At 71.4% G+C, this 56052-nt stretch carries 55 protein-coding genes and 1 pseudogene (1 of these 56 only partly in view); 38 read left to right on the top strand and 18 right to left on the bottom strand.

Annotated elements, in window-relative coordinates:
* The 5 genes from gap to ACFYP0_RS32610 form a co-directional block, all read left to right on the top strand.
* A protein-coding gene (gene gap, locus ACFYP0_RS32630; RefSeq protein ID WP_124853956.1) for a type I glyceraldehyde-3-phosphate dehydrogenase crosses the window boundary here: on the top strand, positions 1-676 show its 3' portion. 329 nt of this gene lie to the left of the window's left edge; only the last 676 of its 1005 coding nucleotides appear in the window; its start codon lies beyond the left edge, outside the window; the stop codon is at positions 674-676.
* Between the two features lie 61 nt (positions 677-737).
* Positions 738-1931 (top strand): phosphoglycerate kinase, encoded by a 1194-nt coding sequence (locus ACFYP0_RS32625; protein ID WP_449289059.1) that lies wholly within the window; start codon positions 738-740, stop codon positions 1929-1931.
* On the top strand, positions 1932-2723 hold the full coding sequence (gene tpiA, locus ACFYP0_RS32620; RefSeq protein ID WP_124853954.1) for a triose-phosphate isomerase: 792 nt from the start codon (positions 1932-1934) through the stop codon (positions 2721-2723).
* 96 nt (positions 2724-2819) lie between these two features.
* Positions 2820-3080, top strand: a complete 261-nt coding sequence (gene secG / locus ACFYP0_RS32615) for a preprotein translocase subunit SecG (RefSeq protein WP_030337344.1) — start codon at positions 2820-2822, stop codon at positions 3078-3080.
* Between the two features lie 140 nt (positions 3081-3220).
* Positions 3221-3562, top strand: coding sequence for an RNA polymerase-binding protein RbpA (locus ACFYP0_RS32610; protein ID WP_386998480.1), 342 nt, complete (start codon positions 3221-3223; stop codon positions 3560-3562).
* A 17-nt stretch (positions 3563-3579) separates the two neighbouring features.
* Here the strand turns inward: ACFYP0_RS32610 and pgl are convergent, their stop codons facing one another.
* The 6 genes from pgl to tkt all read right to left on the bottom strand — a co-directional run bounded on the left by pgl (position 3580) and on the right by tkt (position 12037).
* Complete coding sequence (pgl, locus tag ACFYP0_RS32605; protein ID WP_386998479.1) at positions 3580-4350, bottom strand: 6-phosphogluconolactonase; 771 nt, start codon at positions 4348-4350, stop codon at positions 3580-3582.
* Positions 4351-4492: 142 nt separating this feature from the next.
* Positions 4493-5509 carry a glucose-6-phosphate dehydrogenase assembly protein OpcA gene (locus ACFYP0_RS32600; RefSeq protein ID WP_124853951.1) on the bottom strand — a complete coding sequence of 339 codons (1017 nt, stop codon included), beginning with the start codon at positions 5507-5509 and terminating at the stop codon, positions 4493-4495.
* On the bottom strand, positions 5506-7059 hold the full coding sequence (gene zwf, locus ACFYP0_RS32595; RefSeq protein ID WP_124853950.1) for a glucose-6-phosphate dehydrogenase: 1554 nt from the start codon (positions 7057-7059) through the stop codon (positions 5506-5508). The genes ACFYP0_RS32600 and zwf overlap by 4 nt, the downstream gene beginning before the upstream one ends.
* A gap of 2 nt (positions 7060-7061) precedes the next feature.
* Entirely contained in the window at positions 7062-8711 is a 1650-nt protein-coding gene (locus ACFYP0_RS32590; protein ID WP_356981196.1) for a glucose-6-phosphate isomerase, read from the bottom strand.
* A complete protein-coding gene (tal, locus tag ACFYP0_RS32585; RefSeq protein ID WP_386998478.1) occupies positions 8708-9883 on the bottom strand; it encodes a transaldolase in 1176 nt (391 codons plus the stop codon). Before tal ends, ACFYP0_RS32590 begins: the two co-directional genes overlap by 4 nt.
* A gap of 15 nt (positions 9884-9898) precedes the next feature.
* The gene (gene tkt, locus ACFYP0_RS32580; protein ID WP_124853947.1) at positions 9899-12037 is read right to left on the bottom strand and encodes a transketolase; all 2139 of its coding nucleotides are present in this window, start codon (positions 12035-12037) and stop codon (positions 9899-9901) included.
* 267 nt (positions 12038-12304) lie between these two features.
* On the opposite strand from tkt, the gene ACFYP0_RS32575 reads away from it, so the two are divergent.
* From ACFYP0_RS32575 to ACFYP0_RS32565, 3 genes are all read left to right on the top strand, one after another.
* On the top strand, positions 12305-13258 hold the full coding sequence (locus ACFYP0_RS32575; RefSeq protein ID WP_355494846.1) for a heme o synthase: 954 nt from the start codon (positions 12305-12307) through the stop codon (positions 13256-13258).
* 488 nt (positions 13259-13746) lie between these two features.
* Complete coding sequence (locus tag ACFYP0_RS32570; RefSeq protein ID WP_091403682.1) at positions 13747-14082, top strand: hypothetical protein; 336 nt, start codon at positions 13747-13749, stop codon at positions 14080-14082.
* Between the two features lie 13 nt (positions 14083-14095).
* Complete coding sequence (locus ACFYP0_RS32565) at positions 14096-15016, top strand: ATP-grasp domain-containing protein (RefSeq protein WP_357010365.1); 921 nt, start codon at positions 14096-14098, stop codon at positions 15014-15016.
* Between the two features lie 357 nt (positions 15017-15373).
* Here ACFYP0_RS32565 and ACFYP0_RS32560 read toward each other — a convergent pair whose 3' ends face one another.
* Positions 15374-16348, bottom strand: a complete 975-nt coding sequence (locus tag ACFYP0_RS32560; RefSeq protein WP_357010368.1) for a COX15/CtaA family protein — start codon at positions 16346-16348, stop codon at positions 15374-15376.
* A gap of 98 nt (positions 16349-16446) precedes the next feature.
* Here ACFYP0_RS32560 and ACFYP0_RS32555 point away from each other — a divergent pair, with 98 nt between their 5' ends.
* The 13 genes from ACFYP0_RS32555 (at position 16447) to ACFYP0_RS32495 (ending at position 26740) form a co-directional block, all read left to right on the top strand.
* Positions 16447-17247, top strand: a complete 801-nt coding sequence (locus tag ACFYP0_RS32555) for a helix-turn-helix transcriptional regulator (protein ID WP_386998477.1) — start codon at positions 16447-16449, stop codon at positions 17245-17247.
* Entirely contained in the window at positions 17244-18674 is a 1431-nt protein-coding gene (gene sufB, locus ACFYP0_RS32550) for a Fe-S cluster assembly protein SufB (protein ID WP_074312771.1), read from the top strand. Before ACFYP0_RS32555 ends, sufB begins: the two co-directional genes overlap by 4 nt.
* A 57-nt stretch (positions 18675-18731) precedes the next feature.
* The gene (sufD, locus tag ACFYP0_RS32545) at positions 18732-19877 is read left to right on the top strand and encodes a Fe-S cluster assembly protein SufD (RefSeq protein ID WP_357010372.1); all 1146 of its coding nucleotides are present in this window, start codon (positions 18732-18734) and stop codon (positions 19875-19877) included.
* On the top strand, positions 19877-20203 hold the full coding sequence (locus ACFYP0_RS32540) for a non-heme iron oxygenase ferredoxin subunit (protein ID WP_091403693.1): 327 nt from the start codon (positions 19877-19879) through the stop codon (positions 20201-20203). The genes sufD and ACFYP0_RS32540 overlap by 1 nt, the downstream gene beginning before the upstream one ends.
* Positions 20203-20976 carry a Fe-S cluster assembly ATPase SufC gene (gene sufC, locus ACFYP0_RS32535; protein ID WP_007462702.1) on the top strand — a complete coding sequence of 258 codons (774 nt, stop codon included), beginning with the start codon at positions 20203-20205 and terminating at the stop codon, positions 20974-20976. Before ACFYP0_RS32540 ends, sufC begins: the two co-directional genes overlap by 1 nt.
* A 20-nt stretch (positions 20977-20996) precedes the next feature.
* On the top strand, positions 20997-22301 hold the full coding sequence (locus ACFYP0_RS32530) for a cysteine desulfurase (protein WP_124857168.1): 1305 nt from the start codon (positions 20997-20999) through the stop codon (positions 22299-22301).
* Positions 22301-22774 carry a Fe-S cluster assembly sulfur transfer protein SufU gene (sufU, locus tag ACFYP0_RS32525; protein WP_091403700.1) on the top strand — a complete coding sequence of 158 codons (474 nt, stop codon included), beginning with the start codon at positions 22301-22303 and terminating at the stop codon, positions 22772-22774. Before ACFYP0_RS32530 ends, sufU begins: the two co-directional genes overlap by 1 nt.
* A gap of 147 nt (positions 22775-22921) precedes the next feature.
* Positions 22922-23368: a metal-sulfur cluster assembly factor gene (locus tag ACFYP0_RS32520; protein ID WP_124821554.1), complete on the top strand. Its 447-nt coding sequence runs from the start codon at positions 22922-22924 to the stop codon at positions 23366-23368.
* A 185-nt stretch (positions 23369-23553) separates the two neighbouring features.
* Entirely contained in the window at positions 23554-24144 is a 591-nt protein-coding gene (locus ACFYP0_RS32515; protein ID WP_386998476.1) for a TIGR03086 family metal-binding protein, read from the top strand.
* Between the two features lie 315 nt (positions 24145-24459).
* Positions 24460-25092, top strand: a complete 633-nt coding sequence (locus ACFYP0_RS32510; protein WP_386998475.1) for a LysE family transporter — start codon at positions 24460-24462, stop codon at positions 25090-25092.
* A gap of 166 nt (positions 25093-25258) precedes the next feature.
* Positions 25259-25906: an acVLRF1 family peptidyl-tRNA hydrolase gene (locus tag ACFYP0_RS32505; RefSeq protein ID WP_386998474.1), complete on the top strand. Its 648-nt coding sequence runs from the start codon at positions 25259-25261 to the stop codon at positions 25904-25906.
* Positions 25907-26002: 96 nt separating this feature from the next.
* Positions 26003-26302 (top strand): muconolactone Delta-isomerase family protein, encoded by a 300-nt coding sequence (locus tag ACFYP0_RS32500; RefSeq protein ID WP_386998473.1) that lies wholly within the window; start codon positions 26003-26005, stop codon positions 26300-26302.
* 78 nt (positions 26303-26380) lie between these two features.
* Positions 26381-26740 (top strand): YybH family protein, encoded by a 360-nt coding sequence (locus tag ACFYP0_RS32495; RefSeq protein WP_124853759.1) that lies wholly within the window; start codon positions 26381-26383, stop codon positions 26738-26740.
* 72 nt (positions 26741-26812) lie between these two features.
* On the opposite strand, the gene ypfJ is transcribed toward ACFYP0_RS32495, so the two are convergent.
* Complete coding sequence (ypfJ, locus tag ACFYP0_RS32490) at positions 26813-27739, bottom strand: KPN_02809 family neutral zinc metallopeptidase (RefSeq protein ID WP_124853760.1); 927 nt, start codon at positions 27737-27739, stop codon at positions 26813-26815.
* A gap of 263 nt (positions 27740-28002) precedes the next feature.
* On the opposite strand from ypfJ, the gene ACFYP0_RS32485 reads away from it, so the two are divergent.
* Positions 28003-29607 carry an ABC-F family ATP-binding cassette domain-containing protein gene (locus tag ACFYP0_RS32485; protein WP_124853761.1) on the top strand — a complete coding sequence of 535 codons (1605 nt, stop codon included), beginning with the start codon at positions 28003-28005 and terminating at the stop codon, positions 29605-29607.
* A gap of 19 nt (positions 29608-29626) precedes the next feature.
* On the opposite strand, the gene ACFYP0_RS32480 is transcribed toward ACFYP0_RS32485, so the two are convergent.
* Positions 29627-30226: a cadmium resistance transporter gene (locus tag ACFYP0_RS32480; protein WP_124853762.1), complete on the bottom strand. Its 600-nt coding sequence runs from the start codon at positions 30224-30226 to the stop codon at positions 29627-29629.
* A 216-nt stretch (positions 30227-30442) separates the two neighbouring features.
* Here ACFYP0_RS32480 and ACFYP0_RS32475 point away from each other — a divergent pair, with 216 nt between their 5' ends.
* The 3 genes from ACFYP0_RS32475 to ACFYP0_RS32465 all read left to right on the top strand — a co-directional run bounded on the left by ACFYP0_RS32475 (position 30443) and on the right by ACFYP0_RS32465 (position 33575).
* Entirely contained in the window at positions 30443-30670 is a 228-nt protein-coding gene (locus tag ACFYP0_RS32475) for a helix-turn-helix domain-containing protein (RefSeq protein ID WP_007462679.1), read from the top strand.
* Between the two features lie 46 nt (positions 30671-30716).
* Complete coding sequence (locus tag ACFYP0_RS32470; protein ID WP_124853763.1) at positions 30717-31484, top strand: enoyl-CoA hydratase/isomerase family protein; 768 nt, start codon at positions 30717-30719, stop codon at positions 31482-31484.
* A 114-nt stretch (positions 31485-31598) separates the two neighbouring features.
* Positions 31599-33575, top strand: coding sequence for an ABC transporter ATP-binding protein (locus tag ACFYP0_RS32465; RefSeq protein ID WP_208740824.1), 1977 nt, complete (start codon positions 31599-31601; stop codon positions 33573-33575).
* Positions 33576-33704: 129 nt separating this feature from the next.
* On the opposite strand, the gene mug is transcribed toward ACFYP0_RS32465, so the two are convergent.
* The 6 genes from mug to ACFYP0_RS32435 form a co-directional block, all read right to left on the bottom strand.
* The gene (gene mug, locus ACFYP0_RS32460; RefSeq protein ID WP_244218761.1) at positions 33705-34298 is read right to left on the bottom strand and encodes a G/U mismatch-specific DNA glycosylase; all 594 of its coding nucleotides are present in this window, start codon (positions 34296-34298) and stop codon (positions 33705-33707) included.
* Between the two features lie 29 nt (positions 34299-34327).
* A complete protein-coding gene (locus ACFYP0_RS32455; RefSeq protein ID WP_112639269.1) occupies positions 34328-35089 on the bottom strand; it encodes an SDR family oxidoreductase in 762 nt (253 codons plus the stop codon).
* Positions 35074-35610: a hypothetical protein gene (locus tag ACFYP0_RS32450; protein ID WP_244218762.1), complete on the bottom strand. Its 537-nt coding sequence runs from the start codon at positions 35608-35610 to the stop codon at positions 35074-35076. The genes ACFYP0_RS32455 and ACFYP0_RS32450 overlap by 16 nt, the downstream gene beginning before the upstream one ends.
* Positions 35607-36425, bottom strand: coding sequence for a DUF692 domain-containing protein (locus tag ACFYP0_RS32445; RefSeq protein ID WP_124853765.1), 819 nt, complete (start codon positions 36423-36425; stop codon positions 35607-35609). Before ACFYP0_RS32445 ends, ACFYP0_RS32450 begins: the two co-directional genes overlap by 4 nt.
* The gene (locus ACFYP0_RS32440; RefSeq protein ID WP_124853766.1) at positions 36422-37351 is read right to left on the bottom strand and encodes a TIGR04222 domain-containing membrane protein; all 930 of its coding nucleotides are present in this window, start codon (positions 37349-37351) and stop codon (positions 36422-36424) included. The genes ACFYP0_RS32445 and ACFYP0_RS32440 overlap by 4 nt, the downstream gene beginning before the upstream one ends.
* An 81-nt stretch (positions 37352-37432) precedes the next feature.
* On the bottom strand, positions 37433-38005 hold the full coding sequence (locus tag ACFYP0_RS32435) for a TetR/AcrR family transcriptional regulator (RefSeq protein WP_091403732.1): 573 nt from the start codon (positions 38003-38005) through the stop codon (positions 37433-37435).
* A 77-nt stretch (positions 38006-38082) separates the two neighbouring features.
* Between ACFYP0_RS32435 and ACFYP0_RS32430 the strand changes: the two genes are divergently transcribed.
* The 3 genes from ACFYP0_RS32430 (at position 38083) to ACFYP0_RS32420 (ending at position 40769) form a co-directional block, all read left to right on the top strand.
* Entirely contained in the window at positions 38083-38943 is an 861-nt protein-coding gene (locus tag ACFYP0_RS32430) for a carbon-nitrogen hydrolase family protein (RefSeq protein ID WP_244218763.1), read from the top strand.
* Between the two features lie 65 nt (positions 38944-39008).
* Positions 39009-39653 (top strand): HAD family hydrolase, encoded by a 645-nt coding sequence (locus tag ACFYP0_RS32425; protein ID WP_124853768.1) that lies wholly within the window; start codon positions 39009-39011, stop codon positions 39651-39653.
* 183 nt (positions 39654-39836) lie between these two features.
* A complete protein-coding gene (locus tag ACFYP0_RS32420; RefSeq protein ID WP_124853769.1) occupies positions 39837-40769 on the top strand; it encodes a serine protein kinase RIO in 933 nt (310 codons plus the stop codon).
* 43 nt (positions 40770-40812) lie between these two features.
* Here ACFYP0_RS32420 and ACFYP0_RS32415 read toward each other — a convergent pair whose 3' ends face one another.
* Complete coding sequence (locus tag ACFYP0_RS32415; protein WP_091403743.1) at positions 40813-41061, bottom strand: DUF2630 family protein; 249 nt, start codon at positions 41059-41061, stop codon at positions 40813-40815.
* 446 nt (positions 41062-41507) lie between these two features.
* On the opposite strand from ACFYP0_RS32415, the gene ACFYP0_RS32410 reads away from it, so the two are divergent.
* The 9 genes from ACFYP0_RS32410 to ACFYP0_RS32370 all read left to right on the top strand — a co-directional run bounded on the left by ACFYP0_RS32410 (position 41508) and on the right by ACFYP0_RS32370 (position 51232).
* Positions 41508-42845, top strand: a complete 1338-nt coding sequence (locus tag ACFYP0_RS32410; protein ID WP_208740826.1) for a cytochrome P450 — start codon at positions 41508-41510, stop codon at positions 42843-42845.
* A complete protein-coding gene (locus tag ACFYP0_RS32405; RefSeq protein ID WP_124853771.1) occupies positions 42842-43759 on the top strand; it encodes a terpene synthase family protein in 918 nt (305 codons plus the stop codon). Before ACFYP0_RS32410 ends, ACFYP0_RS32405 begins: the two co-directional genes overlap by 4 nt.
* A complete protein-coding gene (locus ACFYP0_RS32400) occupies positions 43752-45368 on the top strand; it encodes a prenyltransferase/squalene oxidase repeat-containing protein (protein WP_124853772.1) in 1617 nt (538 codons plus the stop codon). The genes ACFYP0_RS32405 and ACFYP0_RS32400 overlap by 8 nt, the downstream gene beginning before the upstream one ends.
* 124 nt (positions 45369-45492) lie before the next feature.
* Positions 45493-48051 (top strand): sensor histidine kinase, encoded by a 2559-nt coding sequence (locus tag ACFYP0_RS32395; RefSeq protein WP_355494814.1) that lies wholly within the window; start codon positions 45493-45495, stop codon positions 48049-48051.
* A 91-nt stretch (positions 48052-48142) separates the two neighbouring features.
* Positions 48143-48565 carry a roadblock/LC7 domain-containing protein gene (locus ACFYP0_RS32390; protein WP_030337269.1) on the top strand — a complete coding sequence of 141 codons (423 nt, stop codon included), beginning with the start codon at positions 48143-48145 and terminating at the stop codon, positions 48563-48565.
* A 5-nt stretch (positions 48566-48570) separates the two neighbouring features.
* Complete coding sequence (locus tag ACFYP0_RS32385; RefSeq protein WP_030337267.1) at positions 48571-48957, top strand: DUF742 domain-containing protein; 387 nt, start codon at positions 48571-48573, stop codon at positions 48955-48957.
* Positions 48938-49549: a GTP-binding protein gene (locus ACFYP0_RS32380; RefSeq protein ID WP_124854074.1), complete on the top strand. Its 612-nt coding sequence runs from the start codon at positions 48938-48940 to the stop codon at positions 49547-49549. The genes ACFYP0_RS32385 and ACFYP0_RS32380 overlap by 20 nt, the downstream gene beginning before the upstream one ends.
* Before the next feature lie 94 nt (positions 49550-49643).
* Positions 49644-49970, top strand: a complete 327-nt coding sequence (locus ACFYP0_RS32375) for a YciI family protein (RefSeq protein ID WP_244218780.1) — start codon at positions 49644-49646, stop codon at positions 49968-49970.
* A 5-nt stretch (positions 49971-49975) separates the two neighbouring features.
* Positions 49976-51232 carry an RNA polymerase sigma factor gene (locus ACFYP0_RS32370; RefSeq protein ID WP_356981151.1) on the top strand — a complete coding sequence of 419 codons (1257 nt, stop codon included), beginning with the start codon at positions 49976-49978 and terminating at the stop codon, positions 51230-51232.
* 711 nt (positions 51233-51943) lie between these two features.
* On the opposite strand, the gene ACFYP0_RS32365 is transcribed toward ACFYP0_RS32370, so the two are convergent.
* Positions 51944-54796, bottom strand: coding sequence for an aconitate hydratase (locus ACFYP0_RS32365; RefSeq protein ID WP_124854071.1), 2853 nt, complete (start codon positions 54794-54796; stop codon positions 51944-51946).
* 234 nt (positions 54797-55030) lie between these two features.
* On the opposite strand from ACFYP0_RS32365, the gene ACFYP0_RS32360 reads away from it, so the two are divergent.
* The gene (locus ACFYP0_RS32360) at positions 55031-55792 is read left to right on the top strand and encodes a DedA family protein (RefSeq protein WP_356981149.1); all 762 of its coding nucleotides are present in this window, start codon (positions 55031-55033) and stop codon (positions 55790-55792) included.
* Positions 55793-55854: 62 nt separating this feature from the next.
* Here ACFYP0_RS32360 and ACFYP0_RS32355 read toward each other — a convergent pair.
* Positions 55855-56052 (bottom strand): annotated as a pseudogene (locus ACFYP0_RS32355) (C39 family peptidase); the annotation flags it as partial.

The raw sequence follows: 56052 nt of genomic DNA, 5'->3' as shown, positions 1-56052 counted from the left end.
CGTCGACGGTGGGGCCAAGAAGGTCATCATCTCCGCCCCGGCGAAGAACGAGGACGTCACCGTCGTCATGGGTGTCAACCACGACACCTACGACCCGGCGAAGCACACCATCATCTCCAACGCCTCGTGCACCACCAACTGCCTCGCCCCGATGGCGAAGGTCCTGCACGACACGTTCGGCATCCAGCACGGTCTGATGACGACGATCCACGCGTACACCCAGGACCAGAACCTCCAGGACGCGCCGCACTCGGACCTGCGTCGGGCCCGCGCCGCCGCGCTGAACATCGTGCCGACCTCGACCGGCGCCGCCAAGGCGATCGGCCTGGTCCTGCCGGACCTCAAGGGCAAGCTCGACGGGTACGCCCTGCGGGTGCCGATCCCGACCGGCTCGGTCACCGACCTCACCGTCAACGTGGGTCGCGAGACCACCGTGGACGAGGTCAACGCCGCGCTGAAGGCCGCCGCGGACGGCCCGCTCAAGGGCATCCTGGTCTACAACGAGGATCCGATCGTCTCCACCGACATCGTGACCGACCCGGCGTCGTGCATCTTCGACGCGCCGCTGACCAAGGTCGTCGGCAACCAGGTCAAGGTCGTCGGCTGGTACGACAACGAGTGGGGCTACTCCAACCGCCTGGTCGACCTCGTCAAGCTGGTCGGTTCGTCGCTGTGAGCGCGAGGAGTGAGCTTGCGAGCCCCGCAGTCGCGAACGGAAGGCTAGCTCTGTGAGTGCCATCCGGACCCTCGACGACCTGCTCGCCGAGGGGGTGTCGGGTCGGCGCGTGCTGGTGCGCGCCGACCTGAACGTCCCGCTCGACAAGCAGACCGGTGCCATCACTGACGACGGCCGGATCCGCGCGGTGCTGCCGACTCTCGGCGCGCTGGTCGAGGCCGGCGCGAAGGTGGTCGTCTGCTCGCACCTGGGCCGCCCGAAGGGCGCTCCGGACCCGCAGTTCAGCCTGGGTCCGGTCGCTGGGCGGCTCGGTGAGCTGCTCGGCGCGCCGGTGCACTTCGCTACCGACACCGTCGGTGATTCCGCCCGCTCGACCGTCGCCGACCTGGCCGACGGTCAGGTCGCCCTTCTGGAGAACCTGCGTTTCAACGCCGGTGAGACCAGCAAGGACGAGGCCGAGCGGGGCGCCTTCGCCGACCAGCTGGCCGCGTTCGGTGACGCGTACGTGGACGACGCGTTCGGTGCCGTGCACCGCAAGCACGCCAGTGTCTTCGACGTGCCGGCCCGGTTGCCGCACGTCGCGGGCCGGCTGGTGCTGCGTGAGGTCGAGGTGCTCTCCAAGCTCACCGGTGACCCCGAACGCCCGTACGTGGTGGTGCTCGGTGGGTCGAAGGTGTCCGACAAGCTCGCCGTGATCGAGGCTCTGCTGCCCACTGTCGACCGGCTGCTCATCGGTGGCGGGATGTGCTTCACCTTCCTCAAGGCCCAGGGCCTGGAGGTGGGCACCTCGCTGCTGGAGAAGGACATGGTCGACACCTGCCGCAACCTGCTGGAGCGGTCCGGCGGCAAGATCATGCTGCCGGTCGACGTGGTGGTCGCGGACGCGTTCGCTCCGGACGCGGCGCACGACACGGTGCGGGTCGACGGCATCCCGAGCCACCGGCTCGGCCTGGATGTCGGCCCGGAGACGGTGGCCGGCTTCAGCGCCGCGCTGTCCCAGGCGAAGACGATCTTCTGGAACGGTCCGATGGGCGTGTTCGAGATGCCGGCCTTCGCTGCGGGCACCCGGGGGATCGCCGAGGCGATCACCAAGGCGGACGCGTTCAGCGTCGTCGGCGGCGGTGACTCGGCGGCGGCGGTCCGTGCGTTGGGGCTGGACGAGTCGTCCTTCGGGCACATCTCCACCGGCGGTGGCGCCTCCCTGGAATACCTCGAGGGCAAGGCCCTCCCCGGCATCGCGGCCCTGGAGAACTGAATGTCGAGCACCACCCGCCGGCCGCTGATGGCCGGCAACTGGAAGATGAACCTCAACCACCTCGAAGCCAACCTGCTGGTGCAGAAGCTGGCGGCGAGCCTCACCGAGAAGCAGCTCACCGCCGTCGAGACGGTCGTGCTGCCGCCCTTCACCGACCTGCGCACCGTGCAGACCGCGGTGGACGGGGACAAGCTGCTGATCGGCTACGGCGGGCAGGACCTCTCCCCGCACCCGTCCGGCGCGTACACCGGGGACATCTCCGGGGCGATGCTGGCCAAGCTCGGCTGCACGTACGTGGTGGTCGGGCACTCCGAGCGGCGGGCCTACCACCACGAGGACGACGTGCTGGTCAACGCCAAGGTCAAGGCGGCGCTGACGCACGGCCTGACGCCGATCCTGTGCGTGGGGGAGGGGCTGGACGTCCGCGAGCAGGGCACCCACGTGGCGCACTGCTCCGACCAGCTCGACGGGGGCCTCGCCGGCCTCACCCCCGAGCAGGTGCGGCAGGTCGTGATCGCGTACGAGCCGGTCTGGGCGATCGGCACGGGCAAGACCGCGACCCCGGACGACGCCCAGGAGGTCTGCGGGGCGGTGCGTCAGCGACTGGCGGAACGCTTCGACCAGGAGACCGCCGACCAGGTTCGGGTTCTCTACGGCGGCTCGGTCAAGGCGTCCAACATCGCCTCGATCATGGCCCAACCGGACGTGGACGGGGGCCTGGTGGGGGGCGCCAGCCTGGACGCCGAGGAATTCGCTCAGATCTGCCGGTTCCCGGAGCACCTCGCCCGCTGATCGCTCGGTATCCTTGACACCGCCCGTCCGCCGGTCGGTGCCGCCGTGCCCGATCAGACCGGGCGAGGATCGCTACGAGAGGAACTGACCCCAGCCATGCCGATCTGGTTCGCATACACGTTGATCGTGTTGCTGGTCATCACGAGCATTCTGCTCACCCTGCTGATCCTGCTGCACCGCGGCAAGGGTGGCGGTCTGTCGAGCATGTTCGGCGGTGGCGTCAGCTCCAGCCTCGCCGGCTCCTCGGTCGCGGAGAAGAACCTGGACCGCTACACCGTTCTGGTGAGCGTCGTCTGGTTCGCCGCGATCGTCGGCCTCGGGCTCTGGCTGCGCCTCCAAATGAACAGCGGCGCCTGAGCAGGCTCAGTAAGTCGTACAATCTGCGCGCGGTTCGTCACTCGACGGGCCGCGCGCAGGCTTTTCTCCGCTGCACCGCGTCGCCCGCCGCTCCACCCCCGAAGACGGCGGGTCCCCTCCGACGACAGGAGCGAGCAGCCGTGCCGAATGGCAACGTTATCCGGGGAGCCCGGGTCGGGTCCGCACCGATGCGCCCGGACGAGCGGCACCAACCCGCCCCCCGACAGGACGTCACCTACTGGTGCCGTAACGACCACCGGGTCGACATCCGGATCGCCGCGGACGTCGAGCCGCCACCCCTGTGGGACTGCCCCCGCTGTGGCCTACCCGCCGGTCGCGACTCCCAGAACCCGCCGGGTCGGGTCCGCGCCGAGCCGTACAAGAGCCACCTGGCGTACGTGAAGGAGCGGCGCACCGCCGAGGAGGGGGAGGCCCTGCTCGCCGAGGCGCTCGCCGCACTACGCCGTCGACGCGGCGAGTAGCGGGCTCATCCCAGCGCTCAGCGCAGGCTGCGCAGTCGGACGGGTACGTCGGCCGCGGCCGCCCGGTCCAGCAGCCAGCGGGTGCGGTTCACGCCGTGCACGCCGGCCGCCGGCAACTGCACCGGGCCTGCGCCGGCCAACGCCATACCCACCGCGCGAGCCTTGTCGGCGCCGGCGGCCACCAGCCAGACCTCCTCGGCGGTGTTGATCGCCGGCAGGGTGAGGGTGGTCCGCGTCGGCGGCGGCTTGGGGCTGCCCCGCACCGCGCTGACGGGCCGGGTCTCGTAGCCCACCGGGTGCTCGGGGAAGACCGAGGCCACATGGCCGTCCTCGCCGACGCCCAGCATCAGCACGTCGAAGTGCGGCAGGGTGGCGTGCCCGGGCCGGGCTGCGCGGGCCAGCTCGTCCGCGTACGCGGCAGCCGCCGCCTCCGGGTCGTTGCCGGCCGGGCCGTCCGAGGCCGGCATCGCGTGCACCCGGGCCGGGTCCAGTGGCACCACGTCCAGCAGGGCGGCCCGGGCCTGCGTCTCGTTGCGGTCCGGATCACCGGCGGGCAGGAACCGTTCGTCGCCCCACCACACGTCGACCCGGGACCAGTCCACCGCGTCGCGGGCCGGCAGCGCCGCCACCGCCCGGTACACGGCCGCGGCGACCCGACCTCCGGTGAGCACCACCGAGGCTTCGCCCCGGTCGGCCTGGGCGTCGAGCAGCTTCACCAGCAACCGGGCCGCCACGGCCTGCGCCAGCAGGTCGGCGTCGGCGTGGACGGCGACACTCGCCTCACTCATGGTTACGCCTTCGTTTCCCGACCGCGAGGCGGTCGCTGTCGTGCCCGGGGCGGTGTGCCCGAGGTGGTGGGGCGAAAACCCCGGAGATTGCGGGGCAGGGCCGGTGGTACCGGCCCTGCCCGACGGTGTGCCCCGGCTGGGCTCAGCCCTCGCCGCTCGTGCCGACGTGCGCGGTCACCCCGGCCTCGGCGCGCTGCGCGGTGGCCGGATCTTTCCAGACGTGAACCCGCTGGGCGGGGCGCTGCTCCAGCCCCCGCAGCCCGACCGTCGCGCCCAGCGCCTCCGCGTACACCTGGTCGGCGTCCAGCCGGCGCAGCTCCTCGGCCAGCTCGTCGCCGAGCGGGCGGCGCACCAGCGGCAGGGCCCGGTCGTCCTGGCCCGTCCGCCGGAACACGGCCAGGCTGTCCTCCCGGGTCAGCGTCAGCTGGTCGCCGTTGGCGCAGCTGAGCTGCACCTCCCGCATCCGAGGGAACTCGTCGCTGTCCACCCGGCGTGGGGTGATGCCGAGCCGGCTGGACAGCCAACCAGCCATCAGCGCCGCCGTCGGGTCGGTGGGAGGCGCGACGATGGTCGCCTCGGTGACCTGGGCGCTGGTGGTGTCGAACGCCCCGGCGACCAGGGTGCGCCACGGGGTGATCCGGGTCCACGCCAGGTCGGTGTCGCCCGGGGCGTAGTCCCGGGCACGCTGCCGCAGCGCCTCCACCGGGTCGGCGGCCTGCGCGGCGTCGGTGATCCTCCGGTCGGCCACCACCCCGAGGAAGTCGGTGGCGATCTCCGCCGGTGGCTCGCCGTGCCACCACGTGACAACCGGTACGTCGGGAACGAGCAGCGGCATCACGACCGACTCGGCGTGCAGGGACAACCGGCCGTACATGCGGGTGACCACCGCCTCGCACGGGCCGAGCCGGCCCCCGACCACGATCTCCGCGTCCAGTCGGTTGCGGTCCCGCTCGATCTCCGAGCGGACCACCACCACGAGGCGACACGGGTGCGCGGCGGCGGCGATCGTCGCCGCGGCCTCCGCCTCCCGGACCCGCTTCTCGTCCACGACCACGATGAGGGTGAGCGCCATGCCGCTGGCCACACCGCCGGCGCTGCGCCGCTCGGCGGCGAGCGCCTTGACCACCTCGTTGCCGGTGGTGTCCCACAGCCCGATCATGCTCGTCTCCAGGCGCGGCCCTCGCGGGCCAGCATCTCGTCGGAGGCCCGTGGGCCCCACTCGCCGGCCCGGTACGGCTCCGGGGTGGTGCCCTCCCAGGCGTGCTCCAGGGGGTCGATCACCTGCCAGCTCTGCTCGACCTCGGCCGCGTCCGGGAACAGGGTGCGGTCGCCGATCAGCACGTCCAGCACCAGACGCTCGTACGCCTCGGGGCTGGACTCGGTGAACGCCTCGCCGTACTGGAAGTCCATCGCGATGTCGCGGACCTCCATGGTCGTGCCCGGCACCTTCGAGCCGAACTTGAGCACCACGCCCTCGTCCGGCTGCACCCGGATGACCAGCTGGTTGTTGCCCAGCGACTCCATGTCGGCGTCGTTGAACGGCAGGTGCGGCGCCTTCTTGAAGATGATGGCGACCTCGGTGACCCGCCGGGGCAGCCGCTTGCCGGCCCGGATGTAGAACGGCACCTCCGCCCAGCGGCGGTTCTGGATGCCCAACCGCACCGCCACGTACGTCTCGGTGGTGGAGTCGGCGGGGACGTCCTGCTCCTCCAGGTAACCGACCGCGCGTTCGCCACCGACCCAACCGGGCAGGTACTGACCGCGGACGGTGTCCCGGGCGACGTCCTTGGGCAGGGTGATGGCCTTGAGCACCTTCAGCTTCTCGGCCCGGATCTCATCGGCGTCGAAGCTGGTCGGCTCCTCCATCGCCACCAGGGCGAGGAGTTGGAGAAGGTGGTTCTGCAGCACGTCGCGGGCGGTGCCGACGGTGTCGTAGAAGCCGGCGCGGGTGCCGATGCCGACGTCCTCCGCCATGGTGATCTGCACCGAGTCGACGTACTTGGAGTTCCACAGCGGCTCGAACAGGTTGTTGGCGAACCGCAGGGCGAGGATGTTCTGAACCGTCTCCTTGCCCAGGTAGTGGTCGATCCGGAAGACGTCCTGCCGGGTGAACACGTCGTCGACGAGGTCGTTGAGCGCCTTCGCCGATGGCAGGTCGTTGCCGAACGGCTTCTCCACGACGACCCGGCGCCAACCGCCGGACTTGTCGTTGTCGGCCATCCCGGTGCGGGCCAGCTGCTTGAGCACGACGGGGAACGCTGCCGGCGGGATGGAGAAGTAGAACGCCGCGTTGCCGGTGATGCCGTGGGTCTGGCGCAGATCGTCCAGCGTCGAGGCGAGAGTGTCGAAGGCGTCGTCGTCGTCGAACGACCCGCCGACGAACTTGATGTTGCCGGCCAGCCGCGCCCACACCTCGTCCCGCCACGGGGTGCGGGCGTGCTTGCGGGCAGCCTCGCAGGCCAACGTCTCGAAGTCGCCGTCACCCCAGTCGCGGCGCGCGAAACCGAGCACCACGAAGCCCGGCGGCAACAGCCCCCGGTTGGCCAGGTCGTAGACCGCGGGGAGCAGCTTCTTGCGGGCCAGGTCGCCGGTCACCCCGAAGATCACCAGAGCGCAGGGCTCCGGGATCCGGGGCAACCGGCGGTCCTGCGGGTCGCGCAGCGGGTTCACCGAACCGCCTTCTCGCTCCGCTTCAGTCACGTCGTCCATCCTCACGCCCGCAGATCACCGGCCGCGTCCAGTAGTTGGGCGACACCGGCGGCCCGGTCGGTCAGGTGCAACCGCAGCACCGGCCGCTCCCGACCGGCGAGAGCCTGCCGGTCACCGGCGGCCTGCGCCGCCTGCAACTCACCGAAGGTGTACGGCTTGCCCGGCACCTCCAGGTCCTCGGCGACCGCGCCGGTCACCTGGAGGTAGCTGCCCACCTGCGGGCCGCCCTTGTGGTACTGGCCCGTCGAGTGCAGGAAGCGCGGACCCCAGCCGAAGGTGACCGGCCGGCCGCCCGCCTGGGCCAGCAGCGACCGCAGCCGGGCCGTGTCGGCGTCGGCGAACCGGTCGAGGTACGCCATCACCGCGAGGTAACCGTCGTCGCCCAGCCCGTCGAGCAGCCAGCGCAGCACACCGGCCAGGTCCCCGGGGGCGCCCTGCGGGGCGTACACCTCGATCGCGCCCTCGGTGAACGACGGCGACTCCGCCGGCAGGCCCGAGGCCAGGATCTTGTTGGTGTTCTCCTTGGACTCGGTGACGTTCGGCTGGTTGAACGGGTCGATGCCGAGCACCACGCCGGCCACCGCGGTGGCGTACTCCCAGGCCAGGAACTGCGCGCCCAGCGGGCCGTTGACGGCCACGTCCGGGTTGGCCCCGCCGCCCGGCATGTCACCGGGGGCCAGCGCGCCGCCGTAGCTGACGGTCAGCACGTCCGCACCGGTGGCGCCGGGGCTCTGCGGAGACTCCACGACCACCGGGAGGATGCCCACCCCGGCCTTGCCGGTCGACTCGGCGATCAGCTGCTCGGCCCAGTCGCCGAGCCCGTCGATGCCGGTGCCGTCGGAGACCAGGGCGACCTTGTCCCGGGCCAGCGTGGCCGCAGCGCCCAGGGCGGCGCCCAGCGCCAGTGCCGGGTTGTTCTGGTCCGCGCCGAGCGACGTGGCCAGCGCGTCGGCCTGGTCGAGCAGCTCCGCGACCTCGACCCCGGCCAGCGCCGAGGGCACCAGACCGAACGCGGTGAGCGCCGAGTACCGGCCGCCGACGTTCGGGTCGGCGAGCACGGTGAACGCGCCCATCTCGGCCGCGGTGGTCTCCAGCGGCGAACCCGGGTCGGTGACGATGACGAAGTGCCGACCGGCCTCCGCCTCGGTCATCCCGGCGTCCAGGAACGCCTGCCAGTACGCGCGCCGGTGGCTGTCGGTCTCCACCGTCGACCCGGACTTGCTGGCCACCACCACGACGGTGCGCTCCAGCCGGTCACCGAGCGCCGCCCGGACCTGGCCCGGGTCGGTGGTGTCCAGCACGGTCAACGGGCGACCCAGCGTCCGGGTGATCACCTCGGGCGCGAGCGACGAGCCGCCCATGCCGGCGAGCACCACGTGATCCAGGTCGGCCAGCTCCGCGGTCAGCTCGGCCAACTGGACGAGCAGCTCGCGGCTGCGCCGGTGGGTGTCCACCCAGCCCAGCCGGATCTTCGCCTCGGCCTCGGCGTCCGGACCCCACAGGCTCGCGTCCTTGCCCGCCAGCTTGCCCGGGACGCCGGCCTTGACCAGCGCGTCCCGGGTCGAGGCGGGCGCGGCCTTGTCGACCGTGTCCGCGCCGTACACGGCCAGCCCGGCGGCTGCCTCCACCGGCCCACTGAGTAGGTCGCTCATGCGCCACCGGCCTTCTCGGCGGCCTTGGCGTTGCCCTTGGCCGCCTTGTTCGGGGCACCCTTGCCCTTCGCCGCGGCCTCCAGCGACTTGCGGACCCCGTCGAGCAGCTCCTGCCAGCTGGCCTCGAACTTCTCCACGCCCTCGCGCTCCAGGGTGACGATCACGTCGTCCATGTCCACCCCGACCGACTCCAGGTCGGCGAAGACCTTCCGGGCCGCGTCGTAGGCGCCGGTGATGGTGTCGCCGCGGGTCTCGCCGTGATCGGCGTACGCGTGGATGACCGCCTCGGGCATGGTGTTGACCGTGCCGGGGGCGATCAGCTCCTCGACGTAGATGACGTCCCGGTAGTCCGGGTTCTTCGTCGAGGTGGACGCCCACAGCGGCCGCTGCGGGTGCGCGCCGGCGGCGGCGAGCGCCTTCCAGCGGTCGGAGGAGAAGACCTCGGTGTAGCGCTCGTACGCCAGCTGCGCGTTGGCGATGGCGGCCTTGCCCTTGAGGGCCTTCGCCTGGTCGGAGCCGACCTTCTCCAGCCGCTTGTCGACCTCGGAGTCGACCCGGGAGACGAAGAACGACGCCACCGAGCCGATCTTGGACAGGTCGTGGCCGTTCGCCTTGGCCTGCTCCAGACCGGCGAGGAACGCCTCCATGACCGCCGAGTAGCGGTCCAGGCCGAAGATCAGCGTGACGTTGACGCTGATCCCCTCGGCCAGGGTGGCGGTGATCGCCGGGAGGCCGGCCTCGGTGGCCGGGATCTTGATGTAGAGGTTGGGGCGGTCCACCAGCCACCACAGGGCCTTGGCCTCGGCCACCGTCCGGTCGCTCTCGTGGGCCAGCCGGGGGTCCACCTCGATCGAGACCCGGCCGTCGACACCGTCGCTGCCGTCGTACGACGGGCGCATCACGTCGCAGGCCCATCGCACGTCGTACGTGGTGAGCATGCGCACCGACTCCTCGACCTCGACGCCACGGGTGGCGAGGTCGTGCAGCTGCCAGTTGTACTCGTCGGCGTCGCTCAGCGCCTTGGCGAAGATCGTCGGGTTGGTGGTGACGCCGGCCACGTGCTTCTCGCGGCGCAGCTGGTCCAGCCCGCCGGAGCTCAAACGCACCCGGGAAAGATCGTCGAGCCAGACCGCCACGCCTGCGGCGGTGAGCTCATTCAGCTTGTCCGTCATGCCATCCACGCTCCCTCAGTTGCCGGTCGTGAAACCGGTGATGTCGCCCACCCGGGCCAGCGAGGCGTGTGCTGCCGCCACGATCCGGTCGGGGGTGAACCCGAACTGCTCGAAGAGCACGGTGTGCGGGGCGCTCGCTCCGTAGTGCTCCAGGCTCACGCTCTCGCCCAGGTCACCGACGACTCCGCGCCAGGACATCGCGATGCCCGCCTCCACGCTCACCCGTGCCTTTACCCCACGCGGGAGCACCGACTCCCGGTACGCCTCGTCCTGCTCGTAGAACCACTCCTGGCAGGGCATCGAGACGACCCGGGTCGGGGTGCCGTCGGCCTCCAGCCGCTCCCGGGCGGTCAGGCAGAGCTGCACCTCGGAACCGGTGCCGACGATGATCACCTGAGGCTTGCCGTTGGACGCCTCGGCCAGCACGTAGCCGCCCTTGGCCACACCCTCCGCGCCGCCCAGGACGTCGCGGTCCATGGTCGGCAGCGGCTGACGGCTCAGCGCCAGCGCGGTCGGCCGGTCGGTGTGCTCCAGCGCCTGCCGCCAGGCCCAGGCGGTCTCGTTGGCGTCCGCCGGACGGACCACGTCCAGGCCCGGGATGGCGCGCAGCGCGGTCAGGTGCTCCACCGGCTGGTGGGTCGGGCCGTCCTCGCCGAGGCCGATCGAGTCGTGCGTCCAGACGTAGGTCACCGGCAGCTTCATCAGCGCGGCCAGCCGCACCGACGGACGCATGTAGTCGCTGAAGACCAGGAACGTGCCGCCGTACGGGCGGGTGCCACCGTGCAGGGCGATGCCGTTGAGGATCGCGCCCATGGCGTGCTCACGGATGCCGAAGTGCAGCGTGCGGCCGTACTCGTGGCCGGGGAAGTCCTTGGTGGCGTGGGCGGCCGGAATGAACGACGGCTCGCCCTTCATGGTGGTGTTGTTGCTCTCGGCCAGGTCGGCCGAGCCGCCCCACAGCTCCGGGAGCACCGGCGCGAGCGCCTCCAGCACCTTGCCGGAGGCGGCCCGGGTGGCCACCCCCTTGGCGTCCGCGGGGAAGACCGGCAACGCGTCGGTCCAGCCGTCGGGGAGTACGTGACCAGCCAGCCGCTCGTAGAGCGCGGTGCGCTCCGGGTTGGCCTTCTTCCAGGCGTCGAACGCGGTGGTCCACTCCTGCTGGGCATCGGAGCCGCGGCCCATCACCGTGCGGGCGTGGCTGAGCACCTCCTCGTCGACCTGGAACGTCTGCTCCGGGTCGAAGTCGAGGATCCGCTTGGTGGCCTTCACCTCGTCGGCGCCGAGCGCCGAGCCGTGGATCTTGCCGGTGTTCTGCTTGTTGGGCGCGGGCCAGCCGATGATGGTGCGCAGCGCGATGAAGGAGGGGCGGCCGGTCTCCGCCTTGGCGGCCACCAGCGCCGCGTACAGCGCCTCGGCGTCCTCGTGGTAGTCGCCCTGGTCGGCGTCGCCGCTGCGCCAGTCGACGGTCTGCACGTGCCAGCCGTACGCCTCGTAGCGGGCGGCCACGTCCTCGCTCTTGGCGATCCGGGTGTCGTCCTCGATGGAGATCTCGTTGTCGTCGTAGATCACCGTGAGGTTGCCCAGCTGCTGGTGCCCGGCGAGGGCGCTGGCCTCGTGGCTGATGCCCTCCTCGATGTCACCGTCGGAGACGATGCACCAGATGTCGTGGTCGAAGACGGACGCGCCGAGCTCGGACTCGGGGTCGAACAGGCCGCGCTCGCGGCGGGCCGCCATGGCCATGCCGACCGCGTTGCCCAGACCCTGCCCGAGCGGGCCGGTGGTGGTTTCCACGCCCGGCGTGTGCCCGTGCTCGGGGTGCCCCGGCGTCTGCGAGCCCCACTGCCGCAGCGACTTGAGGTCGTCCAGGCTCAGCGGGTAACCGGAGAGGAACAGCTGGATGTAGAGCGTCAGGCTGGAGTGCCCGGCGGAGAGCACGAACCGGTCGCGGCCGGGCCAGTTCGGGTCGGCCGGGTTGTGCCGCATGACGCGGTTGAAGAGGAGGTACGCCGCGGGCGCGAGGCTCATCGCGGTGCCCGGGTGACCGTTGCCGGATTTCTCCACGGCGTCCATGGCCAGCACGCGGACGGTGTCTACGGCCCGGCGATCGAGGTCGGACCAGTTCAGTGCGGAGTGCTCGGGTCGTTTAACAGCCACGATGGTTGTGCTCCTCGGCAGATGGGCGGAACCCTCACCGATGACCTTATCGAGCGTCCCTAAACGTGCGCCCGGGGATCTGCGCATGGTGTGCGCTACGTGACCATCCGGATGCTCGGTTTCAACCCGGTGGTGTGACGGCCCGCACCGTTGTCGGGTCGGCCGGGCAGCCAAAACGACGACGCGTAGTGTGTGGGGCGGTATGCGGACGCGAGTGGTCCCGACCGATCCGATCTCCCCGTGCCCGATGCCGGAAGGTGGCAATCCGTGAGCATGATCACCGAGCGCCCCGCGAGCAACCCGGCCGGGCCACACCCGGCGCGGGCGGCCGAGGGCCCGGTGGCCCGGCGGGACGTACGCGCTGTCCTCTCGGCGTACGTGGCGCTCACCAAGCCGCGGATCGTCGAGTTGCTGCTGGTCACCACCGTCCCGGCGATGATGCTCGCCGAGGGCGGGCTGCCGTCGCTGTGGCTGATGGCCATCGTGCTGATCGGCGGCTCGCTCGCCGCCGGCGCGGCAAGCGTCCTCAACTGCTACATCGACCGCGACATCGACCAGCTGATGCGGCGCACCAAGCGTCGGCCGCTGCCGGCGCACACCGTGTCGCCGCGAAGCGCGCTGATCTTCGGTCTGGTGCTGGCGGCGGTGTCGGTGGCCCTGATGGCGGCGTTCACCAACCTGCTGGCCGCCGGGCTGACTCTCGCCGCGATCGCCTACTACGACCTCGTCTACACCCTCTGGCTCAAGCGTTCCACCCCGACGAACACCTTCTGGGGCGGCGCCTGCGGGGCCGCACCGGTGCTGATCGGGTGGGCTGCGGTGACCGGTTCGCTGGCGCCGGCCGCCTGGGGGCTCTTCGCGGTGGTCTTCTTCTGGCAGATGCCGCACTTCTACCCGCTCGCCATGAAGTACAAGGACGACTACGCGCGGGCCGGCATTCCGATGCTCCCGGTGGTGGCCTCGACCCGCCGGGTCAACGTCGAGATCCTGATCTTCGCGTGGCTCACCGTGCTCACCTCCCTGGCCGTCTGGCCGCTGGGGCTCAGCGCGATCTACGGAGTGCCGACACTGGTGGTGGGTGCCATCTTCCTGGTCGAGGCACACCGGCTCTGCCGGCGCGCGACGCGCGGCGAGGCGGTCAAGCCGATGCGACTGTTCCACTGGTCGACGACGTACCTGACGATCGTCTTCGTGGCCGTCGCGCTCGACGCGTTGATCTGACCGCCCGCACGGCCCGGCTTCGCGTCCTTCGCGTCCGAGGCAGTGGCCTCCGCCCGCCGTCTTCCGCTGGCTGTCGGCTCCCTTGAGCACCGGGGCTCCCTGGGCACCGGGCTCCCTGGGCGCCGGGGCTCCGTCGGGCACTGCGGCTTCGGCTCCCTTGCGCGCTGCGCTCGGCGGCCCTCGCGTCGTCCGTCAGTTGTCGCGCCGTGGCTGTGCCCGCTGCGAAGGGTGCCGATGATCTACTGACTAATCATGGACGTGGATGAGTTGTCCGGGTTTAACGTCACATCAGAGTAACTTTCAGCATGAGTCGGATCGGCTCAACCTGGGGTGGTTCGAAGGCGATTTCCCGACGTGCTTTGAGCGCAAAAGTCGGTAAATAAACGGACAGCCAACCTGTGGTCGTCCTTAAACCTGTAGGTAATTGGCATCACAAAAGGTTCATGGTTCTCGCGCGACAGGGTGCAACTCTGCTTAGGCTTCGCGTCATGGCAGATGGTTCCGATACGACGCTGACGGCCGAGCAGACCGCCGGCGAGCAGGCGCCCCAGGGCCTGGTCGCGGGCCTCAAGGCGTTCGCGGCTGGACACGGCGGCGCGAAGGCGGTCATCGAGTACGTCGGCAAGCGTGGCGCGCGGATCGTCCTGGTGGGTTCCGACGGCGAGTGGGGCGACCAGTTCGCCGACGACACCGTCACCGCCCGGGAGGCGTGCGCCAAGGCGGGAGTCACCGTCGAGAACGCCTGGGAGCGTGAACTGATGGACCAGATGCGTCCGAGCAACGACCTCTGGCGGTCGATGGCCCGGCGCACGATGGCCCGCTGAACAGACAGCTGAATTGACCACATATCACCAGTCGACCCGGGGGGAACCCCGGGTCGCTCTCGTCACCTGCTCAGACCTGGCCGACCTCGACCCGGACGACCGGCTGGTCCTGACCCCGCTCGCCGCCCGGGGTGTCGCCGTCCAGTCCGTCGTCTGGGACAACCCCGACGTCGACTGGTCGTCCTACGACCTGGTCGTGCTCCGCTCACCCTGGGACTACGCGCTACGCCGCGACGAATTCGTGTCCTGGGCGGCGACAGTGCCGACGCTGGTCAACCCGGCAGACGTGGTCCGCTGGAACACTGACAAGCGCTACCTCGCCGAGCTGAGCGCCGCCGGGGTGCCAACCGTGCCGACGTCGTGGATCGAGCCGGGGGAGAGCTGGCAGCTGCCCGCCCAGACCGGCGAGTACGTGCTCAAGCCCGCAGTCAGCGCCGGCAGCCAGGACACCGGCCGGTACGACCTGGCCGACCCGGAGCACCGGGACCTGGCCGCCGCACACGTTCGCAGGCTCTCCGAGGCAGGCCGGGTCACCATGGTCCAGCCGTACCTGCGGGCCGTCGACACCGAGGGCGAGACGGCCCTGCTCTTCCTGGCCGGCCCGGAAGGGCTCGCGTTCAGCCACGCGATCCGCAAGGGTCCGATGCTGTCCGGGCCGGACCTCGGCCCGGACGGGCTCTACAAGGCCGAAGAGATCACCGCCCGCACCGCCCGCCCCGAACAGCTGGCGGTGGCCGAGCAGACCCTCGCGGCGGTGCCCGGCGGTACCCGACAGCTGCTCTACGCCCGGGTCGACCTGATCCCCGGCCCGGACGGCGAGCCGGTCCTGGTCGAGCTGGAGCTGACCGAGCCGTCGCTCTTCATCGGGTACGCGGACGGAGCCCCCGACCGCCTCGCCACCGCGATCACCACCCACCTGGCCCGCACCGCCTGACCTCCCACAACAAGCAACCCCCGAACGGCCACCCGCGCTGCCGTGCGCCCGTGTTGCCGTGCGCCCGTGTTGCCGCAGGCAAGATCGCGCAACATCCTGGTTGTAGTGGCTTCCCGGCGTCTCGAGGCCACTACATCCTGGTTCGAGTGCGATCTTGGCGAGGGGCGAGGGGCGAGGGGCGAGGCATCCGGCACCTGACGGCGCGGGGTACGGGCGCCCGCTCGGGTGGCGTTCGTTCTGAGGGCCAGGCGTTGCGGGCCAGGTGGGTGGTGACCCTGGGCTGCGGGGCCTGCGGGGCCTGCGGGGCCTGCGGGGCAGCGGGAAACGCGGGGTGGGGGGTACGCGGGACGCGGGCGGTCAGGCGGTGACTGGCACCGGGGTGGCGGCGTCGGTCGGGGCGGCCTGGGGGGCCTGGGGGGCCGACGTGACCGCGCGGCGTTCCCGGGTGGACCACTGCACCGACAGGGCAGCCAGCAGCACCAGGCAGGAGCCGAGCATGTGCGCGCCGACCAGGATCGCCGGCAGGTGGGTGAAGTACTGCACGAAGCCGATCAGGCCCTGACCCAGCTCCACGGCGACCAGGATGATCGCGGCACGGGTGGCTCGCTGCGCACCGACGGCGCGGAACGCGAAGATCAGCGCTACCGACAGTCCGATCAGCAGGAAGACCCCGTCGGCGTGCACCTGCGAGATCGTCTCCGGGTCGAGCCCGTTGCGGGCGGCGCCGTGGTCGCCGGCGTGCGGGCCGCTGCCGGTGACCCAGGTGCCGACGATCAGCACGGCTACGGTGACGCCGGTGGTGACCCGGGCCAGCGCGCGCAGCGGGGTGGGCACGACGGCCACGGTTGGGCCGTCGGGGTCGCCGATGCGTCGCCAGAGGGCGTACGCGGCGGCGATCACGGCCATCGAGGCGAGGAAGTGCAGCCCGACCACCCACGGGTTGAGGTTGGTCAGCACGGTGATGCCACCGAGCACCGCCTGGGCGGGAATACCGAGGAAGACCCCCACGGCCAGCGCCAGGAGACCGGGTCGGCGCGGCCGGTGCGCCAGGACTGCGAGCAGGGTGGCCAGCGCGATGAGGGCCACCGCGAAGGTCAGCATGCGGTTGCCGAACTCGATCACCCCGTACACGCCCATTTCCGGCGTGGTGACGTAGGAATCGTCGGTGCACCGGGGCCAGGTGGGGCAGCCGAGGCCCGAGGCGGTCAACCGGACGGCCCCGCCGGTGACGACGATGCCCACGTTCGCGATGATCGAGGCGAGCGCGAGGCGGCGCAGCAGGATGCCGGAGACCGGACGGACGATTCGGTTCACGGCGCAAATCCTACGCACCGTAGTGATCGAGGTTCGTCCGACTCCGTCGGCTCGGTGGTTGGGATCACCGGGTCCCGGGTTTGCGACCCTCCGGGTAATTACGTAACGTTGGCGTTGTGAAAAACGCGGCGGCGCTCTCCGGGCACCAACCGACGGCCGTACCGGCCCTCGGTGCGTCCGCCTCCGCGCCTGCCGTGACCACGTCGGCCGGCCTCGCCGGGCCGGCGGCGGCCGAGGTCTCCACCCGGGATCGGGTCACCCAGTTGCTGCTGGAGCAGGGTGCCACCACCGCCGCGCAGCTTGGCGCGGCGCTCGGGCTCAGCCCGGCGGCGATCCGCCGGCACCTCGACGCGATGCTTGCTGACGGTGACGTGTACGCCCGCGAGCAGCCTGTGCAGGGCAGTCGCGGTCGGGGGCGCCCGGCCAAGGTGTTCCTGTTGACCGAGGCCGCCCGGGTCCGCTGTGGCACACACCACTACGACAACATGGCCACCGCCGCGCTGCGCTGGATCGCCCGCAGCGGCGGCTCGGACGCGGTCGAGGCGTTCGCCACCGAGCAGGTGTCGGCTCTCGAGTCTCGTTGTCGGACGGCCATGGAGGACGCCGGCGACGACCCTCTCGCCCGAGCCGAGGCACTCGCCGCAGCGCTCACCGGCGAGGGTTACGCTGCCAATGCGACCACGATCGCCTCCGGCGGCCAGCTCTGTCAGCACCACTGCCCGGTGGCGCACGTGGCCGCCGAGTTTCCTCAGCTGTGCGAGGCCGAGACCGCGGTCATCTCCCGTCTGGTCGGCACCCACGTGCAGCGTCTGGCCACCATCGCGCACGGCGACGGGGTGTGCACCACGCACATCCCGACTCAGTCGGGCCGCGCTCAATCCGGTAATCCCGTAACCACTGTGAGGACAGATAGATGACCGAGCAGATCGTCCAGCCCCTGACCCAGGAAGAGCAGCTCGCCGCCCTGGGTCGGTACGAGTACGGCTGGTCCGACCCGGACGCCGCCGGGGCGGTCGCCCAGCGCGGCATCAACGAGGCGGTGGTGCGGGACATCTCGGCCAAGAAGAACGAGCCGGCGTGGATGCTCGACCTGCGGCTGAAGGGCCTGCGGCTGTTCGGCCGTAAGCCGATGCCGGCCTGGGGCGCGGACCTCACCGGGATCGACTTCGACAACATCAAGTACTTCGTGCGGTCCACCGAGAAGCAGGCCACCAGCTGGGAGGACCTGCCCGAGGACATCAAGAACACCTACGACCGGCTGGGCATCCCGGAGGCGGAGAAGCAGCGGCTGGTCGCGGGTGTCGCGGCGCAGTACGAGTCGGAGGTCGTCTACCACAAGATCCGCGAGGACCTTGAGGAGCAGGGCGTCCTCTTCCTGGACACCGACACGGCGCTGCGCGAGCACGAGGACGTCTTCAAGGAGTACTTCGGCACGGTGATCCCGGTCGGCGACAACAAGTTCGCCGCCCTGAACACCTCGGTGTGGTCCGGTGGCTCGTTCATCTACGTGCCGAAGGGCGTGCACGTCGAGATTCCGCTGCAGGCCTACTTCCGGATCAACACGGAGAACATGGGCCAGTTCGAGCGGACGCTGATCATCGTCGACGAGGGTGCGTACGTGCACTACGTCGAGGGCTGCACCGCGCCGCTCTACTCCTCCGACTCGCTGCACAGCGCGGTCGTGGAGATCATCGTCAAGAAGAACGCGCGCTGCCGCTACACGACCATCCAGAACTGGTCGAACAACGTCTACAACCTGGTCACCAAGCGCGCCGTCTGCCACGAGGGCGCGACCATGGAGTGGGTCGACGGCAACATCGGCTCCAAGGTGACCATGAAGTACCCGGCGGTCTACATGACCGGCGAGCACGCCAAGGGCGAGGTGCTCTCGGTGGCGATGGCCGGCGAGGGTCAGCACCAGGACGCCGGCGCCAAGATGGTGCACGCCGCGCCGCACACCTCCTCGACCATCGTGTCGAAGTCGATCGCCCGTGGCGGCGGCCGCACCTCGTACCGGGGCCTGGTGCAGGTGCTGGAGGGTTCGCACCACAGCCGGAGCACTGTCAAGTGCGACGCGCTGCTGGTCGACACGATCTCCCGCTCGGACACCTACCCGTACGTCGACATCCGTGAGGACGACGTGTCGATGGGGCACGAGGCGACCGTCTCCAAGATCAGCGACGACCAGCTCTTCTACCTGATGAGCCGGGGCCTGAGCGAGGACGAGGCGATGGCCATGATCGTGCGCGGCTTCATCGAGCCGATCGCCAAGGAACTCCCGATGGAGTACGCCCTGGAGCTCAACCGTCTGATCGAGCTTCAGATGGAGGGCGCGGTCGGCTGACGCCGCCCGCCCTACCGAGCACCTGCCCCCATCGTCGTAGAACAGACCAAGGAAGAAATGACTACCCAGGCTTCCGCGCCGCCGCCCAGCACCAAGTCGCAGGCGCTGCGCTCGTACGACGTCGCCGACTTCCCGGCCCTCACCGGCCTGGAGGAGGAGTGGCGCTTCACCCCGCTCAAGCGCCTCCGCGGCCTGACCAGCGAGGCGCCGGCCGCGACCGGCGCGGTCCGACACGAGTACGGCGACCTGCCCGAGGGCGTCGCCATCACCCGGGTCGGCCGCGACGACGAGCGGGTCGGCAGCGTGCTGATCCCGGTCGACCGGGTCAGTGCGCTGGCCTACGGTGCCGCCGCGGACGCCCTGCTGTTGCGGGTGGCCCCCGACGTGGTGCTCGGTGAGGCGGTGCGGCTGCGGGTGGTCGGCGAGGGCGTCGAGCAGCCGGCGTTCGGTCACACCTTCGTCGAGGTGGGCCGGTTCGCCGAGGCGACGGTGGTGCTGGAGCACGTCGGGTCGGCCACCCTGGCCGACAACGTCGAGGTGACCGTGGCCGACGGCGCGAAGCTGACGCTGGTCACGGTCGCCGACTGGGCCGACGACGCGGTCCAGGCCCAGCACCTGAAGATCAAGCTGGGCCGGGACGCCAAGGTCATCCACATCCAGGTGTCCCTGGGTGGCGACCTGGTCCGGCAGTTCACGAGCGTGGAGTACACCGGGCGCGGTGGCGAGGCCGAGCTGTACGGCGTCTACTTCGCTGACTCCGGCCAGCACCTGGAGCACCGGCAGTTGGTCGACCACAATGTGCCGGACTGCCGCAGCTACGTGGGCTACCGGGGCGCGTTGCAGGGCGAGAGCGCGCACACCGTCTGGGTGGGCGACGTGCTGATCCAGGCCGAGGCGACCGGCACCGACACGTACGAGATCAACCGGAACCTGCTGCTCACCGACGGCGCGCGGGCGGACTCCGTACCCAATCTGGAGATCGAGACCGGCGAGATCGCCGGTGCCGGCCATGCCAGCGCGACCGGCCGCTTCGATGACGAGCAGTTGTTCTACCTGATGGCCCGGGGCATTCCGGAGAGCGAGGCCCGCCGGCTGGTGGTGCGTGGTTTCTTCGCCGAGCTGATCAACAAGATCCCGGTGGAGTCGCTGCGCGAGAGCCTCGGCGACGCGATCGAGGCCCGGCTGACCAAGGCGGGCGCTTGATGATCCGCATCTGCTCCACCGAGGACGTGCCGAAGGGCACCGCGATCAGCGCGGACGTCGACGGCACGCCGATCGCCCTGGTGCACGGCGAGGACGGCGGCTTCTACGCCGCGTACGACGAGTGCTCGCACGCCTCGGTCGCGCTCTCCGAGGGTGAGGTCGATGGCTGCACGCTTGAGTGCTGGCTGCACGGCTCGCGCTTCGACCTGCGCACCGGCGAGCCGACCGGCCTGCCCGCCACCGAACCCGTCCCCGTCTACCCCGTCGAAGTCCGCGACGGCGACATCTACCTCAGCCTGACGCCGAGTAATGGAGTGACCCGATAATGAGCACCCTGGAGATCCGCGACCTGAAGGTGTCGGTCAAGCTGCCCGAGGGTGAGCTCAAGCCGATCCTGGCCGGCGTCGACCTGACCGTGAAGTCGGGCGAGACCCACGCGATCATGGGCCCGAACGGCTCCGGCAAGTCCACCCTGGCGTACTCGATCGCCGGTCACCCCAAGTACGAGATCACCGGTGGCACGGTGACCCTCGACGGCGAGGACGTGCTGGCCATGACGGTCGACGAGCGCGCCCGCGCCGGCCTCTTCCTGGCCATGCAGTACCCGGTCGAGGTGCCCGGCGTCTCGGTGGCGAACTTCCTGCGGACCGCGAAGACCGCCATCGACGGCGAGGCGCCGAAGCTCCGTACCTGGGGCGGCGAGCTGCGCGGTGCGATGGAGCGCCTCCAGATGGACCCGGCGTTCGCCCAGCGCAACGTCAACGAGGGCTTCTCCGGTGGTGAGAAGAAGCGGCACGAGATCGTCCAGCTGGAGCTGCTCAAGCCGAAGATCGCGATCCTCGACGAGACCGACTCCGGTCTCGACGTGGACGCGTTGCGCGTGGTCAGCGAGGGCGTCAACCGGGTCCGCGACACCGGCGACACCGGCGTGCTGCTGATCACCCACTACACCCGGATCCTGCGCTACATCAAGCCGGACTTCGTGCACGTCTTCGTGGCCGGCCGGATCGTCGAGCAGGGCGGCCCGGAACTGGCCGACAAGCTCGAGGCCGAGGGCTACGAGCGGTACGCCGCCGGGGCCGGCACGGCCAAGGCCTGAGCGGGAGAGGCGCTGCCGAGATGACCAGCATCGCGATCCCCTCGGGGATGCCGCAGTACGACGACGTGCCGCGTTTCGACGTGGCCCGGGTGCGCGCCGACTTCCCGATCTTCGATCGGGAAATCAACGGGCACCCGCTGGTCTACCTCGACAGCGCCAACACCTCGCACAAGCCCCGCCAGGTGCTCGACGTGCTCGACGAGCACTACGCGCGGCACAACGCCAACGTGTCGCGCTCGGTGCACACCCTGGGCACCGAGGCCACCGAGGCGTACGAGGGGGCGCGGGCGAAGATTGCCGCGTTCATCAACGCGCCCAGCGTCGACGAGGTGGTGTTCACGAAGAACTCCACCGAGGCGATCAACATCGTGGCGTACGCCTTCTCGAACGCCTCGCTGCGTCCGGACGCCGACCCCCGTTTCCGGCTCGGTCCGGGCGACGAGGTGGTGATCTCCGAGATGGAGCACCACTCGAACATCGTCCCGTGGCAGCTGCTCTGCGAGCGGACCGGCGCAACCCTGCGCTGGTTCCCCGTCACCGACCAGGGGCGGTTGGACGAGTCGGGCCTGGAGGATCTGGTCACCGAACGGACGAAGATCGTCTCGCTGGTGCACATGTCCAACATCCTCGGCACTGTCAACGCCACCTCCCGGATCACCGCGCGGGTCCGCGAGGTGGGTGCGCTGCTGCTGCTGGACTGCTCGCAGTCGGTGCCGCACCTGCCCATCGACGTGGTCGACCTGGACGCCGACTACATCGTCTTCACCGGCCACAAGATGTGCGGTCCGACCGGCATCGGTGTGCTCTGGGGCCGGGGTGAGCTGCTGGCGGCCATGCCGCCGGTCTTCGGCGGCGGCTCGATGATCGAAACGGTCACCATGGCCGGCTCGACGTTCGCCGCGCCGCCGGCCCGCTTCGAGGCGGGCACCCCGCCGATCGCCGAGGCGGTCGCGCTCGGTGCGGCGGTCGACTACCTGACCGGCATCGGGATGCAGGCCATCCAGTGGCACGAGAAGGAGTTGACGGCGTACGCGCTGGACGCTCTCGGCTCGGTGCCGGACCTGCGGATCTTCGGTCCGACGGTGCCGGTGGGCCGGGGCGGCACCATCTCGTTCGCGCTCGGTGACGTGCACCCGCACGACGTGGGTCAGGTGCTCGACTCGCTCGGCGTGCAGGTGCGGGTGGGCCACCACTGTGCCAAGCCGGTGTGCAGCCGGTTCGGCGTTCCGGCCATGACCCGGGCCTCGTTCTACCTCTACACCACCACCGAGGAGATCGACGCTCTGGTGGCCGGTCTGGAGCAGGTGCGGAAGGTGTTCGACTGATGCAGCTCGACCAGCTCTACCAGGAAATCATCCTGGACCACTACAAGCGCCCGCACGGGCGTGGCCTACGCGATGCCGACGACCCCGGCGACCAGGTCGCGGAGGCGCACCACGTCAACCCCACCTGCGGTGACGAGGTCACCGTACGGGTGGCCACCGACGGCACGGTGCTGCACGACATCTCGTACGACGGGATGGGCTGCTCGATCAGCCAGGCATCGGCCAGTGTGCTGCACGAGCTGCTGCGTGGTCGGGGCGCCGGGGAAGCATTCGAGGTGCACGAGGCGTTCGTGGAGTTGATGTCCGGACGTGGCCAGGTCACGCCGGACGAGGACGTGCTCGGTGACGGGGTTGCTTTCGCGGGTGTGGCCCGTTACCCCGCCCGGGTCAAGTGCGCGCTGCTGCCGTGGATGGCGTTCAAGGACGCCGCGGCACGCGCCGGTGTGGGTGTGAGCCCGGAGGTGAAGGCGTGAGCGAACGTCAGCGAGCGAATGACACCGTGGTGCCCTGTGGCATCACGCAGCGAAGCGGAGGGACGGCATGAGCGAGCGTCAGCGAGCGAATCAGTGGTTCAGCGCGTTGGTGCCTCATGGCGTCACGGAGCGAAGCGGAGGGACGGCATGAGCGAGAACACCGCTACTGAGGCGACGCCGGAGGCCGGTGACACCACAGTGGTGCCGCAGACCGACGCCGCGACGACCGATGGCACCGGTGACGCCGCTGCTCCCGCGGGCGGCGTCAGCAAGGCGATGATCGCCGACATCGAGGAGGCGATGAAGGACGTCGTCGACCCGGAACTCGGCATCAACGTGGTCGACCTGGGCCTCGTGTACGGCGTCCACGTCGACGACGAGAACGTCGCCACCCTGGACATGACGCTCACCTCGGCGGCCTGCCCGCTGACCGACGTCATCGAGGACCAGACCCGGCAGGCGCTGACCACCGGCCCCGGCGGCGGCCTGGTCAACGACATCCGGATCAACTGGGTCTGGCTCCCGCCGTGGGGCCCGGACAAGATCACTGATGAGGGTCGGGACCAGCTCCGCTCCCTCGGCTTCAACGTCTGACCCGATCCCACTTCGTCGAGCGCGGTACCCGTCCGGGTACCGCGCTCGACGCGTTCCAGGCCCAGGCGAAAACAGTGGAACGGATCGTTCCGGTCTGCTAGGCTGGCTCCATCGAACGGAGCGGAATATTCCGATCCGTTGGCGGGTGGGAAAGCTCGCTGGAAGCCGGCAGAGAGGGCAGGACGATGAGCGAGATGGCAGCGGGGCAGTGGCGGACCGTGCTCGAAGCGGCGCACGAGGCGCTTCGGACGGCAGCCGAGAGGATTCCTGCCGACGCCTGGGAGCGGCCCACGCCGTGCGAGCGGTGGAACGTCACCCAGGTGCTTCAGCACGCGGCCGGCGACCAGCTCGCCTTCGCGGCGGCGATCGACGGCGGGCCAGGGCCGACGGAGGACCCGTTCGCGCCCTCCGGCCGGGTCGACGGCGACAAGCTCGCTGGCCTGCGCGCTGCCCTCGACGCGTCCGCCCGAGCCTGGAAGGGTGTCGCCGACGACGCCTCGCAGGTGCCCACGCCGCTGCCTCAGGGCAAGCTGCCGGCCGAGATCGGCGCCGTAGCGTGCGCCCTGGACGCGGCAGTGCACGCCTGGGACATCGCGGTGGCCACCGGCCAGCCGTCCCCGCTCGGCGCCGAACTGGCCCGCCCCCTGCTGGTGGTGGCCCGGCAGATCGTCGAGCCGCTGCGAGCCTACGGCGCGTACGCCCCGGCGATCGACAGCGCTCCGGAGGCCGACGAGGTCGCCGCCCTGCTCTCCTACCTCGGTCGCGACCCCCGGTGACCGCCTGAAACCGGTCGGCCGACCCCCGAACAACCCAAGATCGCGCTCGATCATTGATGTAGTGGCCTCGGTGCGCCACCGAGGCCACTACATCCTGGTTCGAGCACGATCTTGGCGTGGGGCGTGGGGCGTGGGGCGTGGGGCGTGGGGCGCGGGGCGCGGGGCGCGGGGAAAATCGGTGGCGGGGGCGCGGGTCCGCGCGGAGGATGCGTTTGTGATTGAGGCGTACCCGAAGCAGGTTCCTGTCCGTGCGGCCACTGCCGTGCGTCGACAGCGGGCGCTTCGGGGACGAACCTCGGCCCGCCGCCGACGTCCATGACCGGGGCGTTCCTCGCCGGTCTCGTGGCCGGCTACGGCGTCGCCATTCCCGTCGGTGCGATCGCGATTCTCATTCTGGGGCTCAGCGCCCGTACCTCGTTTCGGGTGGGTGCGGCCGCAGCGCTCGCGGTGGCGACAGTGGACGGGCTCTACGCGGTGGTGGCCGTGCTCGGCGGCGCCGGCCTGGCTGGAATCATCGCGCCGGTCGCCGGGCCACTGCGGGTGGTCGCCGCCGTGGTCCTGCTGGGTCTTGCCGGGCACGGCCTGTGGCGGACGTGGTCCGCGCACCGCTCGCGGCGGCCGCCGACGGCACGCGACGGTGGGGGCATGAGCATTCCGGGGCGGGCCTACGCGGCGCTGCTCGGGTTGACCCTGCTGAACCCGATGACGGTGCTCTACTTCGCCGCGCTGGTGCTCGGCCGCCGGGACACGGCCGATTCGGGCGTGGTCCCGGCGGCGCTCTTCGTGGCCGGGGTGTTCCTGGCATCGGCGAGTTGGCAATTGGTCATCGCCGGCGGTGGCACTGTGGTCGGCAGGGCGTTGACCGGGCCGCGGGGGCGGCTGGTCACCGGCCTGGTCTCCAGCGCGCTGATCGCCGCGCTGGCGGTGGCCGCGCTACTGCCAGGGTGAGTGGCCGCGCTACTGCCGGGGTGAACGGTCACGGCAACCGTCTGACGGCTGAGCCACCCGACCCGGCGCCGGACCGCGCCGGGTCGGCGGTGTCGCCTGGTGTTCCGGGCCGGGCCCGGGGCCGCCCGGGGGCCCGGGTGGGGTCGCTGTGCCGTACGGTCGGGCGATGACCAGTCGACCCGCAGCCGGCGGAGGCCGGTGGGTCGAGGTCGACCCGGCCCGCGTCGGCCGTTGGGTCGAGGGCTTCTCCGACCGGCACGGCCCGCCCACCACCAGCGCCCAGGAGTACGGCCTACTGCTCGCCGCCCCGGACGGGGCAACCGCTGAGCTGTACGCCCCACCGGGTGCGCCGGCCGGCGTGGATGTGGCCGGGTTCGTGGCCTCCGCCGTCATGCCCTGCCGGATCGGCCTGCTGCTGGCCCGCAAGGGCGCGGTGGCGCTCGGGGTGGCCGAGGGCGCCGACCTCGTCGTCTCCAAGGTGGACACCCGGTACGTGCAGGGGCGCACCGCTGCGGGGGGATGGTCGCAGCACCGGTTCGCCCGCCGGCGCGACAACCAGGCGAAGGCTGCGTTGGGTGACGCGGCGGACCTGGCCGTACGGCTGCTGTTGCCGGAGGTGGCGACGCTCGCCGCGTTGGTCTGCGGCGGTGACCGGCGGGCGGTGGACGGGGTGCTCGCCGACCGGCGGTTGGCCCCGCTCGTGCCGTTGCGGGCGGAGCGGCTGCTCGACGTGCCAGAGCCCCGGCACGCGGTGCTGGTCGCGGCGGTGGGTGCGGCCCGGGCGGTACGGATCCTGGTGCGCGACCCGGACTGACCTGGGCCTTCACTGGCGGCGTTCGGCGGGGAGACGATCGCCACGCAAAACGGGGTTCGCGGCGTGCTGCCCGGCTGGCCGCCGGAGGATGGGCGCGTGGAGTTTCTGGTTGACATGGTGACGACGGTGCCGCAGGGAACATCGGAGGACGACGTCGCCGACATGCGCGCGCGAGAGGCGGCGCGGTCGGCCGAGCTGACGGCCCAGGGCAGTCTCCTGCGGCTGTGGCGGCCGCCGCTGGCGCCGGGGGAGTGGCGTACGTGGGGGCTCTTCCAGGCCGCCGACGCGGAGGAGTTGGAGGCGGTCCTAGCGTCGATGCCGCTGCGCGCCTGGCGGCGCGAGACCGTGACGCCGTTGACGCCGCACCCGAACGACCCGGGTCAGCCGCCTCGCTGAGCCTGGAGGGGTCGTCTCGCACCTGGGGCAGCTCGACAGGCACGCAACGGGGCACGTCCGTCCAGCAGGGAGATCATCATGTCCGACGCTCAGATTCTGCGTACCGTCCTCGACCGGTGGAAATCGGCTGTCGACGCCCACGAGCCCGATCGGGTCGCGGCGTGCTTCACCGACGACGCGATCTTTCAGGGGTTGCAGCCGTACACGGTCGGGCCTGCCGGTGTCGCCGCGTACTACGCCGGACAGCCGCTCGGCCTTACCGCCGCGTACGACATCCGGGAGATCCGCCGTCTCGCCGACGACGTGATCCTCGGCTACCTGGAGGTGGAGTTCGGCTTCACCGACCGGCCGGCCCTGACCGTCAACCTCGGCGTGCTCCTGCGGCGGGTCGACGACGACTGGCTCATCGGCCACTACCAGGTCTCGCGGCTGCCCTGATCCGGGAGCTTCGGCAGGAATGACGATCGTGGCAGGCCCGCCGAGGGGCCTGCCACGATCTCGGAGCGGATGTCAGAGCTGGTCGGTGCCGAAGGTGTCGCAGGTCTTCGGGTCCCCGCGGTCGTAGCCCTGGTTGAACCAGCGCTTGCGCTGCTCGGACGTGCCGTGGGTGAACTGGTCGGGGTTGACCCGCCCGCCGGAGCGCTCCTGGATGCTGTCGTCGCCGATCGCCTCGGCGGCGTCGATGGCCTGGCTGATGTCGGCCTCGGTGATCGACTTGAACAGCGGCTGCTGGCCGGTCTTGTCCTTGCTCTCGGTGGCGTTCCTGGCCCAGGCGCCGGCGTAGCAGTCGGCCTGGAGTTCCAACCGCACGGAGGCGGAGCGAGGCCCGCTCTGGTCGCCCTGGCCGGCCTTCGCGTTGGTGCCGAGCAGGTTCTGGACGTGGTGGCCGTACTCGTGGGCGAGCACGTACGGCTGGGCGAACTCACCCTTGGCGCCGAACCGGGAGGCCAGCTCGTCGTAGAAGCTCAGGTCGATGTACACCTTCCGGTCCGCGGGGCAGTAGAACGGGCCGACACCCGAGTCGGCCTGCCCGCAGCCGGTGTTCACAGCCGCCTGGAAGAAGTTCGTGGTGGTGACCTCGTAGTCGCTCCTGCCCAGTTCGGGGTACGCCTTCTTCCAGTAGTCCTGGATGCTGTTGACGTAGAGCAGGTTCCGGCAGCGCGCGTCGTCGAGACGGTCGGGGTTGTCGCGGGAGCACAACTGCTCCAGGTCGGTGCCGCCGGCCTGACCGCCGCCCTCGTCGCCGTTGGTCATGGCGTTGAGACCGAACCCGCCGCCGAGCAGGGCGACGAGCACGGCCACCACGATTCCGATGATGCCGCCCCGGCCGCCGCCGCCGGGGATGGGGATGCCGAAGCCGCCGCCCGACCCGCCGCCGCCCCGGCCCAGGTCGTTGGCCTGGGAGGTGTCGAGCTCGGCCCGCTCGTTGAGTTCCATGCGTGACCCCGATCGCCGTATGCCGGTAAGTGTCGTTTGTGTGTCGTTTCGTCCATCAAGTGCCGGACGGGGTCCGGACAGGCGTTCCGATACCCGATGATCTTGATCGGTAATCCGGGCGGGCCGTTCTGCGGCGCCCGGTACACTTGTCAGGTGCTGCGCTGCGAAGGCTGAACCGCCCCGCGCCGTCGGGCCCCTTGAGCCCGCCGGCCGTTTCGCGTGCCCCGAGTCAGCCTTCCAACCCCGAGAGCGAGCCCGCGAACATGATCACTGCCACCGGCCTGGAACTGCGTGCCGGTTCCCGGATCCTGCTGTCCGACACCACGCTGCGCGTGCAGCCCGGTGATCGGATCGGCCTGGTCGGTCGCAACGGCGCCGGCAAGACCACCACGCTGAAGGTGCTCGCCGGGGAGGGGCAGCCGTACGGCGGCCAGATCGACCAGCGCAGCGCCATCGGCTACCTGCCACAGGACCCGCGCACGGGTGACCTGGAGGTCACCGGCCGCGACCGGGTGCTCTCCGCCCGCGGGCTGGACGTGCTGATGGCGCAGATGCAGGAGGTCGAGGCCCGCCTCGCCGAGGACGCCACCGACAAGCTGGTCCGTCGGTACGGCGCGCTGGAGGACCAGTTCGCCGCCCTCGGCGGGTACGCGGCCGAGGCTGAGGCCGCGCGGATCTGCGCCAACCTCGGCCTACCGGACCGGGCACTCGCGCAGACCATCGGCACCCTCTCCGGTGGTCAGCGTCGCCGCATCGAGCTGGCCCGGATCCTGTTCCGCGACGCGGGCGAGAACGGCGGCGGCATCCTGCTGCTCGACGAGCCCACCAACCACCTCGACGCCGACTCGATCACCTGGTTGCGGGGCTTCCTCGCCAACCACAAGGGCGGCCTGATCGTGATCTCCCACGACGGCGCGCTGCTGGAGTCGGTGGTCAACAAGGTCTGGTTCCTCGACGCCACCCGGTCGGTCATCGACGTGTACAACCTGGGTTGGAAGGCGTACCTGGAGGCGCGCGAGACCGACGAGCGACGCCGCCGCCGGGAGCGGGCCAACGCGGAGAAGAAGGCCGGCGCGTTGATGGCGCAGGCCGACAAGATGCGGGCGAAGGCCACCAAGACCGTGGCCGCGCAGAACATGGCCCGCCGCGCCGAGAAGCTGATCTCCGGCCTGGAGGAGGTGCGGGTCTCCGACCGGGTGGCCAAGGTGCGTTTCCCCAGCCCCGCGCCGTGCGGCAAGACCCCGCTCACGGCGACCGGGCTGTCCAAGTCGTACGGCTCGCTGGAAATCTTCACCGACGTCAACGTGGCGGTGGACCGGGGCTCCCGGGTGGCCATCCTCGGGCTCAACGGCGCCGGCAAGACGACCCTGCTGCGGATGCTCGGCGGGCTGCTCAGCCCGGACACCGGCGAGGTGCACGCGGGGCACGGCCTGCGGCTGGGCTACTACGCCCAGGAGCACGAGACGCTGGACGTGGAGCGGACGGTGCTGGAGAACATGCGCGCCGCCGCCGTCGAGCAGTCCGACACCGACCTGCGCAAGATCCTTGGCGCGTTCCTGTTCTCCGGTGACGACGTGAACAAGCCGGCCGGCGTGCTCTCCGGCGGCGAGAAGACCCGACTGGCCCTGTCCACTCTGGTCTGTTCCGGTGCCAACGTCCTGTTGCTCGACGAGCCGACAAACAACCTCGACCCGGTCAGCCGGGAGCAGGTGCTCGACGCCATCGCCAACTACCCGGGTGCGATCGTCCTGGTCACCCACGACCCGGGTGCGGTGCTGGCGCTCAAGCCGGACCGGGCCATCCTGCTGCCCGACGGCGACGAGGACGCGTGGAGCGACGACCTGCTCGAACTGGTCGAGCTGGCCTGACCGAGGCTGCTCGGCCGGTTCAGCCGAGCAGGTCGACCAGTCGGCCGAGCACGCCGGAGCTGACCAGGATCACCAGCCCGATGGCGATGAAGATCGTCGGCACCAGCCAGGCGCCGGCGCGCTCGACCAGCCGCACCACTCTCCGGTGCCCGCCCAGCCAGGCCCCGGCCACGCACCAGAGCGCGATCAGCAGCACGAAGACCAGCAGGAACACCGCGCTGTCGGCCACACCGAGGGCCCGGAACACCGGTACGTAGACCGCGACGTTATCGGCGCCGTTCGCGATCGTCACCCCGGCCACGCCGAGCGCTCCGGTGACGACCGCCGGTGCCTCGTCGTCGCCCGAACTCCGCAGCGCGCGTACGCCGAGCGCGATCGGCAGCAGGCCGAGCAGCCCCGTCCACGGGTCGGGCACCACCAGGAGTCCACCCGCGATCACCGCGCTGGCCAACGCGAGCGCGCCGATACCGAGGTATTGCCCGGCGACAATCTCCCAGGTGTGGGGTCGGCCGGTGGTGCGGGCCGCGACGAAGAACAGCGTCAGGATGACGATGTCGTCGATGTCGGTGGCGGCGAAGACCACGGCCGCCGCGCCGGCGGTGCTCAACAGGTCGATCACGACCGAAGGCTACGGGCCGCCGGCAGCCGCCAGCTCCCGGCGGTGGTACGCCCGGACGCCGCGGCGGGCCGGATCGCCAGGATCACTCTATCGGGAAGCTGACATTGCATAGCGTGTCGGTTGGCGAAGAGTTGATATCTGGCGCATGATCGTTCGAGGCGGTCTAATAGGTGGGACCGTATCCGAACCGCACAGTCTGGGACGTGAGGACACAGCATGGCAGCCACTGGCACAGCCACCAGCACTGAGAAGGGTCGCCGGATCGTCGGAGCCGAGCGTCAGACGCTCGCCAAGGACCTGGTAAAGCGGTACACCTCGGGGGAGAGCATCCGCGCGTTGGCGGCCTCGACCGGCCGTTCCTACGGGTTCATCCACCGAGTGCTCACCGAGTCCGGCGTGCAGCTGCGTCAGCGCGGTGGCGCCCGACGCCGCAAGAAGGCGTGACCCGCCCCTCAGCGTCGTCCACCAGCGCCGCGCCCCGGGACGTCCGGTGACCGCCGAGGCGACCGGGGTTCGGCTGACTTGCGACGGGCCGGTCGCCACGGTGACGTTGTGCCGGCCCGACGTGCTCAATGCCCAGACGCCCGCGATGTGGCAGGCGATGAGCGACTTCTCCCGCGACCTGCCCGGCGACGTGCGGGTGGTGGTGGTCCGCGGCGAGGGTCGCGCGTTCTCGGCCGGCCTCGATCTCGCGGTGGCGGGCGCCTCCGGCCCGGGGTCCTTCGCTGAGCTGGCCACGTTGCCCGAGCAGGAGTGCGCCGAGCGCATCGCGGAGTTCCAGGCCGGTTTCACCTGGCTGCACCGGCCGGATGTCGTCTCCGTCGCGGCCGTACAGGGCCACGCGATCGGTGCCGGCTTCCAGCTCGCGCTCGCCTGCGACCTGCGAGTGCTGTCCACGGACGCGAAGCTGTCGATGGCCGAGGTGACCCTCGGCCTGGTGCCCGACCTGGCCGGCACGAAACGCCTCGTCGAGTTGGTCGGATATTCGCGGGCGTTGGAGATCTGTGCGACCGGCCGCCGGTTGGACGCCGCCGAGGCGGACCGGATCGGGCTGGCCACCCTGGTCGTGCCCCCGGCCGAGCTGGACGGCGCGGTGCGGGACCTGACCGCAGGCCTGCTCTCCGGAGCCCGCGACGCGGTGGTGGAGATCAAGGCGTTGCTCGCCGGTGCCGGCGGGCGGTCGCACGCCGACCAGCAGCGCGCCGAGCGGGAGGCGCAGACCCGTCGGCTGCGTGACCTCGCCGGCAGGGGAGAATAGGTAAGGACCGCACGGGAAGATCCGGGTTACGACCGAGGTTGTCACACTCGTCGGGAGAATTGGCCTGACGGTGCGGTCTGCCCGGCAACCCGGAGGTGAGCGATGTCCAACCCGATGTCCGGCGGTGGCATGGCCGGGTGGAGCATGCTCCGGTCGATGCGCAACCGCGACGAGGTCTCCACCCACCGACTCAAGCGCGGGGTGGCCGGCCGCATCGTCGCCTTCGCCCAACCCTACCGGCGCGACATCATCGTCTTCCTGGCCACCGTGGTGCTGGCCGCCATCATCGGCGTGGCCACTCCGGTGCTCGCCGGTGACGTGATCAACGCGATCAACCGGGGCGGCACCGAGGCCGGCCGGCTCGTGGTGCGGCTGGCCCTGTTCATCGCCGCGCTGGCGGTCGCCGACGCGCTGCTGTCGCTGGCCCAACGGTGGTATTCCGCCCGCATCGGCGAGGGCATCATCTTCAACCTGCGCACCCGGGTCTACGACCACGTGCAGCGGATGCCGTTGCAGTTCTTCACCCGTACCCAGACCGGCGCCCTGGTCAGCAGGCTCAACAACGACGTGCTCGGCGCCCAGCGGGCGTTCACCTCCACCCTGTCCGGTGTGGTCAGCAACGTCATCCAGTTGGTGCTCACCGCGGCGGTGATGTTCACCCTCTCCTGGCAGATCACCGCGCTCTCACTGGTGCTGCTGCCGATCTTCATCATTCCGGCCCGCCGGGTCGGTCGACGGCTGGCGGACATCACCCGCGAGGCGTACAACCTCGACGCCAAGATGAACGCGACCATGACCGAGCGGTTCGGGGTGGCCGGCGCGCTGCTGGTGAAGCTCTTCGGCCAGCCCGAGATCGAGGCCCGCAGGTTCGCCGACCGGGCCGAGCGGGTCCGCGACATCGGCATCCAGTCCGCGATGTACTCCCGCACGTTCTTCGTGGCGATGCTGCTGGTCGCCTCACTGGCGCAGGCGCTGACCTACGGTCTCGGCGGCTGGCTCGCGGTCACCGGCGGCGTCAGCGCCGGCACCGTGGTGACGCTCGCGCTGCTGCTCACCCGCCTGTACGGGCCGCTCACGGCACTCTCCAACGTCCGGGTGGACGTGATGAGCGCGCTGGTCTCCTTCGACCGGGTCTTCGAGGTGCTCGACCTCGAGCCGGGCATCGTGGAGAAGCCCGACGCGGTGCCGGTGCCCCTGGGCGCCGGCCGGGTCGACTTCCGCGACGTGCGTTTCCGCTACCCGAGCGCTGCCGAGATCTCCCTCGCCTCCCTGGAGGAGGTCGCCACGCTCGACCGGACCGTCAACGAGCCGGTGCTCAAGGGGGTCTCGTTCAGCGTCGAGCCGGGGCAGATGGTCGCGCTGGTCGGCCCGTCCGGGGCGGGCAAGTCGACACTGTCGATGCTCATCTCCCGGATCTACGACGTCAGCGACGGGCAGGTGCTCGTCGGCGGGGTGGACGTGCGCGACGCGACGCTCGCCTCCCTGCGCGACGAGATCGGTGTGGTCACTCAGGATTCGCACCTGTTCCACGAGACGATCGCCGAGAATCTTCGCTACGCCAAACCGGACGCCACCGACGACGAGATCTGGGCCGCCCTGGCCGGCGCGCAGGTGGCCGATCTGGTCCGGTCGCTCCCCGACGGTCTGGACACCACAGTGGGGGAGCGCGGCTACCGGTTCTCCGGCGGCGAGAAGCAACGCATCGCGATCGCGCGGCTGCTGCTCAAGGCCCCGTCGATCGTGATCCTCGACGAGGCGACCGCCCACCTGGATTCGGAGAGCGAGGCGGCGGTGCAGCGTGCGCTGTCGGTGGCGCTGGCCGGGCGTACCGCCCTGGTGATCGCGCACCGGCTCTCCACCGTGCGCGACGCCGACCAGATCCTGGTCCTCGACGGTGGGCGGATCGTGGAGCGGGGGCGGCACGAGGAGTTGGTCGCGGTCGGTGGGCTCTACGCCGAGCTGTACCGCACCCAGTTCGCGGTCGCCGACTCGCCCACCCCGTTCGTCGACGCGACCGGCCCCGAGCCGGTGGTCATGCCGCTGGGCACCTACCGCGCCGACGAGGTGCTGCCGCCCGCCGCCGCCAACTGACGGCGAGCAATCACGGGTCGCGTCCGTCGCCCACACTCCCGCGAGCCCCGCGCGTTGATCAACTCGGATTCCTGGAAGTCGGGGCATCTGAGTCGCCGCGGCCGCCCGACTTCCTTGAAACCGAGTCGATCATTGGTCGGGTGGTCCGGCGGCCCGACGGTCCGGCAGGTCGGTCGCCGTTCGCAACTCGGCGAACGCCAGGCCCAGGGTGACCGGGGTGAAGTGCGCGTTCAGGCCGCTGGGGTTGGGCAGCACCCACAGCCGGGCGCCGGCCAGCGGCTCCGGCTGCGGCCCGAAGGTGGCCTTCGGCCGCTGAAAGCCGATCCGGTACGCGGTCACCCCCACCACGGCCACCCAGCGCGGCCGGTACCGGGCCACCTTGTCGGTCAGGATCGCCGCGCCGTCGAGGAGTTCCCCGGTGCTCAGTTCGTCCGCGCGGGCGCTGGCCCGGGCGGCCATGTTGGTGATGCCGAGCCCGAGCGCGGGCAGTTCGTCCTGTTCGCTGGGGTGCAGCAGCCGGGGGGTGAACCCGCCCTGGTGCAGGGCGGGCCAGAACCGGTTGCCGGGTCGAGCGAAGTGCCAGCCCGTCGCCGCCGACCACAGGCCCGGGTTGATGCCGACGAAGAGCACCGCCAGCCCCGGCGCGAGCACGTCGGGGATGGTCCGGTCCGCAGCCGCCGCCAGGTCCGCTCGGGTCGGCCGGGTCGTCAGGGGCGGCGTCACGGCACGCGCGGGTCGGGCTCCGTCGGGGGTCACAGCCCGCGTAGCGCGCCGCCGTCGACCGGCAGAGTGATCCCGGTGAGGTAGCTCGCGGCGGGAGAGAGCACGAACGCGGCCACCCGGCCGAACTCGGCCGGGTCGCCGACGCGGCGCAGCGGGATGCCGGCCTCCGCCTCGGCGCGGGCCCGCTCCGGGTCGCCGGTCGCTCCGAACAGCTCCCGGTTGCGATCGGTCATGATCCGGCCGGGCAACAGGCCGACCACCCGGACCCCCCGCGGGCCGTAGTCGTCGGCGATGTCCTTGGCCGCCCCGACCAGGCCGGGCCGCAGACCGTTGGAGATGCCGAGACCGGGCACCGGGCCACGCGCCGAGGTGGAGAGCACCAGCCCGATCGCGCCGCCCTCGGGCAGGGCGTTGGCGACCGTGCGGACGGCGCGGATGGTGCCCAGGAAGACGGTCTCGAAGGAGAGCCGCCACTGCTCGTCGGTGACCGCTGCGGCGTTGCCCGGCGGTGGCCCACCGACCGAGATCAGCGCGCCGTCGAGCCGGCCGAAATGCTCCTGCGCGGCGGCGACGAGCTGCCCCGGGGTCTCCGGGTCGGCCAGGTCGGCGGTCAGTCCGACGGCATGCTCCGGGCCACCCAGCTGCTGTGCGGCGGCGGCCACCGCGTCCGGGTCCCGGGCCGAGAGCACCACCCGTGCACCGTCGGCGACCAGGCACTGCGCTGTCGCGTAACCCAGGCCGCGGGAGGCGCCGGTGAGGACGTACACGCGGTCGGTCAGTCCGAGATCCATAACTCCGATCCTGCCGCATCCGGTACTCCGTCGCCAGCACGGGTGGACACCCGTGGGGCGGGGCGCAGCAGGCGTACCCGGCCGGCGATCTGCACCGCGACGGCGCCGCCGGCGCGGCCCACCGCCGGCACCCGGCGCGGACGCGGCGCCCGAACCCCGTCGTAGCGCAGGCGTGCCTCCCGGACGGCCAACTCCTCGGCGGCCGCCGGGGGGAGCGCGTGCCGGTCGTGCAGCGCCCGGGCCAGGTCCCAACCGTCGCGCAGCGATCCGGCGGTGGGTCGTCCAGCGGCCCAGTCGGTGAAGGTGGTCGACCACCTGGCGCCAAGGCCCGCGGCGAGCAGTGGCCAGTGCCGGGCCACCTCGCCGGCCCGCTTGCGCAGCAGGGCCGCGCGGGTGGCGGCCAGCGGTCCCGGCGCGAAGCCCGTCGGCGGCTCACCCCCGGCGACCAGCGCCGCGACCAGTTCGGCCTGCCGCTCGGCCAGGCCGGCGCGGGGCGTCGGCGCGGAGCCTGCGCCCGTCATGTCACGGCCGGGAAGCCCGCGGCGGAGGCCAGGGCGTCCAGTTCGGCGCGGAGTTCGGCGGCCGGCGGATAGTGGCCGTCGCGCTCCAGCAGCAGCGCCGGCGGTCGCCGCCGGGCGCAGAGCGCGCCGACCAGCTCCAGCACCGCCGTCGGCACCGGGTCGGTGTGGGTGTCGTGGTAGAGACCGCCGTGCTCCGCGCCGCCGGCCACGTGGGCGTACGCGACCCGCTCCAGCGGCAGGCGGTCCAGCAACGCCAGCGGGTCGGCGCCCCGGTTGCGGGCGTTGGCGTGCACGTTGGCCACGTCCAGCAGCAGCAGTGCCCCGGTCCGGTCGAGGATCTCGGTGAGGAAGTCCGCCTCGGTCAACTCGTCGTCGGGCCAGTCGAGCAACGCGGCGATCGGCTCCAGCGCGATCGGCACCGGAAGCTCGGCCTGTGCCCGGGCCACGTTGGCGCAGACCGCGTCGACTGCTTCCCTGCTGCGCGGCAGCGGCAGCAGGTGGCCGGCCTCCAGGCCGCCGGCCCGGACGAACGCGATGTGCTCGCTGACCAGCGGGGCGTCCAGGCGTTGCGCCACCGCGGCCAGGTGGGCGACCCGGGCGGGGTCGACCGGCTCGGCGCCGCCGAGGGAGAGCCGCACCCCGTGCGGTACGACGGTCACCGCGCGGTCCCGTAGCTGCGTCAGACCGGGCGGGAGCGGCCCGGAGGCGGGCACCCCCTCGGCCACCACCTCGACGAAGCGCAGGCCGGGCAGTTCGGCCACGAAGCCGGCGATCTCCGGACGCCAGCCGATGCCGACCCCGGACGGGCCGGTCATCCGCCGCACCCGCCGCCGCCCCCGCACCCGCCGCCTCCACCGCCGCAGGAGCTGCCGCCGTCCGAGCCGGAGCTGTCACCACCGCCCGAGGATCCGTCGGACCCTCCGGACCAGCCGCTGCCGGCAGCGGCCTGGCGCTGGATCTCGGCCTGCTCGGCGAAGCCCGGGTCGAGCGCCCAGAGCGAGGCGGTGCCGTACAGGGCCACGCCCATCGCCGCGCCGGCCGCTCCGTAGGTGGCGTAGGCCGGCGCGGAGGCGGGGGCGAGGTGGGTGTGCTGGCGGCGGACGGAGCGCAGAGCGGCCCGACCGGCCCGGGTGAGCACCGGGACCCGACGCAGCACCAGCGTGACGATCAGGAGCGTGACCAGGGTCAGCAGCAGGTAGCCGACCGGGCGGCCGCTGAACAGGCCGGAGACCAACCGGAGCACACCGAGACCCAGCAGGGCGATCAGGAGCGTGGCCCAGAAGCGGGCCCGCGCGCGCTGCGCGTCGTTGGTCAGCAGCCCGCGCTGCTCCAGGCCGTTGCGGATCTGGTGCAGCGCGACGCGTACGCGCTCGTCCTGTGGCAGATCCCGGACCCGCGAGTGCTGGTGGGCGGCCCAGTGGATGGCCTGGTCCAGGGGAGTGAGCCCGGTCGGTGCGGCACCGACGGTGGTCAGCCGACGGTCCGGTCGTACGCCGACCGCGCCGCTGCCGCGCAGCCCGCCCAGCGCCGCGTGCACCGCGAGCTGAGGGCCACCGTTGAGGTACGCGACCTGCTGTGGTCCGAGGGGATCGGCGGTCATGGCGGCGCTCGACCCGGCCGCGAGACGGATCCGGTGGTACGCCACGATCGCCACCACCAGGACGGCCGCCGCGATGTAGTACCGGAGGAATGTCGGGCCGGAGATGCCCCAGGTGTCGCCGGACGCGGCGTGGACGTTCATCGGCTGCTCCTGTCACCGGAGGGATCGGCGGCCCCATTGTGGAGCAGCCCCGCCAGGGGCGTCCGACCGGTGTGCGCGCGGTCAGTGGCGGCGGACCGCCTCCTCGACGAGGTCGAGCACCGGGCCCAGGTCACCGGCCGGTCGGCCCATGGCCAGGTGCAGCACCAGGCCGTCGTAGGCCAGCTCCAGGAACTGGGCCAGCACGTCGATCGGTACGTCCTCGCGCAGCACCCCGGCGTCGCGCTGGCGGGCCAGCCGGTCCCGGGTCGCCTCCGCGATGGCGGCGGACCGCTCCGCCCACCGTCGGGCGAACGCCGGGTCGGTGCGCAGCCGCCGGGAGACCTCCAGTTGGCTGCCCAGCCAGCCGGTGGTGTCGGGGGAGACGGCGCGGGCGAGCAGATCGCGCATCACCTGCACCAGACCGTTGCGGGCCACCGTCTCGACCATCGCCGCGGCGTCGTCCTCGGCGACGGCGAGGAAGAGCGAGTCCTTGTCGCGGAAGTGGTGGAAGATCGCGCCACGGGACAGGCCGGTTGCCTCCTCGAGGCGGCGTACGGTTGCCCCCTCGTAGCCGAGCCGGGCGAAACACGCCCGGGCCGCGGCGAGGATCTCCTGCCGGCGAGCGTCGAGCTGGTCCTGGCTTACTCTGGGCACACGTCGATCGTTGCAGGTCACCCCGGGGCATGCAAACCGTACGTACGGCTTGGGACGTCGCCGATTACCATCGGCCGGTGACCCAGCCCCGCACCCTGCCAAACTCCCCGCTGACTGTGGCCACCGTCCAGGCCACCCCCACGCCGGGCGACGTCGCCGGCAACGCGGTCATGGCCGCCGACCTGGTCCGCCGAGCCGGCGAGCGGGGTGCCCGGGTGGCCGTCCTGCCCGAGCTGTTCCTCTGCGCGTACCACCCGCCGGTCCTCGCCGCCGACCCGGCCGGCACGGACGTCGCGGCCGATCCGGCCGGGATGGTCGCGGATCCCCGGCTCGAACCGCTGCGGGCGGCGGCGCGCGAGGCCGGCGTCACCGCGCTGGTCGGCGCGGCCGTTCGGCACCCGGACGGTCGGCGGACCATCGCGGCGCTGGTGGTGGACCGGACCGGCGAGGTGCGGGTCGGGTACGACAAGCAGCAGTTGTGGGGCGACGAACGGGAGCTGTTCACCCCCGGCGATCGGGGTGCCACGCTGCTCGTCGACGACTGGCGGCTCGGGCTGGGCATCTGCTACGACGGCTGTTTCCCCGAGCACGGCCGGGCCGCCGCCCTCGACGGCGCACACGCCTACCTGTGCCCCAGCGGATACCTGGCCGGCTCCGAGCACCGCCGGGATCTGTACTACGCCGCGCGTGCCCTGGACAACACGATGTTCGTGGTCTTCGCCAACGCGGTCGGCGGCGTCGACCCGTGGCGGTTCAACGGCGGTGCGGCCATCTACGACCCCGAGGGGCGGGTGCTGGCTCGCGGGGCAGACGACGGCACGGCGGTGCTGGTGGCGACGCTGGATCCCGCCGTGCTCGCGGCCACCCGGGCGGCCCACTCGATGCTCGTCGATCGGCTGCCGGACCAGGGCGGCACGCGGCTGTCGATGCCTGGCTGAGCCCTTCGTCAGCTCGATACCCGCCGCATCTGTTGGCGGACACGTCGGTCCCGTAGGGTGCCCGAGTGCCACTGCTCCTGCTGGACCTGGACAACACCCTGCTGGATCGGGCCGGGCCGTTCCGCCGCTGGGGTGAGCGCTTCCTGGACAGCATCGGCGCGCCCCCCACCGACATCGACTGGCTGATCTCGATCGACGCCGACGGTCTCACCGACCGCTGGGACCTCGCCGACGCCATCCGGGACCGCTACGAGCTGCGCATTCCCTCGATCGACCTGGTCGAGGAGCTGCACGACGGGGTGGTGGCGCAGACCCGGCTCGACCCGCTGACCGCCTGCGCGCTGCGGATCGCCGACGACGCCGGCTGGGTGCCGGTGGTGGTCTGCAACGGCACCGTACGCGTCGAGGACGCCAAGATTCGCCAGACCGGGCTGGACCAGTACGTCGCGGACTGGGTGATCTCCGAGGAGGCCGGCGTCAGCAAGCCCAACCCGAGAATCTTCGCGCTCGCCGCCCAGCGGGTCCGGATGCCGCTGCGGGGGGCGTGGGTGATCGGTGACAGCCCGGAGGCGGACATCGGCGGAGCCGCCGCCGTCGGGCTGCCCAGCGTCTGGCTGCACCGAGGGCGCACCTGGTCGGACGTCCGGTTCGCGCCGAGCCGCACGGTGGACGGGTTGATCGCCGCCGTCGCCACCGTCCTGGCCCGCTGAGGGCTTCCGCGCCGTCGGCGGCTCGGTAATTCGGTTGACCGGCCGACGTGGTGGTACGAGCATTGTCGGCGCATGGTGCATCCCGGGCGTGTGCCCGGTCGAGGATAGGGGGTCGGTCATGGCCGTCTTTGCAGGTCGCTTCCAGCTGCCTATCTCAGCCTCGACCAAGGGAACCTCACCACAGTGCGCGATCATGACCTTCCGGCGCTCGAGCGCCGAAGCCGCGGCAAGAGCCGCTTCGACGACGACGAACCGCAGTTTCTGAAGCGCGAGCGGCCCACCGAGCCGCTCGCAGACCCGGACAGCGAGCCCGACCCGGACACCGGCGAGCGCTGGTCGTCCTGGGACGACGCCGTGCACGGGCCACACCCGCACCCCGCCTGGCTGGTCACCGAGTTGGCCGCCAAGGACACCGAGCTGGGTGTGTTGAAGACCGGCAAGGAGGCGGACGTCCACCTGGTCCGTCGCGCCGTGCCGGACACCGACCGGTCCTGCCTGCTCGCGGTGAAACGCTACCGCGATCCTGAGCACCGGTTGTTCCACCGCGATGCCGGCTACCTGGAGGGCCGTCGGGTGCGCCGGTCCCGGGAGAACCGGGCGATGGCCGGCCGGACGGCGTTTGGCCGGCAGATGATCGCCGGGCAGTGGGCGGCGGCCGAGTTCGCCGCGCTCAGCCGGCTCTGGGAGATCGGCGCCGGGCACGACCGGATCGCCGTGCCGTACCCGGTGCAGTTGCGGGGCACCGAGCTGATGCTGGAGTTCGTCGGTGACGCCGAGTCGGGGGAGGCGGCACCCCGGCTGGCCCAGTTGCGACCCGGTCCGACGGAGCTGCGTGACCTGTGGGCCCAACTGGTGGAGGCGCTGCGGGTGCTGGCTCGGGCCGGCTATGCGCACGGCGACCTGTCGCCGTACAACCTGCTCGTGCACCAGGGTCGGCTGGTCGTGATCGACCTGCCGCAGGTGGTCGACGTGGTGGCGAACCCACAGGGGCCGGAGTTCCTGGCCCGCGATGTGCGGGTGGTCGGCGCCTGGTTCGCGGCCCGGGGTCTCCCCGCCGAGCAGGTGGACCCCGGCCTGTTGACCGGAGAACTGCTGCACGAGGCGGGCCTGCGCTGATCCGAGCGGGTCGGGCGCCACACCGCCCGACCCGCCACGTCGGCTATTGCAGGTAGCGCTCCACCTCGGGCTTGGGGCGTTCGCCCTGGGCGTCCGGGTCGCCGTGGGTCTCCCGGGCGGCCCGCCGGCGGCGCAGCAGGTCCCAGCACTGGTCGAGGGACTCCTCCAGGGCGCGCAGTCGCTCGCTGGCCTCGCCCTCGGTGCCCGACTCGTGGGCCTGGGCGTCGGCACGCAGCTTGTGTTCCTCGTCGACCAGCTCGGAGATCCGGTTCAGGATGGTCTTGTCGTCCATGCCACAGAGCCTGGCACAGGGTGCCGGGCATCGCCCGGATTCGGGGGTACCGGTGCGTCCCGGGTCACCGACCCGCACCGGTCGGCCCGACGCCGCCCGTCCGGTGCCGATGCCGCAGCCAGGTCGGCGGCACCCGCTCGTTCCTCCCATCGCACTGGACCGTCGGTGCACCCGGCTTGGTGGAGTGCCTGAGTATCCATTCAGGAATCGAGCGTGGTGAGAACATCGACAAGCGTGGGTGCACGTAGATGGAAATTGCGCCGTCCGCAAGTCTGGAGGTGCCCCTCGTTTGGTGAGATGCTTCCGGGCAGCCCAGAAGGTGAAAGTTTCATCAACCTGCCCGACCGAAGTGGACCGCTGCGGTCGCCGGGACGACGAGGAGACGTGGTTCGATGTCGCAGGTGTCCGAGGCGCGCCCCGCCAGTGTCAGCACCGAGCCCCGGACAATCCCGTTACGACGCGCTCTGCCGGCACTCGTCCGCGATCCGCTGGGCGCGCTCGTCGACTTCGCGCAGGACGCCGGCGGCGACGTCGTCCGGCTCAACCTCGGCTCGTTCCGCCCCTATCTGGTCAGCCATCCTGAGCACCTGCAACGCGTCCTGCGGGACAACGTTGCCAACTACACCCGCGACGGCGACGGGTTGCTTTGGCGACCCGTTCGTCGGATCGTCGGTGACGCCATCCTGGTCGCTGAGGGTGAAGTCTGGGAGTCCAGCCGAGGCGCGCTGCAACCGTTGTTCACCGCCAAGCGGGCCGAGACGCTCGTCGACAAGATGGCCGAGGCGATCAACGAGGCGGTCGACGAGTGGCTCGAACCGGCCCTCGCCGGGCGCCCCATCGACGGCGGCGCCGAGCTGACCCAGATCGTCCTGCGCACCACCATGCGGGTGCTCTTCGCCGACCGGATCTCGGTCCCCGACGCGCTGCGGATCAGCGCCGCGCTGGACACCGTCACCACCGCGATGCTCCCCCGACTGCTGATGCCCGCCGTGCCGTACGCGGTGCCGATGCCCGGCGATCGGCGCTTCCGCGAGGCGGTGCGCACCATCGACGAGGTGGTGCTGCCGATCATCCGGGAGGCCCGGGCCCGTCCCACCGACGGCGACGACATCATCTCCACGCTCTGCCGGCCGCGCGCCGACGGCAGCGAACCCGACGAGTACGCGATCCGCGGCGACGTGGTCGCGATGTTCTCCACCGCCACCGAGACCACCATCGCCCTGCTCTCCTGGCTCTGGCCGGTGCTGGCGTCCCGCCCCGACGTGGCCGAGCGGATGACCGACGAGATCGAGCAGGTGGTCGGCGCCGAACGGGTCGGCCGTGAGCACCTGCCCCAGCTGCGCTACGGCCGGATGGTGCTCGACGAGATGCTGCGGCTCTACCCGGCCGGCTGGATGATCCCGCGCACCGCTGTCGGCGACGACGTGCTGGGCGGGGTGCGGATCAAGGCCGGCGGCACCGTGCTGGTCAGCCCGTACGTGACCCAGCGGATGTCGACCTTCTGGGACGACCCGGCGCTCTTCGACCCGGAGCGGTTCGCGCCGGAGCTGCCCCGGCGGCGCTACCGCTACTCCTACTTCCCGTTCGGCGGAGGCCCGCACCAGTGCCTCGGGCAGTACCTGTTCCTGCTGGAGGCCCAGCTCATCGTCAGCACCGTGCTGAGCCGCTACCGCTTCCGGCTGCGCGAGCCGGCCGACCTGACGCCTCGGATGGGCGCCTCGCTGCAACCGAAGCAGCGCGCCGAGGTCATCCTGACCCCGGTCGAGCGTCCGGTCGCATCGTGACGGAGACCCCGCGACCGGCGCGAGCCGGTCAGGACGTGGTCGCCGAGCAGGGCCGGGTGTGCGCGCTCGCCGTGCGCGGCGTACGCGACCTGCAGGATGTCACCGCCGCGCACCCGGAGCTGTTCGACGCCGCGCCGTTCGACCCGGCGCTGCTCAGCTCGGTGGCCACCGCCATCGCCTTCACCGCGCCGTGGCACACCGCCGCGGAGCTGCGGATCACCACCCGTACCCTGCTCTGGGTCTTCGCCGCCGACTGGCAGGTCGACTACCTCGCGCGGTCCGTCGACGACGTCCGGAAGGTGGTCACCGACTGCCTTGCGGTGGCCGACGGCGCCGCCCCGCCGCCGGGGCGCCACCTCGCCCGGCTGCTAGCCGACCTGCGCGACGAGCTGGCCACCGTGCCGGCGTTCGCCCGGCTGCGCCCGATCTGGCGCGACGAGTTGGCGCGGATGCTCGCCGCCGTGGCGCGGGAGTGGGACTGGAAGAACCTGCCGACCGACCCGACCACCGGGCGGCGCCTGCCGGACCTGGACCGCTACCTGGACAACGCGGACAACCTCGCTTGCTCATTCGTCAACGTCACCCACTGGATCGCCACCGGCGACGAGAAGACCCTCGCCCAGTTGACCGACCTGCTGGACGCCGGTCGTGGCGTGCAGCGCGTACTGCGGTTGGTCAACGACCTGGCCACCCAGGGCCGGGACGCCGAGTGGGGTGACCTGAACGCCCTGCTGCTGGTCGACGACCCGGCGCAGGTGCACGACCGGCTGGCCGAGCTGACCGCCCGGTCCCGGGGAGACCTGGCCGCCCTCGCCGAGCGGTGCCCCCGCCAGGCGGACTACCTCAACCGGCAGATCTCCTTCACCGGCGGCTTCTACCAACTGTCGGACTTCTGGGGCGAGCGCGATGAGTGACGGTGCCACCCGGGTGCTCGCCGACGCGGCGACCACCGCTGACCCGGTCGTCGACGCCGCCCGCGAGTTGATCGCCGGTCTTGGCCTGCGGCCGTGGGGGCAGGTCGCCGCGTCGGTGTACGAGACCGGGCGGCTGGTCGCCGTCGCTCCCTGGCTGACCGGGCACGACCAGCGGATCGCGTTCCTGTTGCGTAGCCAGCGCCCGGACGGGGCGTGGGGCCCACCCGAGGGGTACGCACTGGTGCCGACCCTGAGCGCCACCGACGCGCTGCTCGCGGCACTGGCCGACGGCAGGGCCGGGACGGAGCTGCTCGCTCCGGTGGCCCGTGGGCTCGGCGCGCTCGTCGGCACGCTGCTCCCCAGCGATGCCCGGACTCTGCCGGACACGCCCGCGCTGGACCTCATCGTCCCGGCGCTGGTCGACACGATCAACGACCGCCTCGCCGGTCTGGAGCCGGCCACCGCCGCGCGCCTGCCCCGCCCGCCGCTACCGCTGCCCACCGGGCTCAACCGGGACCGGCTGCGCGCGGTGCGGTCCGCGGTGGCCGCCGGAAGGACGCTGCCACCGAAGCTGGCCCACTTCTACGAGATCCTGGACGCGGTACCCGCCGACGCGGGCCCCACGCTCACCGCGGTCGGCGCCTCACCCGCCGCGACCGCGGCCTGGTTGACCGCGGTCGGCCCGGCCGCCGGCCCCGCCGCGCACGCCTTCCTGCGGGCGTTGATCCGGGACGGAGGCGGCCCGGTGCCCTGCCCGGCACCGATCACCGTCTTCGAGCGAGCCTGGGTGCTGAGCGGCCTGCGCCGGGCCGGGATCACGATCAACCCACCGGCCGCCGTCCTGGAGAGCCTGACCGCTGCCACCGCCGGCCGAGGAATCGCCACCGGCGACGGCCTGCCGACCGACGCCGACACCACCGCCGTGTCCCTCGACGCGTTGGCCCGGCTCGGCCGTCCGGCGGACCCGGCCAGCCTGTGGGCGTACGAGACGGCTGACGGTTTCTGCACCTGGCCGGGGGAGGACGGCTTCTCGGTCACCACCAACGCCCACGTGCTGGACGCCTTCGGCCAGCACGTGGCCCGGCATCCGGACGCGGGGGCGCGCTATCACCGGGCGGTCGACCGGCTGAGTGCGGTGCTGGCCGGCCACCAGCGCGCGGACGGCGCCTGGCAGGACCGGTGGCACGCCTCGCCGTACTACGCCACCGCCTGCTGCGTGCTGGCACTGGCCGAGTTCGGGCGGGGTGCGACCGCCGCCGAGGCGGTGGATCGGGCGGCCGGCTGGGTGTTGAACAGCCAGCGGGCGGACGGTTCGTGGGGGCGGTGGGACGGCACCGCCGAGGAGACCGCGTACGCCCTCCAGGTGCTGCTGGCGGTGCCGACGACGGTGCCACGGGTCGACGAGGCCGTGGCACGTGGACACGCCTACCTGCACGAATCCACCGCCCGGGAGCACCGTCCACTGTGGTACGGCAAGGAGCTGTACTGTCCGACCGTCATCGTTCGCGCAGCGGTGCTCGCCGCCTGCCGACTGACCCGCATCCGTGCCTCCGGCGTGGACCGATCGGTGGTGGATTGCGGTTACCGGTCAACAAAAACAGCAACTTGAGGGGTTGTGTCGACACTGCTAGCGTACGCAGAGCCTCAGCCCCGGATGCCCCGCTGCGGTGGGACGTCGCCCCCTCTGATCATTCGTTGATGAGCTGAGTCAACGCCCGGCCTGGGACGGTTCAATGCGTTCTCGCGGTACGAGTATCCGCACCAAGGTTGTCGCCCTGCTGCTCTCCCTGGTCGCGCTCTGGATGTTCGCGGCGTGGGTGACCCTGCGCGACGGCTTCAACCTGCTCGGTGTCCAGTTGCTCAACAGCACGGTCTACACACCGAGCGAGCCGCTGTTGCAGGAGCTCCAGGTGGAGCGGCGGTTGACCCAGGCGTACCTGAGCAACCCCGAGGCCACGCAGCGGACAGCGCTCGAGGCCGAGCAGCGCAAGACCGCCGAGCTGGCCGCCGACTTCGCCGCTTCGGTGCGCAACTGGCAGGTCGACGTCGCCGGCAGTTCCGCACTGGACACCCAGCTCGGTATGACGATCGCCCAGGTCAACGCGTTGGAGCAGACCCGCGCGGAGGTGCTGGACCGCAAGATCGACCGGATCGCCGCCGCTGAGGCGTACACCAACGCGATCGAGTCGATCTTCCAGATCTACGACGTGACGGGCAGCCTGGACGACAAGCAGATCGCCGGCGAGGCGGCGGCCCTGATCCAGCTCAACCGGATGAAGGAGCTGATCTCCCAGGAGGACGCGCTGCTCAGCGGCCTCTTCGGCAACGGTCGGATGAGCGGCGCCGAGTACGCCCGCTACGTCGCGCTGGTCGGCTCGGAGCGGTTCCTCGGTGAGGAGACCCGGGTACGGCTCGCCGACGCCGACCAGCGCCGTTACCAGCAGCTCGTCGAGGGCGAGGCGTTCACCCGGCTGCGTGCCGTGCAGGACAGCATCATCCGCGAGGGCCGGCCGTCAACCCAGCTGCCGGTCGGCGCCGAGCAGTGGCGGGGCACTGTCGAGCCGGTGCTGGCCGAGGTGAACGGCGTCGTCACCGCTGGCGGCGAGGGCATCGTGGACCGGGCCACCGGCGTGGCCGTGATGGTCGTCGTCCGACTGGTGCTCGCCACCGGTCTGGGCCTCCTCGCCGTCATCGCCTCCGTCGTGGTCTCGATCACCACCGCGCGGAACCTGCTGCGCCAGCTGGACCGGCTGCGCGAGGCCGCCTGGCAGCTCGCCGACGAGCGGCTGCCCCGGGTGGTGGAGCGGCTCGGGCGCGGCGAAGAGGTCGACGTGGCCACCGAGGCGCCCCCGCTGGAGTTCGGCACCGACGAGATCGGCCAGGTCGGCAAGGCGTTCAACGCGGTCCAGGAGACCGCGTTGCGCACCGCCGTCGAGCAGGCCGACCTGCGTCGCAACGTCCGCGAGGTCTTCCTGAGCCTGGCCCGACGCACGCAGGCGCTCGTCCACCGCCAGCTCACCCTGCTGGACGCGATGGAGCGCCGCGAGCACGACGCGGAGGAGCTGGAGGACCTGTTCCGGGTCGACCACCTGGCCACCCGGATGCGGCGCAACGCGGAAAACCTGATCGTGCTCTCCGGCTCCACCCCCGGTCGGGCCTGGCGGCGCAACGTCCCGATGGTCGACGTGGTGCGCGGCGCCGTGGCCGAGGTGGAGGACTACACCCGTGTCAACGTGCTGCCGCTCGGGCCGGTCTCGCTCGCCGGCCGCGCGGTCGGCGACGTCATCCACCTGCTCGCCGAGCTGATCGAGAACGGGCTGTCGTTCTCCCCGCCACACACGACCGTCGAGGTCCGCGGCCAACTGGTCTCCAACGGGTTCGCCATCGAGATCGAGGACCGGGGCCTCGGCATGAGCGAGGAGGACCTGGCCGCCGCGAACCACCGGATCGTCGACCAGTCCGAGCTGAACCTCGCCAACGCCGCCCGCCTCGGGCTCTACGTGGTGAGCCGGCTGACCGAACGCCACGGCGTGCGGGTACGGCTCAAGGAGTCCGCGTACGGCGGCACCACCGCGGTCGTGCTGATCCCGCTGGAGTTGGTCACCCAAGCCGACGTCTCACCGGAGGACTCCGGGTCGTTCCGGACCGGCTCGGCCATCCCGATGCCGTCGGCACCCGCCACGGACAGCGGCCGTCCGGTGTCCCTCGCACCGGTCGCGCTCGCCGCGCCGACGACCACCGCGTCGGAGGTGGCGGTGACCTCGGCGGCGCCGACGCCGGCCGACACCGCCGCGCCGACGACGGACGAGGAGGCCGAGGCGGACACCGTTCTCCCCACCCGACAGCGGACCACCCCGGCAACCGGCACCCCCGACCTGCCCACCCGCGCCCGTCGCGGGCCGGCTCAGCCAGCCTTGGAAACCCCGACCGTGCCCACCGGCCTGCCCGCCGTCGACCCCACCCGCCCGGAGACCCCCGACGGAGATGCCGCCCTGGCCGGCGACGGCGGCCCGGTGCACGCCCGCGCCGAGGCGGAGCGGACCGACTCCGGCCTGCCCGTCCGGGTCCGACAGGCGAACATCGTTCCCGAGTTGCGAGACGACCCGGCGGTGTCCGAAACCGACGACGAGGATGTGGTGCGCCCACCGGAGCAGGTTCGCCGGATGATGAGCTCCTACCAGACCGGCACCCGGCGTGGGCGGACCGATGCGGCTCGGCTGCTCGGCGGCGCCTCCGGCGCCCCGGCGGCGACGCCGTCCGAGCCGACCGACGAGGATCCACAAGCGACCTGACCGGGCACCGACGACGCGGGTTTCCGCGCGGTGTGACGGTCGAGCCCCAGACGAACAACGGCGCACAGCCGGGCGAGAAGAGGACGACGAAGTGACCCAGAAGACGGCTTCGAGCGCCGACCTGACGTGGTTGCTGGATGACCTGGTGGGCCGGGTGAAGCAGGCCGAACACGCGGTCGCGCTCTCCACCGACGGCCTCTTGATGGCCTCCTCCCAGGGGTTGAGCCGGGACGACGGCGAGCACCTCGCGGCGATGGCGGCCGGCATCCAGAGCCTCGCCCGAGGTGCCGGCAAGCGTTTCGGTGGTGGGCAGGTGCAGCAGACCATCATCGAGATGCAGTCGTCGTTCCTGTTCGTCACGGCGGCCGGCCGCAACGCCTGTCTGGCGGTACTGGCCACCGAGGACGCCGACGTCGGCCTGATCGCCTACGAGATGGCGATGCTGGTCACCCGCGTCGGCAAGTACGTCGCATCGCCGTCGCGCGGCACTGATCAGCAGGTCGGCGAGAGGTAGCGGCGATGACGGTCCAGGGGGAGTCCGCAGACCATCAGTGGGTGGATGACCACGCGGGTCCGGTGGTGCGTCCGTACGCGGTGACGCGTGGTCGGGCCCGCCCGGTCACCGGCACATTCGACCTGATCTCCCTGGTCACGGCGACCCGAGCCGAGGTCACGCCCGAGGTCGGTCTCGGTCCCGAGCATTTGGCGATCGTCGGCCTGTGCCAACGCATACAGTCCGTCGCCGAGATCGCCGCCCATCTCGACCTGCCCGTGGGCACCATCCGGGTGCTCCTCGGTGATCTGGCGGCCCGCAGCCTGGTGCAGGTCCGCGAGCCGCAGACCACGGCCGGTCTTCCCGACAACAGCATCTTCGAGGCGGTTATCAATGGACTACGGGCACTCTGACCGGCCGGCGGGAGCGACCCCACTGCCCACCGCGATCAAGATCCTGGTCGCGGGCGGCTTCGGCGTGGGCAAGACGACCATGGTTGGCGCGGTCAGCGAAACCCGGCCGTTGCGCACCGAGGAGGTGCTGACGGAGACGGGGGTCGGCATCGACGACCTGTCCGGGGTGGAGAGCAAGACCACCACCACCGTGGCCATGGACTTCGGCCGGATCACCATCAGCGACGACCTGGTGCTGTACCTGTTCGGCACGCCGGGGCAGGACCGGTTCTGGTTCGTCTGGGACGAGTTGGCGTTGGGGGCGATCGGCGCTGTGGTGCTGGCCGACACCCGCCGGCTCGCCGACTGCTTCCCCTCGATCGACTACTTCGAGGGTCGGGGGACCCCCTTCGTGGTGGCGGTGAACTGCTTCCAGGATGCCCGTAAGTACCGGCTCGACGAGGTGCAGGCCGCGCTGAACCTGGACCCGGGTGTGCCGGTGCTGCTCTGCGACGCCCGGCAGCGGGAGTCCAGCAAGGAGGTGCTCGTCACGCTGATGGAGCACGCCATGAAGACCCGCGAGGCCCGCCGCCGCGCCGCCAGTGGAGACTGACCAAGGTTTTTCGGGGGAGGGTGTCCGGAACGCTGTCGGCCGATCGTCATGCTGGTGATACCCCGAGAAACAAGGGAGCGACCAGATGAAGTACATGATGTTCGTCTGCAGCGACGCCAAGCCGGACACCGACCCCACCGAGTTGCCCGACATCCACAAGTGGGTGGCGGAGAACGACTCACGGGGTCGCCGTCTGACCGGCGACGCGCTGGCGCCGACCAGCGCCGCCACCACCGTTCGGGTTCGAGACGGTGAGCTGCTCGTCTCCGAGGGCCCGTTCGCGGAGACCGCCGAGGTGATCGTGGGCTTCGACCTGCTCGACTGCGCCGACCTGGACGAGGCGATCGAGGTGGCCCGCACGCACCCGATGGCCCGCGAAGGGCGGCTCGAACTGCGCCCGTTCGCGGACCTGCCAGACTGAGCGCGATGTCCACCTCGCCGCGCCGGCCGATGCGCACCCAGGCACCGGCCGGCGCGGCGGCGGAGGCCGTCGCGGCCGCCAGCGTCGAGGCGTACCCCCGGATCGTCGCGACCCTGATCCGGGTGACCGGGGACTGGGCGTTGGCCGAGGACTGCGCCCAGGAGTCGTTGACCGTCGCGCTGGAGCGTTGGCCCACCGACGGTGTGCCGGCCAACCCGGGCGGCTGGCTCATGACGGTGGCGCGCAACCGGGCGATCGACGTGCTGCGCCGGGCCACAGTGGAGCGGCGCAAGCTGCACGACCTGGCGTTGCTCACGCCGGACGAGGCGCAGCCCGAGCCCGAGGCGGGGCAGGACGTGGTGGACGACCGGCTGCGTCTCATCTTCACCTGCTGCCATCCGGCGCTCGCGATCGAGGCCCGGGTGGCGTTGACGCTGCGAACGGTCTGCGGCGTACCGACCGCTGACATCGCGCGCCTGCTGCTGGTCAGCGAGTCGACGATGACCCGCCGGTTGACCCGGGCGCGTACCCGCATCGCCCAGGCCGGCATCCCGTACCGGGTGCCGAGCGGGCCGGCGCTGACCGAGCGGCTGCCCGGCGTCCTCGCCGTGCTGTACCTGCTGTTCACCCGGGGCTACGTCGCCGACGGCGAGCCGGCCTTCGCCGCCGAGGCGGTCCGGCTGGCCCGGCTGCTCGACCGGCTGATGCCCGACCAGTCCGAGGTCGCCGCGCTGCTGGCGCTGTGCCTGTTCCAACACTCCCGTCGCGACGCCCGCCGCGACGCTGCCGGCAGCCTGCTCACCCTGGAGCGGCAGGACCGCGACCGGTGGGACCGTGCCGCCATCGCCGAGGGCCTGGCCGCCCTCGATCGGGTACGCCACGACGGGCCGTACGCGTGGCAGTCCCGGATCGCCGCCTGCCACGCCACCGCCGCCTCGGCCGACGAGACCGACTGGCCGACGATCGCGCGGGCCTACGACGCGCTCGCCGACCTCCGCCCCTCACCGGTGATCGCGCTCAACCGTGCGGTCGCGCACGGCTACGCGTACGGGCCGGCCGCCGGGTTGGTAGTGCTCGACGCGGCGCGCGCCGGGGGCGGGTTGGACGGCTACCCGCTCGCCGTGGCGGTGCAGGCCGATCTGGTGGCCCGGCAGGGCGACCGGAGACGCGCGGCAGGACTGTTCCGGGAGGCGGCGGCCGCGGTGGGTTCAACCGCCGAGCGCCGTGCGCTGCTCGACCGGGCCGACGAACTCGACCGCTAGCGGAGCGGCCGTACGCGATCAGGAGCGGTACGTCGGTCATCTGGACCAGCACCGCCCCGTCGATCATGGAGTTGTGGTGGGCAACAAAGCCCCCGTGAACCGCCAAACCAGGCACCACAACTCCATGATCAACGGGCCCGGTCTGTCCCCGCTCCGCGATCTTGCACTTTCTGTCCCGACACAAGGGACAGAACCGCTCATGTCGGCGACCGAAACTGCAAGATCGGCGCGATCTGTCGCTCGACACACGACCGCGGGGAGGGTCAGCAGCGGGCCGCCGCGCGAGACGCGCTCCGGGCGACCACCCTGCGACGGCGTTTACGGGGCTACGCTCCCCGGGACGTGGACGCGGCGATAGCCCAACGGCTGGCTGCACTTGCGCACCCAGGCACCCCGAGCGGACCGACGCGACCACCCGCCATCATGCCGTTGCCGTTCGTGGTTACTCTGCGTGGTTACGACATGCGTCAGGTCGAGAGTCTCTTCGCTGAGATTGATGAGGCTGTGGCCTCTGACAGTGCAGTGTTGCGGGCTGCCGTGCGAGACGCGCTTCGGGCGACCACCCTGCGACGGCGGTTACGGGGTTACGCGTGCCGCGCCGTGGATGACGCGGTAGCCGAGCGACTACGGACGCTCTGACAGCATCCCTCGCCTGGAACGGTGAAGGCCGCCCCCGCCGGAGCGGGAGCGGCCTTCACCAGCCGTACGACGTCAGTTGGCGATCATGCGGCGCAGCACGTACTGGAGGATGCCGCCGTGCCGGTAGTAGTCCGCCTCACCCGGGGTGTCGATCCGCACCACGGCGTCGAACTCCACGCCGGTGTCGGTGCTGACCTGCACCGTCTGCGGGGTCTCACCATCGTTCAGGGCGGTCACCCCGGTGATGGTGAACGTCTCGGTGCCGGTCAGGCCGAGCGACTCGGCGGTGACGTCCACCGGGAACTGCAGGGGCAGCACGCCCATCCCGATCAGGTTCGAGCGGTGGATCCGCTCGTACGACTCGGCGATGACCGCCCGGACGCCCAGCAGCATCGTGCCCTTGGCCGCCCAGTCCCGCGACGAGCCCGAGCCGTACTCCTTGCCGGCCAGCACGACCAGCGGGATGCCGGCCTCCTGGTAGGCCACCGAGGCGTCGTAGATCGAGGTCTGCTCGCCGGTGAGGTGGTTGACGGTGAAGCCGCCCTCCACCCCGGGCACCAGCTGGTTGCGCAGCCGGATGTTGGCGAAGGTGCCCCGGATCATCACCTCGTGGTTACCCCGGCGGGAACCGTACGAGTTGAACTCGTGGCGCGGCACGCCGTGCTCGGCCAGGTACGTGCCGGCCGGGGAGTCCGCCTTGATCGCGCCGGCCGGCGAGATGTGGTCGGTGGTCACCGAGTCACCCAGCTTGGCCAGCACCCGGGCAGCGGAGATGTCGACGACCGGGCTCGGCTCCTGCTGCATGCCCTCGAAGTACGGGGGCTTACGCACGTAGGTGGAGTCGTTCTCCCAGGCGAAGGTGTCGCCGGTCGGGGTCGGCAGCGACTGCCACCGCTCGTCCCCGGCGAAGACATCGGCGTACGCGGCGCTGAAACCGGTGGCGCCGATCGCCTGGGCGATGACGTCCTGGATCTCGGCGCTGTTCGGCCAGATGTCGCGCAGGTAGACCGGGTTGCCCTCGGAGTCCTCACCGATCGGCTCGTTGGCCAGGTCGATGTCCATGGTGCCGGCCAGGGCGTAGGCGACCACCAGCGGCGGCGACGCCAGGTAGTTCATCTTGACGTCCGGGTTGATCCGGCCCTCGAAGTTCCGGTTGCCCGAGAGCACCGAGACGACCGACAGGTCGTGCTCGTTGACCGCGGCCGACACCTCCTCGGGCAGCGGGCCCGAGTTGCCGATGCAGGTGGTGCAGCCGTAGCCGACCAGGTTGAAGCCGAGCTTGTCCAGGTACGGCGTGAGGCCGGCCCGCTCGTAGTAGTCCATGACGACCTTCGACCCGGGCGCCAGGGTGGTCTTCACCCACGGCTTGCGGCTCAGGCCCTTCTCCACAGCGTTACGGGCCAGCAGCGCGGCACCGATCATCACCTGCGGGTTGGACGTGTTGGTGCACGAGGTGATCGCGGCGATCACCACGGCGCCGTGGTCCAGCTCGTACTCGACGCCGTCCGCGCCGGTGACCCGGACCGGGTTGCTGGCCCGGCCACCCGCGCCGACCGCAGCGGTCTCCAGGTCACGAGGCTCGTCGGCCGGGTCGCTGAACTCGTTGGCCGGCGGGTCGCTGGCCGGGAAGGACTCGGCGCTGGCCTCATCGGCCGGGCCGTTGGCGCCACGCGGCAGCTCCTCGCGGGGGACACCCGGCTTGAGGTCGCGCTCACCGACGGAGTCGTCGGCCACGTAGTCGGTCAACGCGGAGCGGAACAGCGTCTTCGCAGCACCCAGCGGCACCCGGTCCTGCGGGCGCTTCGGACCGGCGAGCGACGGCTCGATGGAGCCGAGGTCCAGCTCCAGGCGCTCGGAGTAGTCCGGCTCGGCGTCCGGGTCGTGCCAGAGGCCCTGCTCCTTGGCGTACGCCTCGACGAGGGCGACCTGCGCCGCGTCGCGGCCGGTCAGCTCCAGGTAGCGGATCGTCTCCGCGTCGATCGGGAAGATCGCCACGGTGGAGCCGTACTCCGGGGACATGTTGCCGATTGTGGCCCGGTTGGCCAACGGCACGGCGCCCACGCCGGGGCCGTAGAACTCGACGAACTTGCCGACCACACCGTGCTTGCGCAGCATCTCGGTGATGGTCAGCACCAGGTCGGTGGCGGTGGTGCCGGCCGGCATCTCACCGGAGAGCTTGAAGCCCACCACCCGGGGGATCAGCATGCTGACCGGCTGGCCGAGCATCGCGGCCTCGGCCTCGATGCCACCGACGCCCCAGCCCAGCACGCCCAGGCCGTTGACCATGGTGGTGTGCGAGTCGGTGCCGACCACCGTGTCCGGGTACGCCTGGCCGTTGCGCTCCATGATGGTGCGGGCCAGGTACTCGATGTTGACCTGGTGCACGATGCCGGTGCCCGGCGGGACGACCTTGAACTCGTTGAACGCGGTCTGACCCCAGCGCAGGAACTGGTAGCGCTCCTTGTTGCGCTCGTACTCCAGCTCGACGTTGCGGGCGAACGCGTCCTCGCGGCCGAACAGGTCGGCGATGACCGAGTGGTCGATGACCAGCTCGGCTGGGGCGAGGGGGTTGACCTTGCTGGCGTCGCCGCCCAGGTCACGTACGGCCTCGCGCATGGTGGCCAGGTCGACCACGCAGGGCACGCCGGTGAAGTCCTGCATCAGGACCCGCGCCGGGGTGAACTGGATCTCCACGCTCGGGGCGGCGGTGGAGTCCCACCCGCCGAGCTGGCGGATGTGGTCGGCGGTGATGTTCGCGCCGTCCTCGGTCCGCAGCAGGTTCTCCAGCAGGATCTTCAGGCTGTACGGCAACCGCGCGTGGCCGTCCACCTTGTCGATCTTGAAAATCTCGTAGCTCGCGTCTCCGACGCGTAGCTGGGTCTTCGCACCGAAGGTGTCGAGGCTCGCCACGTCGTACTCCTTCACACCAGCGACCGTGAGTAGTCCTGAGCAGTCTGTCGCACCGGTCGGGGTGCCGCCGAGGTTAGGTGACACTTACCGCCCGATTCCGCTTCCAACAAAACCGTACGTCCGTCTTGCTATATGTGCAACCTGACGTCCCGGGTTGGGCCGCCCGCGACCGCCCTCCGTCGTCGCGCGACCGCCCCCCGTCGTCGGATCGGCGAGGTAGGGTCGGGGCCGATTCGGAAGGGGTGCCGAGTGATCGACGTTCAGCACTGGCTCTCGGCGCTGCCTCCGGGCGTGGTCTACCTGCTCGTCGCCGGCGTGATCGGCGTGGAGAGCATGGGCGTTCCGCTGCCCGGCGAGATCGTCCTGGTCAGCTCCGCCCTGCTCGCCGCCACCGGAGTGGTGGAGCCGGAGTGGGTGGCCAGCGCGGCGGCGTTCGGCGCCATCGTCGGCGACTCCGTCGGGTACGCCGTCGGCCGACGCGGCGGTCGCCCGCTGCTCGCCCGGCTGGGCAGACGGTTCCCCAAGCACCTGGGCCCGGCGCAGCTCGCCCGTGCCGAACAGAGCTTCGCGCGGCATGGCGTCTGGGCGGTCTTCTTCGGTCGGTTCGTGGCACTGCTGCGGATCCTGGCCGGGCCGCTCGCCGGGGCGCTGCACGTGCCGTACCGCCGCTTCCTGGTGGCGAACGCGGCCGGCGGGTTGGTCTGGGCCTTCGGCACGACATACCTGCTCTACTCCGTTGGCCGGGCGGCCGAACACTGGCTGAAGGACATCTCCTGGGCCGGGTTGGTCCTCGCGGTGCTCGCCGGGCTCGGCAGCACCTGGTGGCTGCGCCGCCGCGCGCACCGCGTCGCGTCGGCCGACGGCGCTGCCGACATGGAGGCGGCCCAGGTGCCTTCCAGCGGTCAGTCTGCTGGGACGGCTTCGGGCGGGCGGTCCGTTGCGGCGGCATTCGGCGGTCAGGCGGCTGTGGCGGCGCCCGGCGTTGAGCCGACCCGCGGGCGCGAGCACTGACGTAGGCACGCCGAAGGGCCGGACCCTCGTGGGGGTCCGGCCCTTCGGTCATGTGGTGTGGGTCAGCTGGTGGCGTAGCCGCGGGTGGCGATCCAGTCGGCGAGGTGTTCGACGCTGATCCAGTAGGAGGCGGTGTTCGGGTTGGCGGAGTCGGCGATCTTCACTGTGTTGCCGTTGTCGCGGTAGCCGACGACGCTGATGTAGTGCCCGCCCTCGTAGGAGTGGGTGACGCCGTCGGTGTCGGTGCTGGTGCCGGCGAT

It is taken from the genome of Micromonospora arida, from assembly GCF_042873195.1.
Taxonomy (GTDB): domain Bacteria; phylum Actinomycetota; class Actinomycetes; order Mycobacteriales; family Micromonosporaceae; genus Micromonospora; species Micromonospora arida.
The sequence above is the reverse complement of the archived record's forward strand: the minus strand, read 5'-3'. Positions and strand labels throughout refer to the sequence as shown.

Excerpts from the sequence above, each read along its gene's own strand:
- ACFYP0_RS32495 (WP_124853759.1), top strand. The coding sequence starts at position 26,381 with ATGTCCGACGCTCAGATTCTGCGTACCGTCCTCGACCGGTGGAAATCG.
- ACFYP0_RS32515 (WP_386998476.1), top strand. The coding sequence starts at position 23,554 with ATGAGCGAGATGGCAGCGGGGCAGTGGCGGACCGTGCTCGAAGCGGCG.
- secG (WP_030337344.1), top strand. The coding sequence starts at position 2,820 with ATGCCGATCTGGTTCGCATACACGTTGATCGTGTTGCTGGTCATCACG.
- ACFYP0_RS32510 (WP_386998475.1), top strand. The coding sequence starts at position 24,460 with ATGACCGGGGCGTTCCTCGCCGGTCTCGTGGCCGGCTACGGCGTCGCC.
- ACFYP0_RS32520 (WP_124821554.1), top strand. The coding sequence starts at position 22,922 with ATGAGCGAGAACACCGCTACTGAGGCGACGCCGGAGGCCGGTGACACC.
- tpiA (WP_124853954.1), top strand. The coding sequence starts at position 1,932 with ATGTCGAGCACCACCCGCCGGCCGCTGATGGCCGGCAACTGGAAGATG.
- sufC (WP_007462702.1), top strand. The coding sequence starts at position 20,203 with ATGAGCACCCTGGAGATCCGCGACCTGAAGGTGTCGGTCAAGCTGCCC.
- ACFYP0_RS32380 (WP_124854074.1), top strand. The coding sequence starts at position 48,938 with ATGGACTACGGGCACTCTGACCGGCCGGCGGGAGCGACCCCACTGCCC.
- sufD (WP_357010372.1), top strand. The coding sequence starts at position 18,732 with ATGACTACCCAGGCTTCCGCGCCGCCGCCCAGCACCAAGTCGCAGGCG.
- ACFYP0_RS32400 (WP_124853772.1), top strand. The coding sequence starts at position 43,752 with ATGAGTGACGGTGCCACCCGGGTGCTCGCCGACGCGGCGACCACCGCT.
- ACFYP0_RS32395 (WP_355494814.1), top strand. The coding sequence starts at position 45,493 with ATGCGTTCTCGCGGTACGAGTATCCGCACCAAGGTTGTCGCCCTGCTG.
- pgl (WP_386998479.1), bottom strand. The coding sequence starts at position 4,350 with ATGAGTGAGGCGAGTGTCGCCGTCCACGCCGACGCCGACCTGCTGGCG.
- zwf (WP_124853950.1), bottom strand. The coding sequence starts at position 7,059 with ATGGACGACGTGACTGAAGCGGAGCGAGAAGGCGGTTCGGTGAACCCG.
- tal (WP_386998478.1), bottom strand. The coding sequence starts at position 9,883 with ATGACGGACAAGCTGAATGAGCTCACCGCCGCAGGCGTGGCGGTCTGG.
- ypfJ (WP_124853760.1), bottom strand. The coding sequence starts at position 27,739 with ATGGAACTCAACGAGCGGGCCGAGCTCGACACCTCCCAGGCCAACGAC.
- ACFYP0_RS32475 (WP_007462679.1), top strand. The coding sequence starts at position 30,443 with ATGGCAGCCACTGGCACAGCCACCAGCACTGAGAAGGGTCGCCGGATC.
- ACFYP0_RS32485 (WP_124853761.1), top strand. The coding sequence starts at position 28,003 with ATGATCACTGCCACCGGCCTGGAACTGCGTGCCGGTTCCCGGATCCTG.
- ACFYP0_RS32570 (WP_091403682.1), top strand. The coding sequence starts at position 13,747 with ATGGCAGATGGTTCCGATACGACGCTGACGGCCGAGCAGACCGCCGGC.
- ACFYP0_RS32505 (WP_386998474.1), top strand. The coding sequence starts at position 25,259 with ATGACCAGTCGACCCGCAGCCGGCGGAGGCCGGTGGGTCGAGGTCGAC.
- ACFYP0_RS32450 (WP_244218762.1), bottom strand. The coding sequence starts at position 35,610 with ATGACGGGCGCAGGCTCCGCGCCGACGCCCCGCGCCGGCCTGGCCGAG.
- ACFYP0_RS32600 (WP_124853951.1), bottom strand. The coding sequence starts at position 5,509 with ATGATCGGGCTGTGGGACACCACCGGCAACGAGGTGGTCAAGGCGCTC.
- ACFYP0_RS32385 (WP_030337267.1), top strand. The coding sequence starts at position 48,571 with ATGACGGTCCAGGGGGAGTCCGCAGACCATCAGTGGGTGGATGACCAC.
- ACFYP0_RS32440 (WP_124853766.1), bottom strand. The coding sequence starts at position 37,351 with ATGAACGTCCACGCCGCGTCCGGCGACACCTGGGGCATCTCCGGCCCG.
- sufU (WP_091403700.1), top strand. The coding sequence starts at position 22,301 with ATGCAGCTCGACCAGCTCTACCAGGAAATCATCCTGGACCACTACAAG.
- ACFYP0_RS32540 (WP_091403693.1), top strand. The coding sequence starts at position 19,877 with ATGATCCGCATCTGCTCCACCGAGGACGTGCCGAAGGGCACCGCGATC.
- ACFYP0_RS32375 (WP_244218780.1), top strand. The coding sequence starts at position 49,644 with ATGATGTTCGTCTGCAGCGACGCCAAGCCGGACACCGACCCCACCGAG.
- ACFYP0_RS32590 (WP_356981196.1), bottom strand. The coding sequence starts at position 8,711 with ATGAGCGACCTACTCAGTGGGCCGGTGGAGGCAGCCGCCGGGCTGGCC.
- ACFYP0_RS32465 (WP_208740824.1), top strand. The coding sequence starts at position 31,599 with ATGTCCGGCGGTGGCATGGCCGGGTGGAGCATGCTCCGGTCGATGCGC.
- sufB (WP_074312771.1), top strand. The coding sequence starts at position 17,244 with ATGACCGAGCAGATCGTCCAGCCCCTGACCCAGGAAGAGCAGCTCGCC.
- ACFYP0_RS32370 (WP_356981151.1), top strand. The coding sequence starts at position 49,976 with ATGTCCACCTCGCCGCGCCGGCCGATGCGCACCCAGGCACCGGCCGGC.
- ACFYP0_RS32415 (WP_091403743.1), bottom strand. The coding sequence starts at position 41,061 with ATGGACGACAAGACCATCCTGAACCGGATCTCCGAGCTGGTCGACGAG.
- ACFYP0_RS32455 (WP_112639269.1), bottom strand. The coding sequence starts at position 35,089 with ATGGATCTCGGACTGACCGACCGCGTGTACGTCCTCACCGGCGCCTCC.
- ACFYP0_RS32445 (WP_124853765.1), bottom strand. The coding sequence starts at position 36,425 with ATGACCGGCCCGTCCGGGGTCGGCATCGGCTGGCGTCCGGAGATCGCC.
- ACFYP0_RS32530 (WP_124857168.1), top strand. The coding sequence starts at position 20,997 with ATGACCAGCATCGCGATCCCCTCGGGGATGCCGCAGTACGACGACGTG.